The following is a 57,671-nucleotide window of genomic DNA, read 5'->3' as shown; positions in this document are numbered from 1 at the left end:
AAGAAGGATAAAGTTATGCGCCATCGTAAAAGTGGTCGTCAACTGAACCGAAATAGCAGCCATCGTCAAGCAATGTTTCGTAACATGACTAGTTCACTTGTTGAACATGAAATCATCAAAACTACATTGCCTAAAGCAAAAGAGTTGCGTCGTGTTGTTGAACCGTTAATTACGCTAGCCAAAAGCGATAGCGTAGCTAATCGCCGTTTGGCTTTTGCTCGTATCCGTGATAAAGATACAGTGAAAAAATTATTTTCAGATTTAGGCCCACGTTTTGCTACCCGTCCTGGCGGTTATGTACGCATTTTAAAATGTGGTTTCCGTGATGGAGATAATGCTCCAATGGCTTATATTGAATTAGTTGATCGCCCTGCTGTAGAAGCAGAAGCAGCAGCTGAATAAATAATTAATTAAAGCTTAAAATTAAAACCGGCTAATGAGCCGGTTTTTTATTAGCTAATTATTATAGATTTAACTACCAAAGTTTAATATAAGTACCAGCAATTTTAAGCGGGATGGCAAATGATATAGCCACCATTTTGTCCGTAATTAGTAGGAATTCTTCAAAACATTTTAATGCTATAAGTTAATAATGTGGAGGCGGAGTTTCTTCTGATAAACTTGCTATGTTCGATGTTTGGTTTGCTTGTAACTTTTGTGATAATAACGTTAATTGTTCTTTAAGTTTGCTGATATCGGCTTGTAGATTAACCACCATTTGATTTAATTCTTCAATGGTCATCTCTTGAAATGCAACTTTTGTTTCTAATAATTCCAATTGTTGGTTCATAGTCTGTTACTTAATGGCTATTTAATTCTATATTGTAAGTAAAAGTTATTATAAAATCCATCCTCGTTCCGCAAAAGAGACGTATTCACCTTTACCAATGACGAGATGATCGATAACTCGGACATCAATTAATTCACAAACTTGTTCGATTTTTTTAGTTAATGCACGATCAGCTTGACTTGGTTCAGCTAAGCCTGAAGGATGGTTATGTGCTAAAATTAATGCTGCCGCATTGTATTGCAAGGCTTTTCTAGCGACTTCTCTAGGGTGAACCTCAACGCTGTTGTATGTTCCTACAAACATCTCCTCACAATTAATGACGTGATTCTGGTTATCTAGAAAAATAACCATAAAAATTTCACGATCTTTATCCATTAAACGATTAGCTAGATAATGATGAGTTAAAGTAGGTGATGTAAGATAATTTTCTTTGGTCATTTTAACTTTTAAATAACGATGAGATAGTTCAACCACCGCTTTCAATTGAGTGTATTTAGCTGTTCCCAAACCTTCCTTTTTACAAAATTCATCATGACTTGCATTCATTAAATGGTAAAAGGAACCGAATTCATTTAATAATTTTTGGGATAACGTTAATACTGGTAAATTACGAGTTCCCGTACGTAAAAAAAGAGCAAGTAATTCAGCATCTGACAGCGCTTCAACACCAAATTGTATTAATTTTTCTCGTGGCATCAAAAGTCTGCATTGTGTTGACATAATTATGGTATTCCCATTTTTTTTAAAATGAGATTATTGATTAATTTTTATAAATTGATAACGAAACAGATGAAAAGTTGTGAAATGGTTCGCAAAGATCGAGACTATTTTACAAAAAAAGCGCTAATCAGCGCTTTTAAAATTCTATTTTATTTAAATATTAGTGACATCCGCAACTGCCGTTTCCACCGCCACAACAACCGCTTTCTTCATCATCGTCATGATCATCGTGACCACCACAACCACAGCTACCATGTCCATGATCGTGTGCACCATGAATATGACCATGAGATATCTCATCAGGTGTCGCTTCACGAATAGCAAGCACTTCAACATTAAAATTTAAGTCTTGGCCAGCTAACATATGGTTACCATCAATAGTAACGGTATCGCCATCAATAGCCGTGATTTCAACGGGTAAAGAACCTTGGTCAGTATCAGCAAAAAAACGCATACCAACTTCAAGGTCATCAACTCCAACAAAAACATCACGCGGTACATTTTGTACCAATGCATCGTTAAAATCACCATAAGGGTTAACTAATTCCACATCAAATTTATCACCAACTTGATGGCCTTCTAACGCATTTTCAAGGTCTTGTAATAAGTTTCCTGCACCTTGTAAATATTCAAGTGGCGCAGCTGCTGTAGCTTCATCAACTAACACGCCATCTTTTGTACGAACTTTATATGCTAAACTTACAACTGTATTTTTTGCTATTTTCATGTTTTCTCCAACAAACTGTTACTGAGCAAATAATGTTAAATTTTAACGGAAAAAAACGCTTCTGTATGCTATTTTCTTTGTAATTTAGGAAGTTTTAATATTATCTTAGTTATTGATGCGATTTTGGTTTAAAAAAATAACTTTTAACTAATAAATAATCGTTGGATAGCTAATTGAAATCAATTAAGCTGATAATAATAAGTTTAATAAAATTTATAAAAAATGTTGAGGAGAGGGGTTTTTATGTTAGAAATTAATGATTATTTTGATGGAAAAGTGAAGTCTATAGGTTTTGAAAATGGCTCAACGGGTAAAGCCTCTGTTGGTGTGATGATGCCTGGCGAATATGTTTTTAGTACCAATAATCCAGAAGAAATGACAGTGATAACTGGTTCGCTCAAAGTTTTATTACCTACTGCAACTGATTGGCAAATTTTTGAAGCCGGGCAGATTTTTCATGTCGCCAAAGAGAGTCAATTTGATGTGCAAGTCAGCGAGACAACAGTTTATTTGTGTCGTTACTTAGCAAAATAGGCATTCATATTAAATCTAAGAAAGCTTAATCATTGATAGATTTGCTTTTATGCAATAAAAAAGGCTAATTTTACAATTAGCCTTTCATTAAAATATTCTACTATATTACTTAAGTTCTAATTCATTCATTGCTGCGATGCTAAAGCCACCATCAACATGAATGACTTCACCTGTAATACCTGACGATAAATTTGAACATAAGAATGCAGCTGAATTACCTACGTCTTCAATGGTTACTGTACGACGAATAGGGGTTACTGATTCACAATGTGATAACATCTTTTTGAAATCTTTAATTCCTGATGCAGCTAAAGTACGAATAGGGCCAGCAGAAATTGCATTTACACGAATACCTTCAGGTCCCATTGCATTTGCCATATAACGTACATTTGCTTCTAAAGATGCTTTAGCAAGACCCATAACGTTATAATTAGGAATTGCACGTTCAGCGCCTAAATAAGAAAGAGTGACTAATGCTGAGTCAGGATTTAGCATTGAACGACAAGCTTTAGCCATAGCAACAAAGCTATAAGAGCTAATATCATGTGCGATGGCAAAACCTTCACGAGTTACCGCATTAACATAATCACCATCTAATTGATCACCAGGAGCGAAGGCAATTGCATGAACAAAACCATCGAATTTATCCCAAGTTTTAGCTAGCTCTGTAAATAATGTTGTGATGCTTTCATCATGCGCAACATCACAAGGTAAAACGATTTTAGAATTAAAATCAGCAGCAAACTCTTCAACACGGCCTTTTAATTTTTCGCTTTGATAAGTAAAAGCTAATTCTGCGCCTTCACGGTGCATCGCTTTTGCAATACCGTAAGCAATAGAACGATTACTTGCAACGCCGGTAACCAGTATGCGTTTACCTGTTAAAAATCCCATAAATTGTTCCTCTAATATTTTTTACTATATATTCTAGAATGCTGATGATTATATGTTGATATAGTTAACTTCGCTACTATAAATTTATTTTTCCTTATTTAATCGTCATTTTATTTCTAAAAATAAGTTGTTTATTTGATTAATACTTGACTATAATACTCAACTATTAGATGACATTGTTGGTACTTCATGATGAAAGATAAAGATTTAGTTTGCTATAAAACGTTACCTGTTTGGGATGCAAAAACTTTACCCGATTTGTTTCGTGAAAAACATAATACACAACTAGGTACTTGGGCAAAATTAAACATTATAAAAGGTCATATCAATTTTGATATGTTAACCGAGCAAGGCGATATTGTTTCTCAATATGTTTTTGATGTTGAGCATCAGCCTCCATTTATTGAGCCTCAGCAATGGCATCGAATAGCTCAAGTTTCAGATGATTTGCAGTGCCAGTTGGCTTTTTATTGTCAACCTGAGGATTATAGCCAGAAAAAATATCAGATGACTAAAACCCATTCTGACGTGTTGGAAGTCTGTCAAATCATTCAGGCCGGAAAAGCGCTAGATTTAGGTTGTGGTTCAGGCCGTAATTCACTCTATCTACAGCTACTTGGTTTTGATGTTGATGCCGTTGATAAGTCAGAAATGAGTATTAGTAATTTACAAGAAATTATTGCAAACGATCATTTATCGCATATCAATGCATCTATTTATGATATTAATCAGGCTAATTTAAAAGGTAACTACGATTTAATTATTTCAACTGTTGTAATGATGTTTTTACAACCAGATAGAATTCCCGATATCATTCATAATATGCAAAACATAACTAAAACGGGTGGTTATAATTTAATTGTTTGCGCTATGTCAACTGATGATTTTCCTTGCACTGTAGGATTTTCGTTTACGTTTAAAGAGAATGAGTTACTTAATTATTATCAAAATTGGGACATCCTAAAATACAATGAAGATGTTGGCGAACTGCATAAAACGGATATCCATGGCAACCGAATAAAGCTCCGCTTTGCGACGCTGTTAGCCAAAAAACGATAATATTACAGGAATTTATCCTGTAATATCTTTTTAACTATTTCCCCAGTATCTTACCTACTTCAAACCATGCTTTGCGAGAGTTCAATAGATCTTGAGCAGACATTGGTTTTTTACCAGCAGGTTGTAAAAGTGTCATATTTAATGCGCCATCACTTGTTGCAATACATATTCCTTTTTTATCCGCTTGTAAAATAGTGCCAACAGGTCGATTGTGGGATGTTTTTATCACTTCTGCTTGCCATACCTTTACTGGCTCGCCATTAACGTCAAAATAACTAACAGGCCAAGGATTAAAGGCGCGAATGCAACGTTCCAGCTGCTGTGCCGATAGGTTCCAATCAATTTTAGCTTCTTGTTTAGATAATTTTTCAGCGTAAGTGACCTGTGATGGATCTTGTTTTTCAGGTTGGATTTTTCCTTCGGTAATTAGTGTTAAGGTATCAAGTAGTCCTTCTGGACCTAATTGCGCCAATTTGTTATATAACGTTGCACTGGTATCAGAAGGTTCTATTGGACAGGTGAGTTTATATAACATATCACCCGTATCAAGCCCTGCATCCATTTGCATAATTGTGATACCGGTTAAAGTATCACCAGCCCAACAAGCGCGTTGAATAGGAGCTGCGCCTCGCCATCTTGGTAATAATGAACCATGCACATTTAAACAACCTAGTTTAGGCATATCAAGCACAGCTTGCGGTAAAATAAGACCATAAGCCACCACAATCATAATGTCGGCATTGAGCTCAGCAATGATTTTTTGATTTTCTTCAGTTTTGAGTGTAGCTGGTTGATAAACAGGAAGATGATTTTCGATTGCTAATTGTTTAACCGGACTTGCAGTTAACTTATTGCCACGTCCAGCAGGGCGATCGGGCTGAGTAAAAACTGCAATAACATTATGTTTAGCATCAATTAATGCTTTTAAATGGGTAGCGGCAAAATCAGGCGTGCCAGCAAAAATAATCTTTAGGGGATTTGTTGTGTGTGACATGTGTAATATATCCATAATCAAAATATGACAGATATTATACTTTAAATTGACCTAATAATCCTTAATCACATCACTGTACTCATAATGGATATCATATGTATACCGAGTAAAGGTGGTTATAGCGTTAAGTGATCTTGAATCATAGCGAAATCTCATAATAGCTGGTGAAAAGTTTGTGGATAAAATAATAGTAAAAATCCACAAACAACTTAGTAACCTTATATTTAACCAATTAATTATGTTTTTATTTTACTTAAAATGGAAAAAATATTGGTACCAACGCTATATCAACTAACATAACCAAGAAGGTTAACGGCACACCAACTTTAACAAAATCACTAAAGCTATATCCACCAGGTGCAACAACCATTGTTTTTACAGGTGATGAAACCGGTGTAATAAACGATGCAGATGTCGCAATAGCAACGGTCATAGCAAATGGATAGGGTGAATATCCAAATTTTATTGCTAAATCAATCGCAATTGGTGCAATTAAAATTGCGGTTGCGGTATTAGAAATAAACAATCCTACCGTTGAGCATAATAAAAAGATAAAAGTTAATACCATGTAAGGGCCAAATGAACGTAAGTGGATTTCAAGCCATTGTGATATGAGCGAAATCCCTCCTGTCTTATTTAATGCTACCGCGAAAGGCATCATACCGATAATTAGAATTAATGTTGGCCAATGAATTGATTTATAAGCATTTGCCATATCAATACAGCGGGTGGCACCCATTAATAAACAAGCAATCAGTGCAGCAACAACATTTGGGACAATACCTGTCACCATTAAAATAATCATTACCGCTAGATTAAATAGTGCGATAAAAGCCTGAGAGCTTGCTGGTGCAACATCATCAATGTCTGATGGGTAATCAAGTACCACAAAATCACTAGTCCGAGTTTGTAGTTTTTGTATAGATCCCCAGTCTCCGCATACCAAAAGTGTATCGCTCATTTCTAGTCGTTCTTGGAATAGGTTATTGGTTTCAACTGGCGCATGGTTTCGCCAGATTCCAATAACGGTCAGAAAATATTTTTCCCTAAAATCAATTTCATTAAGGGTCTTTCCACACAATGATGATTCAGGCAGCAATGCAACTTCAGCCATACCGACTTCTTTGACTTGTTCTGAAAAATATTCACCACGTAATACTTTTGGTTCAAGATTGTTAGTGGTTAGAAATGTGCGATAGTCAGCTTCGGAATGAGACATGTCCAATAAAAGAATATCGTTTTCTCTAAATTCAGTACTACCATTTACAGGGATGAGCACTTTTTGGAATTTTCGCCAACGTTCAATACCAATTACATTTACACCATGCTCAGTACGTAAATGTAATCCATCAATGGTTCGCCCAACAAAAGGAGAACCAGCAAGAATTTGTGCGCGGTGAGCTCGGCCAATTAATTTATAATCTCTAATTAAATCGGTAATTTTACGTCTTTGAGGTAAACTATTGTTAGCGGTGACTTGGTCCGCTGTAAGTAACCAATTGCGTGTTAATAAACAATAAATCACACCAACAACTAATACGCCAAGGCCTATTGGCGTAATTGAAAAGAAGCCAAACTCGGTTAATGCAGCTCGGCTAAGTTCACTATTTACTACAAGGTTTGGAGCTGTTGCGACAAGAGTCATCATGCCACTAATTAATGCTGCAATACACAGTGGCATCATCAATTTTTTTACATGGATACCTGTATGGTTAGCAATACTGATAGCAACAGGAATAAAGATTGCAACTACACCAGTTGAGCTCATAACCGAACCCAGTAAAGCTACACCTAACATAATAAAGGTAATAATTCGAATATCATTTTTACCTGCTGCTTTTAAGATATATTCACTCATTTTGTAAGAGATACCCGTTCTTACTAAACTTTCACCGATTACGAATAACAGTGCAATGAGGATAATATTGGGATCGCTAAATCCCGCAAGCGCTTCAGCCGGAGTTAATACACCCGTGACGGTAATTGCAGTTATCGTCAATAACGCAATAATATCCATTCTTAATTTACTGAATGAAAACAATAAAATCGCAATAAAAAGTAACAAACAAACAGTAATGAGTGGGTAATATTCGATTATATAATTAGGTAAAAGAGCAGACATTGATGATAAAAAACTATGTCCAGATGACGAATGTTCCACAAAAGGTAGCTCATGAAGTTGATTATATTTTTGACATAATACCTTGATTTATTGTAATAGGGAATATCTTGAAGTAAAGATTCTTAAGTATCAACTATGGTTAAAATGACATTTTTAACATTTTTTGCTGTTTTATTTTTAAGCTCTTCGCATTCATAAAACTTAGGTGTAATTTAGTCAACTTGATGCGTTTAATTTTAAAACCATATTTAGGAGTCAATATGTCATCAAAAAAGTCTGTTGCGGAAATTATTATTGAAGTGTTATCTCAAGCGGGGGTTAAACATTGTTATGGTATTGTTGGAGATACCTTAAATCAAATTACGTCTGCTATCAAAAAAAGTGATATTGAATGGGTACATGTTCGTCATGAAGAAGTGGGTGCTTTTGCTGCAGGAGCTGAAGCTTATCTTACCGATCAAATAACCGCTTGTGCTGGTTCTTGTGGACCAGGAAGCCTACATTTTATAAATGGTATTTATGAAGCACAACGCAATAAAGTACCGTTGGTTTTACTGGCTAGCCAGTTAGTTACCTCTCAACAAGGAACTGATTTTCCGCAAGAGGTTGATTTTGAATCTATTTATAAAAACTGTTCTGTCTTTTGTCAGCAAATTTCGGATCCAACACAAGCACGACGAATTACTACAGCGGCTGTACAAGCAGCAATAAATCAACGAGGTGTTGCTGTTATAGTCATTCCTTATAATATAAGTTTAGTCAAAGTTGAAGATAATAGTGGACATAAAATTTTTCACCCGAAACCTGTAATTCGTCCATCTGATGAAGAGCTTGCACAAATCTCCGAAATTCTAAATAAAAACAGTAAAGTGGCAATATTTGCAGGTCATGGAGTATCAGAAGCTCATGATGAATTAGTTGCGTTAGCAAAAAAATTAAAGTCACCAATTGTTCATACTTCAAGAGCTAAAGATTTCGTCGAATATGATAATCCGTATAACGTTGGCATGACAGGGATGTTTGGTATGGAGTCTGGCGCAACGGCGATAAAAGAGTGTGATGTGCTTTTGATGTTTGGTGTTGATTTTGCGTGGTCACAATTTTATCCAGATGATGCAACAATTATTCAGGTAGATATCGATGCAACTCATCTTGGTCATCGCCATAGTGTAGATATTGGTGTTGTAGGTGCAAGTAAACCAACCCTAGCCGCTTTATTGCCATTAGTTAATGAAAAAGCAGACAGTGCATTTTTAGATAAATGTCGTGAATTACACACTAAAGCAATTGATAAATTAGGTAAGAAAGCGATACCATCAAAAACTGTTATTCACCCTCAATATTTAACCGAATTGATTGATAAATATGCCAATGATGATGCCGTACTATGTGCAGATGTTGGTTCTGCTATGGTTTGGGCTTGCCGTCATTTTTCAACCAATGGTAAAAGACGGACCGTTATTAGTTTAAAACATGGCACTATGGCTAATGCGATGCCACAAGCATTGGGTGTACAAAAAGCCTTTCCTAATCGTCAAGTCATTACCTTATCAGGGGATGGTGGTATTAGTATGTTGTTAGGTGATTTGTTAACCACAATCCAAGAAAACCTTCCAATTAAAGTTGTTGTACTTAATAATAGCTCACTTAACTTTGTTGAATTGGAACAAAAATCGGAAGGGCTTGTCGATCACTATACTGATTTAAAAAATCCTGATTTTGCTAAAGTAGCTGAAGCGATGGGATTATTTGCAATTCGTGTCGATAGTTCAGATTTGCTTGAAGCCGCAGTGCAATCATTTTTAGCTCACCCTGGACCTGCATTATTAGATGTTAAGACAAACGAATATGAATTAGTTATGCCACCTGAAATTCATACTTCACAAGTAATGGGAATGGCGCTTTATAGTGTAAAAGCATCATTGAGTGGCAAAATGAAAGATGTGGTTAATTTGTTGGTTGATAATTTTGTAAAAAAATAGACTAAGCAATAGATAAAAAAAAGTTGAGGAACGGGGTTTTTAGAGGGATTTTTACGATATCTGCCGCATTTTGCGGCAGATAAGTTGGATTAAAAACTAACAGCGCCTTCTTCAGCTGAAGATAAATTTTCTCTAACAACTGTATAAAGTTCTCGACCAAAACCTTTATGGGAATCGGTTAAATCGATGGGTGCTGGACTGCGTTTTGCGAGTTCAGCTTCATCAACTAATAGTGTTATTTCACCGGTTTGACCATTGACTCTGATCATATCACCTTGTTCAACTTTGCTTAATAATCCACCGGCATAGGCTTCAGGTGTAACATGAATAGCTGCCGGTACTTTGCCTGATGCGCCAGATAGCCGTCCATCAGTTAATAACGCAACTTTATAGCCGCGATCTTGTAAAACACCCAATGGTGTTATTAATTTATGTAGCTCTGGCATACCGATAGCTTTTGGGCCTTGATAACGAACAACTACAACACAGTCTTTGTTGAGGTTGCCGGCTTTATATTCTGCATCTAAATCATACTGACTATTAAAGACTACTGCAGGTGCTTCGATAATTTGGTGCTCAGCGGTAACTGCAGACGTTTTCATTATCGCTCTCCCTAAATTGCCAGACATCACTTTTAAGCCACCATGAGAGTTGAAAGGTTTTTTTATTGAAGCAATCACATTTTCATCTAAAGATTCTTTAGGACCTTCGCGGAAGATGAGTTTACCATTTTCTAAAATTGGCTCTTTCGTGTAACGGCTCAGTCCATGGCCAACTACAGTTTCAACATCTTCATGTAACAAACCACCGGATAATAATTCTCGGACCAATAATGAAGTTCCACCTGCTGCTTGGAAGTAGTTAATGTCGGCCGGCCCATTAGGGTATATTCGGCTCAATAACGGAACAACTGTTGATAAGTCTGAAATATCGTCCCAATTAATAACAATACCAGCCGCTTTAGCCATAGCGACAATGTGCATAGTCAAATTGGTTGAGCCACCTGTGGCTAAAAGCGCAACTAAACCATTAACAATTACTTTTTCATCCACCATTTTACCAACTGGCATATAATTTCCTGATTGGTTAGTTAAACGAGTGATCTGTCTTGCAGCGGCATTGGTTAGTTCATTGCGTAATGTTGTTTCAGGGTGAACAAAAGCGGCTCCCGGTAAATGTAATCCCATTAATTCAATGACCATTTGGTTACTATTTGCGGTGCCATAAAACGTACAAGTTCCGCTGGTATGGTATGAGGCTGATTCAGATTCTAATAAATCTTCGCGAGAAGCTTTTCCTTCTGAATAAAGTTGACGAATGCGAACTTTCTCTTTATTTGGTAAACCTGAAGGCATCGGTCCAGAAGGCACAAAGATAGCGGGTAAATGCCCAAAAGATAGGGCTCCAATAAATAATCCAGGTAAAATTTTATCGCAAACTCCTAGATACAGTGCGCCATCAAACATATTATGTGATAACCCAACGGCAACAGACATTGCAATTACATCTCGACTCATTAGCGAAATTTCCATACCCGGTTCGCCTTGGGTTACACCATCACACATAGCAGGTACCCCTCCAGCCATTTGACCAACAGCGCCGACTTCATGTAGCACTTTTCGAATTTGTTCTGGATAAAATTCATAAGGTTTATGTGCTGATAACATATCGTTATAAGAACTGATAATACCGATATTACTTTTTAATATATTTTTAAGATCATTTTTCTCATCGAGGCAACAAGCGGCAAAGCCATGAGCTAAGTTACTACAAGGCAAACTTGCTCGGGTAACTTTCTTTAACATAGCATGTTCTATTTTTTGCAGATAAGCTTCACGTGTTGCTTTAGAGCGATTAATAATGCGCTGAGTTACAGCTAAAATAGTGGAATTCACATTAACCTCTTAGATTATATTTATTATAATTTCTGAACTTTTATAAATTTATTCACAATGACATATCGAATTAATAACCTTCATGCTATCTTCAATAACACCATTTAGTGATTGTTCAATATTGATATCATAAACATCTTTTTCATTGGCTGTTGGTTCTTCTAATGCATCAAATTGCGACTGTAGCATTCCTGTTTTTTGATAATGTCCTTGGCGTTTAGCTAAACGTTGGGAAATAACATCAAAGCTTCCTTTTAAATAAATAAAGTGCACATTTTCATTTTCTCCACGAATAATGTCTCGATATTTTTCTTTTAATGCTGAGCAGATAATAATCGAAATATCATTGACATTACTCATTGCAAATGCAGCATTACTAATTAAGTTTAACCAAGGCATCCTGTCGTTATCATTTAGCGGGGTACCGCTGCGCATTTTCAAAATATTGGCTTTGGGATGTAAAAAGTCACCATCTAGAAAAGCGGCATTTAGGTTATCGGCTATTTGTTTTGCAACAACCGATTTACCACTACCTGATACACCCATGAATACGAAAACATGTTTCCTTTGTTGTGTCATTACGTTATTCTCCAAAATAACCTGTTACGGGTAACATTTTGACATTTTAATCCATTATTGCAATTCAAAAAAGTTGATTTTGTGATCTGGATCATACTTTGTTTTGGGTAAAGGTCTTTATCACGATTTGGGATCTCAAGTTTATTTTAAAAAATAGATTTCGATCACAAAAATATAAAATCTTATTTGTTTTTTATTTCGAAAGTATTTAATCTTTCGATATTGTTTTTGTTTTCGAAAGTTATAATTTAAAACGTAATATTAAAAAGATAAAAAATGGAGAGTAAATATGAATAAATGTCAGCTTCTTTTCGAAGACAATCTTAAATTTGACAATGAGTTAGCCTTACTGACTTATTTAAGTCAACAGTTACAAAAAAAAGGGATTGTCAAACAGAGCCATTTGAAAGCTTTACTTGATCGGGAAGCATTATATCCAACCGGTATTTTGCTCGATGGCTATGCGGTGGCTATTCCACATTGTGAAGCTGAACATGCTAACAGTCCTGCGATTTTTATTCTTCGCACCCAATCTCCGGTTTCATTTCAACGTGCAGATGACGATGGCACCGTTGATGTTTCATTGATTATTTCATTGGTAGTGACTTCACCAGCTGATCAACTATCACTGTTGAAAGCACTTTTTACCCATTTACAAGATAAAGAATTTTATCACTTTTTATTAAGTCGTTCGCAAAACGAAGTGGTCGAACGTTTTAATGAAGTGATATTTAATCAATAAGTTGTTTAGGAGGCATTATGAAAAAAAAGATTATTGTTGCATGTGGTGGCGCCGTTGCGACGTCAACTTTAGCAGCAGAAGAAATAAAAGAGCTATGTAATGAAAATAATATTGAGCTCGATTTAGTGCAGTGTCGTATTAATGAAATTAATACCTTTATTGATGATGTCGACCTGATCTGTACGACGGCAAAAATGGATCAAACATTTGGCGATATTCCGATTGTGCATGGTATGCCTTTTGTGTCTGGTGTTGGAATTGAGCAGTTAAAAGCAAAAATATTGTCTATTTTAAAAGGATGAACCTATGTTTACTGAAATTATGCAGTACATCTTAGATTTGGGACCGTCTGTAATGCTACCCATTGTGATTATTCTGTTTTCACTTTCGCTAAGAATGAAAATTGGTGATGCATTAAAAGCCGGGATTCATATTGGGATTGGCTTTGTCGGTATTGGTTTGGTAGTTGGCTTATTAACCAGCTCAGTTGGGCCAGCAGCTCAAGCTATGGCAGAACGATTTGATATCAGTTTGAATGTTGTCGATGTTGGTTGGCCTGGCGCTGCCCCTATGACGTGGGCATCGCAAATTGCGCTGGTTGCCATTCCCATTGCCATTGCAGTAAACATTGCCATGTTACTTTTAAGATTAACCCGTGTTGTTAATGTTGATATTTGGAACATTTGGCATATGACCTTCAGCGGGGCGCTGGTTTATATTGCAACCGGCTCTTACTGGCTAGGTATTGCTGGCGTGGTTGTACATGCAATTATTGCTTATAAATTGGGGGATTGGTTTGCTAAAGATACCAAAGATTTTTTTGAACTTGACGGCATTGCTGTGCCACATGGTACTTCGGCCTATTGTGGACCGATAGCGGTATTTGTTGATGCGGTGATTGAAAAAATACCTGGCATTAGAAAGATTAATTTCAATGCGGTAGATATGCAAAAAAGATTTGGCGCATTTGGCGAGCCAGTCACAGTTGGTCTATTTATGGGGATTTTATTAGGCGTATTAGCCGGTTATGGTGTTAAACAGACTTTGCAACTTGCGATTCAAACCGCAGCGGTAATGCTATTAATGCCAAGAGTAATTAAACCTATCATGGACGGTTTAACCCCAATATCTAAACAAGCACGTAAACATCTTCAATCAAAATTTGGTGGGCAAGACTTCCTTATCGGTTTAGATCCGGCACTATTGTTAGGTCATTCAACTGTTGTTTCTGCCAGCTTAATTTTTATCCCGTTAAGTATTTTTATTGCCATTGTGCTGCCCGGTAATGAAGTTCTTCCTTTTGGTGACTTAGCAACTATCGGCTTTTTTATCGCAATGGGTGTGGCGATTCATCAAGGCAATCTGTTTAGGATTATTATTTCCGGTTCAATCATTATTGCTATTACCTTATGGATTGCAACGCAAATGGTGCCACTAACCACTCAGCTTGCCGTCAATGCCGGTACTATTACTGCTGGTAATGGCATCTCGGTTGGTGCGATGGATCAAGGTGGTTCGCCAATTACTTATATCTTAGTTCAACTGGTTAATTTAAAACAACCGATCGGGTTTGCCTGCATTGGTCTCTTTTACCTGTTTTGCCTATTTTTGACCTGGCAACGCGCGCAAAAATACAAATTGTTATTAAAACAGCAATATGTAGAAGGTGCAAATAGCGTAAATGAGCAATAAAAAAGCCATTTTTTAAATCCATTAAGTAACGTTCACTGTTAAACCAGTGGACGTTAGAACAGCAACCTATTTGATTATTAACATAGGAAAATAATATGAAAGCAGTCGTTGTTAATGATGAGGGGACTTTATCTGTAGAAGATATTGAGATGCCCAAAATCACTTCACCAGATCAAATTCTGGTGAAAGTGGCGTATTGCGGGTTATGTGGTTCTGATATTCCACGCATTTTTCATCATGGTGCACATTTTTACCCAATCACACTTGGTCATGAATTTAGTGGCACGGTTGTCGAAATGGGCAGCGATGTGACAGAGTTTGAGATTGGTGATCTGATCTCTTGTGTACCTTTATTGCCTTGTTTTAAATGTGATGAGTGTCAAAAACATTACTATTCACTTTGTAAACATTACACCTTCGTTGGCTCAAGAATTACTGGTGGATTGGCGCAGTATATCGTCATAAATAAGAGAAACGCCTTTAAGTTACCGAAAAGTGTTAGCCCTATCGAAGGGGCATTTTTTGAGCCAATGACTGTAGGGATGCATGCACTGTTATTGGCTGACGGTTGTCAAAATAAGAATGTGGTGATTGTTGGTGGCGGTACCATTGGTTTGCTTGCTATGCAGTGCGCCAAAGCGATGGGAGCTAAATTTGTTGCGGTATTAGATATTAATCAAGAGCGTTTAGAACTGGCTAAAAAGCTAGGTGCTGATGCGGTTTATCACTCTAAAAATATGACAGCTTCGGCGATCTATGAAGCACTGATGCCACATCGATTTGATCAGGTGGTATTAGAAACCGCCGGCACACCAGCGACAGTAAGCTTAGCCATTGAAATAGCTGGCGCTAGAGCCAAAGTCGGTTTGATTGGCACATTGCATCATGATGTGACTCTTTCAGAAAAAACATTCGGGATGATTTTACGAAAAGAGCTTGAGATCTTAGGAAGCTGGATGAATTACTCTGCACCATGGCCTGGCAAAGAGTGGCAACTCGTTAGTCAGTTTTTTGTTGACGGTAAAATCAGGTTAGATGAGCTAATTGCAGGGGTGGGTGATTTTAATGAATTTACTCAACAAGTTAGTGCATTAAACGGTCATCCAATGAACGGTAAAATTTTATTAAATTGCATTTAATTATCTGATTTAGATCAGCTATTAAAAATGAGCGCTTATCTTTTGATTTTGTTTGTTATACACTGCTGAAGAATTTTCGAAAAAGGAAATATTATGAATGCAAGTGAAAGACGTCAACAAATAGTCGAACTTATTAATGCGAAAGGAACTGTTTTGGTTAGTGATTTATCAGGACAATATGATGTTTCGGAAGTGACAATCAGAACAGATCTTCGTTTGCTGGAAAAACAAGGTGTTTTGACTCGATTCCATGGCGGGGCAACCAAAATCATGAGTAAAGGCGATTTAAAATCATTTAAAGAATTGCAATTAGAAGAACGTTATCAGCGTTTTATAGAGGCTAAAAAACGTATTGCAATTGAAGCAGTTAAACATGTCAAAGAGGGTGATACCATTATTTTAGATAGTGGTAGTACTACAATGTTGATAGCTGAAGAGTTAGTAAAACTCAAGCATATCACTGTCATTACCAACAGCCTTACTTCTGCATTTATTTTGTCGGACAACAGTGACATTATGTTATTTATGTGTGGTGGTACGCTGAGGCATAAGACTCGTTCTTTTCATGGAAAAATTGCTGAGCAATCGTTAGACGGCATTTCTGCTGATATTTTGTTTGTTGGTGCAGATGGAATAGATGCAAAAAGAGGAATAACAACGTTTAACGAAGGCTACACTATCAGTAGTGTGATGGCTAATGCGGCAAGGCAGGTTATTGCAGTTTTAGATTCATCAAAATTTGGACGAAATGGCATTAATATCGTATTACCACTTAATAAACTAAGTACCATTATTACCGATACTGATGTCGATAACAGTTATAAACAACAATTTGAAGAAAAAGGCATTGATTTTATAGCTGTTTAAATTTTGACTGGTGATTGTGTATCTTTTTGAATAAAGCTTAAAAGATTTTTTAGCTAAATAGTTGATTTTATATAGTTAACGTAATAATGACAATGGATTGTTGTTGGCTATTTTGTTGATTAATATTATTAAACTAATTTAATTGTTTAAGCTTGTTATTTCTCCCAACGATATGATTTTGCAATCAATATGTAGGCGAGAATATGATATTAACAATTACCATGAATCCTTCTGTGGATATCTCTTATCCACTCAATACACTCCATATTAATGACATTAATCGTGTTACAAATGTTAAAAAAACCGCCGGTGGTAAAGGGCTAAATGTCACACGAGGTGTGAAATTTTCGGGCATCAATGTGTTAGCCTCAGGTATTGTTGGCGGTACAACCGGCCAGTATATTCAAAAACAGTTAGATAGTGACAATATCCATTACCATTTTTATGTTACTAAACATGAATCACGTAATTGTATTGCGATATTACATGAAGGTAATCAAACCGAAATTCTAGAATCTGGGCCAACACTCGAACAAAAAGAGGTGGATGCCTTTTTAGCGCACTATCAAACGTTAGTGGATAAAGCCAAGGTAATGACCATTTCAGGATCTCTACCACAAGGTTTCCCGGTTGATTTTTATGCCACATTAATTCAAATCGCCAATAAAAAAGCCATTCCTGTTTTACTAGATTCCTCCGGCAAAATGTTATTAGCTACGTTGGTCTCTGAACATAAACCTTACTTAATTAAGCCGAATAAAGATGAATTACAACAAATAATTCAGATGGATATTGATGTTAATGATACTGCTTCGTTGATTAAGGCGGTTGATCATCCACTGCTGAATGCAATCCCTTTTATCATCATTTCACTGGGTAAAAATGGAGCTTTTGCTCGTTGTCATCAGCAATATTATCAAGTTTCAATTCCTAAAATTGATGTTGTCAATCCGGTTGGGTCTGGCGATGTGACGTTAGCGGGTCTTGCAGTAAGCATTCATGAAAACGAATCGATAGAAACCATGCTCAAAAGGGCGATGACTATGGGCATGTTAAATGCCATGGAATCGCAAACCGGCTTTGTGAATATGCACAATTATGATGATTATTTCCAACAAGTTATTGTTAACCAAATTTATTAAATATTAATTAAGGAGTTATTATGTATCTTATTTCAAGTCAAGAGATGTTAAAAAAAGCGCAACGTGAAAATTATGCTGTTCCGGCATTTAATATTCACAACCTTGAAACAATTCAAGTTGTGGTTGATACCGCAAAACAGTTGCAGTCTCCGGTTATATTAGCCGCGACCCCCGGCACTTATCGTTATGCCGGCACAGAGTATTTAATCAACATTTGTAAAACAGCGGCCCAAATTAAACATTTCCCGTTTGCTTTGCATCTTGATCACCATGAAGATGTCGATGATATTCAAGCCAAAATTGCCGGCGGTATTCGCTCGGTTATGATCGATGCTTCACATCATCCCTTTGAAGAAAATATTGACATTGTGCGTAAAATGGTCGAATTTAGTCATAAATTTAATGCCAGTGTTGAAGCTGAATTAGGGCGTCTGGGTGGACAAGAAGACGATCTTGTTGTGGATGATAAAGACAGCGCCTTTACTGATCCGGATGCGGCAAGGGAATATGTCGAGCGAACAGGCATCGATTCTTTAGCGGTGGCAATTGGATCGGCTCATGGTATGTATAAAGGTGAGCCTAAATTGGATTTTGATCGATTAGCCAAAATACGCGATAAAGTTGCGATTCCTCTGGTGTTGCATGGCGCTTCGGGAATACCTGAAGCAATGGTGAAAAAATCGATTTCATTAGGTATCTGTAAAGTGAATGTGGCAACTGAATTAAAAATTGCTTTTTCAGATGCGTTGAAACAATACTTTCAAGCTCAACCGGATGCTAACGATCCAAGGCACTACATGCAACCGGCTAAATTGGCAATGGCGAAAATTGTGGAAGATAAAATTCGTATTTGTGGAAGTGCAGGTAAACTATAATATGAAAGCTAAAGGTATTTTGTTTGATTTAGATGGTACTTTGGTGAACTCTCTACCAGCAGTTGAGCGCTGCTGGTTGAAATTTGCTCAACGGCATCATTTAGATGCCACTAAGGTATTAACAACCATTCATGGGCGTAAAGCTATCGATAATATTAAGCTGTTTTTACCTGATCAGCCCACTAGTTTGATTGAGCAAGAATATCATTGGATGGAGCAATTAGAGTCAAATGATGTACAAGGGATTGATGAAATACCGGGCGCAAGCGATTTTCTGCAGCTATTATCATCAATGAATATCCCTTGGGGGATTGTCACTTCCGGCACTAAAATTGTGGCTGAAGCAAGATTTAGTTTGCTACAGGTTGCTAAACCGTCGGTATTTATCACCGGCGAAATGGTGGCTAACACCAAACCAGCTCCAGACGGCTATTTGCAAGGCGCAAAACTGTTAGATTTAGCAGCCAGTTCGTGTATTGTTTTTGAAGATTCCGCTGCGGGCATTGAGTCAGCACATAAGGCTAATTGTCAGGTGATTGGTGTCAATACGTCTAATTTGATTAATCATCATGCTCAGCTAACTATCGATAACTTTAATGATCTGATTGTTGAAAAAATCACAGGTAGCGATCAATTCATTATTAATAAAAAAACGTTTTGCTAATAGGATAACACCCGGCAACCTGCTTTTGCTCCACACAAGCGCAATCTATTTAACCGTCTTTAGATTGAAAGCATACAAAATTTAGCATAAATTTATGCATACTTTCAATCAGATAAAGGTTATTGCGTTGCCTTACTCATCGCTTGTTTAAAGGTTGAAAAAGTACAAAAGCCCTGCATGTTAATTGGGAAATTCCCCATTTCTAACGTCACTTTAGGTGGTGGGTTTCGCCGGTTTAATTTGGTTAAATGACGAATTTGAACGGTGGATTGATAAAAATAGTCAATTTTCATCATCACTGGTCGCTTGGAATAATAGTAAAGAAGAAAGTTATTGAACCGCGGAAGCGTTTCAATAACTTATGTATGAATAAATTAATTAATTTGCGTTTGATTGTCTGGTTTTTTCAAGCGATTAACAAACATCATCACGATAAAAGCAATAACGGTTAAATAAATAATGAATATTCCATATGTTGATAACATATCGACAAATGAACGTCCTCGTATACCTATATCGCGGAAAAAGCGGAAGAGCCAAACTAATGGAAATGCGTGGCTGACATAAAATGCCCAGATTGGCATAATGCCTACCGCCATGGTTGAGCCACCCATAATGAATCCAGGTGGAACAAGGAAAATCATTCTGCTAGCACCTTCACCTGGATGATTGGTATTCCAAGATAATAAGAAGCCTAACCAGCCAAAAGCGAGTCCAGTCATAAATACACTAGGTACAAAAACAAAGTAATTACCATCAAAACGTAATTGTCCAAATAAAACCAGTATTGCAGTAATTAAAGTTAAAGCAGTGGTATAAAATAGGGCATAAGGCACGGTTCTCGCTAATAGTGGTACAAAACCACGTTCTATTACGGTATTCCACATCCCCATTGTTTTTAATCGGCCAATTATCATTAATGATGTTAATCCATACGTTAATGACGAGAAGAAGTAAACGAAATAGATTATAGTGGATATTGTTGATGAACTAGATGGATTAAACATGGTCCTAGTTTTCAATTGCATTGGTGATAAGGTTGCTTCAGTTGCTTCTCTTCCAAGTCCTAATGCTGCAACTTTACCAACGCTCAATTCAGCACCTGATTCAGGGATGATTTCATTAAGACTTTGCATTACCTTGGCATTTTGTGCGTCATTTGAATCATCAGCAAAATAACCTAACTTAACGGTTTGATCCCCTTTTTTTAGAGACTTTTCAAGTCCTTTAGGAATATATAACACTCCTAAATTACGGTCGTGTGATACTAATGTAATTGGATTTATTGGTGAGCGAATTACTTCTGTTATTTCAATAAATGGTGAAGTATTTACTTTACTGATTAATTCAGCTGAGTAATTGGAACCATCAAGATCAATAACAGCAATTTTTCCTTCAAAAACTGAACCATGGCTTAGCACAATTGAAAAAACAAGTGATACGATAGCAGCTAAACCTAAGCACACTTTATAATATGGAATGAAGTGGCCTGATAACATAGCATCAAGCTCTTCAAGCATAGATTTAATGATGTTTTGCATCATTGATCAACCTCAATTGTCATACCAGTTAATAAATGCGGTATAGGTTCTATATAAATTCTGACTTGATAAGATGTTAAATCTGCCTGTCCTCGTTCTCGAGTCATTCGTAAATCAGCAAATGAAGGCGCCGCTGTTGCAAAACGGACAGTACCTTTTACTGTTTTGTCCAGGGCAATCACATTAGCTTTTACTTTAGTTTCAGGTTGATAATCATTAACCATTTTTTCGTTAACATAGATGTCAACATACTTACGGTCTGTTTCTAACAATACTGCTGGTGCGCCAGCAGGCACCATTTCACCATCTTCAAACATTAGTTTTAGTACTTTTCCATCTTCTGGTGCAACTAATGTAAGGCGGCTATAATTTACTTTTAGTTGTTTTAAATCAGCTTCGGCTTGTGCGAGTTGAGCACGGATTTGAGCAAGTTGATTTTGGCGATTTTGCAGTTTTTGTCTAGCAATAGTAATCGACTGCAATGTCATTCCCGTTGCATTTCTAGTTTGTTCAAACTGGGTGATTTGCTCAGGTGATGCACCAATCATCAATGTTGATAATTGACTTTCAATCTGTACAACTTGCATTTTTGAATTAATGTAGGCATTGCGTGCAGCATCAAGTTGTGATTGTGAAGTACCTCCAGTTTTTCTTAATTGAGTATGACGTTGAAATTCAGTATTAGCTAAGTCTCGAGAAGATATTGCAGCCTCTAAGTTTGCTTTAACTTCTTCTATTTTCCGCCATGTTGATAATTCATTGAGGTTAGTTTCATTTTCAGTGATTTCGATTGCTGCTTGTTCTTGATTAACTGCGGCTGTTTGACTATCAACTAGCGCTTGTAAGCGATCTATTGATAGCTGCGTATCAGTATCTTCAAGTTGCATTAATGGATCGCCTTTTTTTACAAATTGTGATTCTTGGACAAACCGTTTAATGACTTTGCCACCTACATTTTGAAATGCAACATTGATTTCATCAGCAGTTAATACGCCTGATTTGATACTTTTAGCAACAGTTACTGCATCGTTCCTTGAACCAAGACAAATCAATGTTGATCCAATTAGAAGTAGCAATAAAAATATAGCAGGAATTTTAATGTTTTTTGGTAAATCTAAGTTTAGTTTATTTTTCATTTATTTAGTCAGCTAAGTATATTGTTAAAATATCATGATTTTTAGTGATTAAAAGCAATTATTTACGTAATAATTTACGTAACATTGCAATTAAAGATTCCTGCTCTTGTGCATTTAAAACCTGAGCAAAAGCACGAATCGATTTTAAGTGATTAGGTAGCGCTTTTTGTATAAGATTTACACCAGTTGTGGTGAGCCTGATTAGTCGAGAACGACCATCTTCCCCACTTTTCGTCATCGATATTAAAGGATCTTGCGCAGCTAACATCCGTTTAACCATTACTGAGACAGTTGCAGGAGTGACGCCAACTTTCAATGCTAGCTCGCTAGCGCAGGTTTCACCTTCACTATACAATGACATTAGCAATGCAAATTTTCCTTCAGAAACATCATAATCTTTTGCAAGTTGTGCATAAATATTAGAACGAATTAAATCGGCAGTAGTAATTAAACTTAGGACCAGATCAACGCCTGAAACCTCGATAATTTCATCATTAAAACTTTGTGCTTTTGCTAAAGTTTCGCGCGAAGGAAGTATTCTTGAGTTGTAATTCAATTGCTTTACCTAATTTATTTAGTCGGCTAATTATACTGGTTTGTCCTAAATTGGCAATTGTTTTTTTACTTTAGTTTGAGAGGTTGATCTCATTAATTTGTTAATTTTCATTGATATTTAGTTAGTCAAAAATGATAACTTATTGTTTTAAAGCTTATTATTTAATCTACTACTAAAGTGGTAATCCTTGAGGGTAATTATATTCTATTTAAAGTTCCTTAAAATATCGTATAGATAAAAATTAAATAATTGAATTAAAAATAAATTTGGAGCTTTTTATGAGTAAAACCAATCTCGTTATTATAGGCAATGGGATGGTTGGACATCGTTTTGTCGAAGAAATTATCGAAAAAATGCAGTCTGATAATTTTAAAATTACCATCTTTTGCCAAGAACCAAGAGTAGCTTACGATCGTGTTCATCTTTCTTCCTATTTTTCAGGCCATACTGCAGAAGCACTGTCTTTAGTTCGGGAAGGCTTGTACCAAGAAAATGATATTAATATTTTACTTAATGAACGGGTTATTTTGATTAATCGCCAACGTAAAGAGGTGCATTCACAAACTGGGCGTATTGTTTCTTATGATAAGTTGATTATTGCAACGGGCTCTTATCCATGGGTTCCTCCAATTAAAGGTGCTGAAGGGGCGAATTGTTTTGTTTATCGTACCATTGAAGATCTCGATGCGATTCGTGATTGTGCTAGTAATTGTAAAATAGGTGCAGTTGTCGGTGGAGGTTTACTTGGACTTGAAGCTGCTGGTGCATTGAAAAACTTAGGTGTTGAAACTCATGTTGTCGAATTTGCTCCAGTCTTAATGTCAGAGCAACTTGATGCAATGGGTGGTGATCAACTGCGTAGAAAAATCGAAGAGATGGGAGTTGGAGTTCATACAAGCAAAAATACTCAAGAAATTATTCATACCCCATCAGGTAAAGTTATGCAATTTTCTGATGGTTCATCACTTGAAATTGATTTTATTGTTTTTTCAACTGGCATCCGTCCCAATGACCAATTAGCTAAAGCGTGTGAATTAGATATTGGACCTAGAGGAGGTATCGTTATTAACGATTATTGTCAAACTTCAGATCCGGATATTTATGCCATAGGTGAATGCGCCTGTTGGCAAGGTAAAGTTTACGGTTTAGTTGCACCTGGTTACAAAATGGCACAAGTTGCCTTAGCACATTTAATCGGTGAAAGCGCTAAATTTGAAGGTGCCGATATGAGTGCTAAACTCAAATTAATGGGTGTCGACGTTGGTAGTATTGGTGATGCAAAGGCTAAAACAATAGCTAGCAGAAGCTATGTTTATTTAGATGAAAGTGTACCAGTTTATAAAAAGTTAGTGGTATCTAATGATAATAAAAAACTATTAGGTGCTGTTTTAGTTGGTGATACATCTGATTATAGTAACTTGCTGCAACTGATGCTTAATGATATGGATTTACCTGAACATCCTGATTCTCTAATTTTACCATCACATGCAGGTGCTAAGCCTGCATTAGGCGCTGACGCATTACCTGATAGTGCACAAATATGTTCTTGTTTTGATGTGACAAAGGCAAAAATTGTTCAAGCTATTCATGCTGGTTGTCATACTGTTGCTGCAATTAAAGCTGAAACTAAAGCGGGTAGTGGTTGTGGTGGTTGTATACCACTAGTAACGCAAATCCTTAATTTGGAATTAGCGAAACAAGGTATTGAAGTAAGCCATGCACTTTGTGAGCATTTTAAATATTCTCGGCAAGAGCTTTTTCACTTAATTCGTGTTGAAGGATTAACTTCCTTTGATGAAGTGATAAAAAAACATGGTACCGGCTATGGCTGTGAAGTTTGTAAACCAACAGTTGGCTCTATATTAGCTTCATGTTGGAATAATTATATTCTTAAACCAGATCTTGTACCGTTACAAGATAGTAATGATATCTTTTTAGGTAATATTCAAAAAAATGGTACTTATTCAATTATTCCTCGTAGTGCTGGTGGTGAAATTACTCCAGAAGGATTGATTGCGGTTGGTCAGATTGCTAAGAAATACAATCTCTATTCAAAAATTACTGGTTCACAACGTATAGCGTTGTTTGGTGCGCAAAAAGATGATCTTCCTGCTATCTGGAAAGAGCTGATTGATGCTGGTTTTGAGAGTGGTCACGCTTACGCTAAGGCATTACGTATGGCAAAAACTTGCGTAGGTAGCACTTGGTGTCGGTTTGGGGTAGGAGATAGTGTTAGTTTAGGTGTCGAATTAGAAAACCGCTATAAAGGTATTCGAGCGCCTCATAAATTCAAACTTGGTGTTTCAGGTTGTACCCGTGAATGTGCCGAAGCTCAGGGTAAGGATATTGGCGTTATTGCAACTGAAAAAGGTTGGAATCTTTATGTTTGTGGTAATGGTGGTATGAAACCTCGTCATGCCGATCTTTTAGCTGCTGATTTAGATCGAGAAACCCTTATTCGCTACTTAGACCGTTTCCTTATGTTCTATATTCGTACAGCGGATAAATTACAACGGACTTCTGTCTGGTTTGAAAACCTTGAGGGGGGGATCGAATATTTGCGTAGTGTCATTATTGATGACAAATTAGGTATCAATGACGAACTTGAAAAAGAGATGGCTCGCATTCGTAAGCTTTTTGTTTGTGAATGGAAAGAAACTGTTAATAATCCAGAAGCACAAATCCGGTTTGCTCATTTTATTAATAGTCCTAAACGAGACGATAATGTTCAGTTTGTACCTGAGCGACAACAACATCGTCCCGCCACCCTTGAAGAACGTCAAGTTATGTCAGGAGAGTAGATTATGAGTCAATGGGTAACTATCTGTAAAATTGAAGATATTTTTCCTGAAACAGGAGTTTGTGCTTTAGTTGGTAAAGAGCATGTCGCTGTTTTTCGTCCTTTTCATTCTGACGAGCTTTATGCGATTAGTAATATTGATCCTTTTGCTAATGCTAGTGTGCTTTCTAGGGGTATTATTTGTGAGCATCAAAATGAATTATGGGTTGCTAGTCCTTTGAAAAAACAACGCTTTCGTTTAAAAGATGGTTATTGTTTTGAAGATGCAAGTTATTCCATCGCACACTATGAGGTCAAAATTGATAATGATGGATTTGTTAAAGTTAAATTTAACTAATAAATAAAAATAGGAATAATAAATGTATACAGAAACAATTAATAAATGTGCTGTTAATGCAGCACGTATTGTTAAATTAGCTAAAACCAATCCTATAGGGTTTTGGCTAAGTTCTGCTATGGCAGGTGCTTATGTTGGTCTGGGTATCATATTAATTTTTACGCTGGGTAATTTGCTTGATGCATCAGTTAGACCTTTAGTTATGGGAGCAACATTTGGAATTGCATTAACTTTAGTTGTTATAGCAGGCTCGGAGTTATTTACTGGGCATACCATGTTTTTAACATTTGGTGTTCAAGCTAAAAAGATTACACACTTTCAAATGTGGTGGGTATTACCACAAACATGGCTAGGCAATTTACTGGGATCTATTTTTGTTGCTGCTTTATTTTATTGGGCGGCAAGCCCATTATTGGCAACAGATACTTCCCTTATACATACTGCGGCATTAGCAAAAACATCCACTCCCGCAATGGCTCTATTTTTTCGTGGAATTTTATGTAATTGGTTAGTTTGTTTAGCTATTTGGATGGCAAATCGAGTTGAAGGTTCAGCCAAATTTATTGCTATATGGTGGTGTTTATTGGCATTTATTGCTTGTGGGTATGAGCATAGTGTTGCTAATATGACGTTATTTTCTCTTTCTTGGTTTGGAAATCATACTGATGCCTATACTTTAGGTGGTATTGGGCATAACTTGTTATGGGTTTCATTGGGTAATTTAGTATCTGGAGCACTGTTTATGGGCTTAGGATATTGGTTTTCAACACCTAAAGCAGATCGACCTTAATCATTATTGAATAAGGTTGTAATTGTTTAGCTTACTGTTTTTAAGAATTATTGGATTATTAACAGTAAATTTTTTAGATCAATAAGATATTAATGGTTGTTTTTAAAGTCTATGGATTATTTACCTTTATTTTGTAAATTAGAAAACCGTGATTGCTTATTAGTTGGTGGTGGGGAAATAGCCGAGCGTAAAGCTCGGTTATTGCTTGAAGCTGGCGCAAATTTAACTGTCAATGCTCTCGAATTTACTCAGCAATTTGTCTGTTGGCAAGAACAAAAACAATTGGTTTTAATACAAGGTGAATTTGATACACAACTACTCGATAATAAATGGTTAGTTATTGCCGCAACAGATTGTCAACAAACCAATCAGCAAGTCAGTATAGAATCAGAAAAGCGACGTATTTTTTGTAATATCGTTGATTCACCTAAAGGTGCTAGTTTTATTATGCCTTCTATTATTGATCGCTCTCCAATAATGGTTGCGATATCTTCAGAAGGTCATGCTCCTGTATTGGCACGGTTATTACGTGAAAAACTAGAAGCGATTTTACCGCAAAATATTGGCAAACTAGCGAAATATGCTGGTTATTTGCGTAATAAAGTAAAAGCAACTTATCAAAGCATGACTGAACGAAGAAGATTCTGGGAAAAGCTATTTACACATGATAGGTTAGCTCAAGCTATAGCTAATAATGATTCAGAAAAAGTTGAAATGTTAACTAATGAATTATTTGAAGAGCCCGTTGATTATCGAGGTGAAGTGGTTTTAGTTGGTGCCGGTCCGGGTGACCCAGGGTTGTTGACATTAAAAGCTCTTCAACAAATTCAACAAGCCGATATTATTGTTTATGATCGATTAGTATCCGATGAAATAATGAATTTAGCTCGACGAGATGCTCAGCGAATTTTTGTCGGTAAGCGGCCTGGTTTTCATTGTGTGCCACAAGAACAAATTAACCAAATATTACTTGAGCAAGCCCAAAAAGGGTTGCGAGTGGTAAGACTTAAAGGTGGTGACCCCTTCATTTTTGGTCGAGGCGGAGAGGAGCTTGAAACACTATTTGATGCTAATATTCCTTTTTCGTTAGTACCAGGAATTACAGCTGCTTCAGGATGCTCAGCTTATAGTGGAATACCATTAACTCATCGTGATTATGCTCATAGTGTTCGTTTAATTACGGGTCATTTGAAAGATGGCACTCATTTGGATTGGCAAAGTTTAGCTGCTGAAAAACAGACTCTCGTTTTTTATATGGGGTTATCACAAGCAGAAAATATTAAAACACAATTAATTAAACATGGTATGGATAGTAATATACCTGTGGCTATAGTAGAAGAAGGTACAAAAGCCAATCAGAAAGTTGTAGAGGGATTATTATGTGATCTTACTCAACTTGCATTACATGCTTGTAGTCCTAGTTTAATTATTATTGGACGTGTAGTTGCATTACGCAAAAAGTTAAATTGGTTTTCTAAACTTTAATGTTAGATAAAGTGAAGAATGGCATAATTAGTACTAGCTATTCTTTACTTTGTAAATACCATACAGTCATTTCCATTCTAGATTTAAAATTTAGTTTTTTAAATATACTTTTTATATGGACTTTTACTGTGTTTTCGACAATATCTAACTCTTTCGCTATTAATTTATTTGATAATCCTTGAACTAATAAATTAAATATTTCTCGTTCTCTTGGTGTGAGTAAATTAATATTATGGGACTGGCTTGTAGTCGTGCCTCCACCATGACGCATATAATCAAGAATAATAGGTGAAATTGCTTCATCCATGGTGATTTTGCCTTCAGAAATATCTATTAATGCTTTCAGAAGGTTTTCCGGTTCCATATCTTTTAATAAATAGCCATCAGCACCGGTTTTGATAGCAGTAATGATATCTTCTTTTGCATCTGATACAGTAAATATAATGATTCGAGCAGAAATATTTTTTTCTCGTAAATAACGCAAGATTTCTAATCCATTCACATCATTCATATTGATATCTAATAAAATAATGTCTGGATCAAGTGTTTCTGCAAGCATAACCCCTTCTAAGCCAGAGCCTGTTTCACCGATAACCTCAAAATTATTGATTGTTTTTATAAGCTGCTTAACCCCATTTCTTAACATGGGATGATCATCAATAAGTAATATTGAACTTTTAACTTGTTCCATTTGTTATTCTTCTATCATTTTAAATGGGATCATTGTAGTTGCTTTAAACGTTATTACAATCTCAGTACCTAGATTAGGCTTACTATTAATGGTTAAATTTCCATTTAATATTCCAACTCTATCACGCATAATTATTAATCCATAATGATTATCTTGATTAGCATTATTTTGTAAACCAATACCATTATCTTTTATGCTGACAGTAATAATCTGGTTATCATCAATAGTTAAACTTATTTTAACTTGTGTTGCATTAGCATGTTTATAAATATTATTTAAAGATTCGCGTACACATTGCAATAGATGGAATGCATATTTGCTCTTAATGACATTGAGAGGTAGTTGATATTCAGCTTGTATTTTAAATTTCAATTTTTGATTAAATTCTTCGATCAATTCCATTAAGCTGGCATAAAAACCGGTTTGATTAAGTCGTAAACGAAAAGAAGTTATTAATTCTCTTAATTGAGAATAAGTAATATTAACTTCTGTACGCATAATAGCTAGCAAATCACTACTTGTTTGTGAGGTTAAATCTGGTTGCATTTGTAAGCAACTAAGATGAATTTTTAAACAAGAAAGAGATTGTGCTATAGAGTCATGTAACTCTCTGGCCATTGCTGAGCGCTCTTTCATTAATAGATATTGTTTTTGTTGTTCTATTTGCCTATCAAGCATTAGTGCTGTCGTCATTTGCTCGACTAAGGCTGTAATTAAATTTTCTTGTTCTGCACTTAGATGCATTGTTGATGGTTGTAGAGCAAATAAAATACCAAATTTTTCACCTTTTTCTTGAAGATACCAATAACGTTGAAATCCATTTTCTTGATAAGATTTTGATGGAATAAGGCAAGCGTTACATTCTGAATTTTGGCAATAAGGTAGTCTTTGTTGGTTGGCATAGCTGATTTGTTGATAATGTTCTATATTATCCGACTCATAAAAACGAATTTGAAACTGTGTTAATGGCACTAATTCCTCAAGCTGGCGGAGTATAATTAAAAAGCGTTCACATAATGGATCTGATGTGTGCAGTTGTTTTATAGCTTGATACTGAAACGACAATATTTTATTGATTTGTTGTAATTCGGCAGTTTTTTCTGTGACACGTTCTTCTAATAATTGGTACTGCAATTCAATTTGTTCTGCCATTTCATTGAAGGCTTGCCCCAATAAATCAAATTCGTTCTTTTTACTTTTCTTACTGTTAAATCGTTGGCTAAAGTTATGTTGCGAAATAGATTCAGCCATATTAATTAATTTGCGCCAAGGCGCAAGAAGATAACGACGTAAATAGTAAATTTGCGCAAGAAGAAATAGAACAATAAGAATGATAAAAACAAATTGCAATTGTGATATATAATGGATTTGATTTTCTGTTTTTTGATCAATTTGATGGACTAATTTATCGGTCTGAGTTACAAACTTATCAATTTCATTTTTTATTTCATCTATACTGTTTGCTTGTTTAATTTTGGGGACAATATCAGTTATCCATTGAGACTGTAATTGGTTAAGCTCATCAATTAAATGGTAACGTTCAAATAATTTTAATTGCTCAGAAGACGGAATATCATTAAAAATATTAAGTCGATCATAGTCCTTTTTTTCAATCGGGATCATGGCTAAAAATTGATAGCTTTTCATCCTAATTAAACCCAATTGGTTTATCATATAAGCACTGCCTTTAGTATCATTAGCTACTTGTATTGATAAAAACAAAGCTAATAACGCCATGGCACCTAAAGAAAACATTAAAAGTGTTAAACGATTTAAAATAGATGCACTGTAGCGAAATTTTCTTTTTAGCATATCGATACTCAATATTTTTGTGTTAAATATTGTTTAAATAAATAATAATTTAGCTCTATTGTATCGTGAAAACCGTTGATCAAAGATCTTTTTTATGACTTTTTGCGATCTTTTATTAAACAGCGCTTGCAACAAGCATAAATTTTGCGTAAAATTCACGCCCTATAAGATTAATCAATGCAGACATATATGTTAAATCAGGAATCGTCTGCTTTTTATTGCGGAGTTAAGTATGTACGCAGTTTTCCAAAGTGGTGGTAAACAACACCGAGTTAGCGAAGGACAAGTCGTTCGCTTGGAAAAAATTGAAGTCGAAACAGGTGCAGAAGTTGTTTTCGATAAAGTTTTAATGGTAGCAAATGGTGAAGACATCAAAGTTGGTGCTCCGTTTGTTGAAGGTGCAACAGTTAAAGCAGAGATTGTTGAGCACGGTCGTGGCGAGAAAGTGAAAATTGTTAAATTCCGTCGTCGTAAACACTATCGTAAACAACAAGGTCACCGTCAGTGGTTCACTGATGTGAAGATCACTGCAATCGCTTAATAGGAGTATCGAACAATGGCACATAAGAAGGCTGGTGGTTCATCACGTAATGGTCGTGATTCCCAGAGTAAACGTTTAGGTGTTAAACGTTATGGTTCTCAAGAAGTTCTTGCTGGTAATATTTTAGTTCGTCAACGTGGAACTCAATTCCACCCAGGTACTAATGTAGGTTGTGGTCGTGATCATACCCTATTCGCGTTAGTTGATGGACAAGTTAAGTTTGAAGTTAAAGGACCTAAAAACCGCCGTTATGTTAGTGTAGTTGCTAACAGCTAATAAACCAGCGGTTCATAAGTTATAGAAGCCTCACAGTTATTGTGGGGCTTTTTTCATTTCTTGAAATTTATATAAATTAATTCATTATGATAAAACAGCAAAATGTTAAATTAGGTTTTGCGCTAGCCATGTTGACGTCAGTGATGTGGGGACTCGTGCCAATTGCTATGAAATATGCATTAGTTGTTATTGATCCATTAACGTTAGCTTGGTCACGCTTAAGTATATCAGCAGTAGGTATAACGCTTTGGTTGGCTTATAAAAAACAATTTCCTAATTTGATGATGTTTAAAAAACGACGCCGTTTTATTCTATTAATGATTGCCGGATTTGGTTTACTAGGTAATTTTGCGCTTTTTGCTACAGCTGTTCAGTATTTATCTGCAACTACAGCTCAAGTTGTTGGACAAACTGGCATTGTCATATTTATGATTTCTAGTGCTTTTATTTTCAAAGAGAAATTAAGACCAACACAAATTATTGGTATTACTATATTGTTAATTGGTTTAGCGCTATTTTTTAATGAAAATCTAGCAGATCTCTTTGCCAATATGTCTTCATATGGTATAGGTGTGTGGCTGGCCTTATTAGCCTCTATATCATGGGCATGTTATGCATTAGCGCAAAAAGTATTATTAAGAAAATTAAGAGCAGAGCAGCTACTTTGGTTGATTTATCTTATATGTAGTATCTTTTTATGGCCTCTAGCATCGCCGACTAAAATTGCTAATGCTGATTTTAGTCAATTGTTTGCAATTATTTTTTGTGGTTTAAATACCATTATTGCTTATGGTGCTTTAGTTATGGCAATGGAGCGTTGGCAAGCTGCGCAAGTAAGTGCTATAACAACACTGACACCACTTTTTGCACTGATTTTCTCAGATTTATTTGCTTTACTATGGCCAGAAAAGTTTGTAATGCAATATTTAAATATTATAGGTTATATTGGCGCGGTATCTGTTGTAGCAGGTGCAATGTTTGCAACAGTTGGACATCATTTATGGCAACCTAGAAAGGGCTGGCTGATTAACCGAAAAAAGAGGACAAATAATGAAATTTGTAGATGAAGCTTCAATTCGAGTGGAAGCTGGTGACGGTGGCAATGGTTGTGTTGGTTTCCGTCGTGAAAAATATATACCTAAAGGTGGTCCTGATGGTGGCGATGGTGGAGATGGTGGCGATGTATTTTTTATTGCCGATGAAAATCTAAACACACTCGTGGATTTTCAATTTGAAAAGAACTATCGCGCTGAACGTGGTCAAAATGGACAAGGTTCTGATTGTACCGGCAAGCGAGGTAAAGATATTACCGTTAAAGTACCTGTTGGGACTCGTATCACTGACAAATATACTGGTGAAATTATTGGTGATCTAACTCATCATCAACAAAAAGTCCTTGTGGCTAAAGGTGGTTTTCATGGGCTTGGTAACGCACGTTTTAAATCATCAGTGAATCGCGCACCAAGACAAAAGACTGATGGTACGCCGGGTGAAAAACGTGATGTGCTACTAGAACTTTTACTATTAGCTGATGTTGGTATGTTAGGTTTGCCTAATGCAGGTAAATCAACGTTTATTCGTTCAGTTTCAGCAGCAAAACCGAAAGTCGCTGATTATCCATTTACAACTTTAGTACCTAGTTTAGGGGTAGTTAGAATGGATAATGAGCAGAGTTTTGTTGTTGCTGATATTCCAGGGTTGATTGAAGGAGCATCGGATGGCGCAGGACTTGGTATTCGTTTTTTAAAACACTTAGAACGCTGTAGGATTTTAGTTCATCTAATTGATATTGCACCAATTGATGAATCAGATCCAATTGAAAATGCTAAAGTTATTATTCAAGAACTTCACCAATATAGTGAAAAATTAGCCAATAAACCTCGCTTGTTAGTTTTCAATAAAATGGATGTATTGGGTGAAGAAGAAAGTGCCAAATGTGCAGCAGAAATTGCAAAAGCACTCGACTGGAATGATAAATATTATGTGATTTCAGCAGTTAATCATGAAGGGGTAAAAGCTTTATGTTGGGATCTAATGGACTACATGAATGCGCATCCTCGTGAAGCAGAAGAAGCAGAAACGGCAGCAGAAAAAGTTGAATTTATGTGGGATGATTATCACCAACAAGCGATGGATGAGGCTTTTGATGACGATGATTTTGATGATTGGGATGACAGTGACGAAGAAGGGGTTGAATTTATCTATCAAAAATAGTAATAACCTAAAATAAGTTAAACTTATCACTTCAAATTATCAACTAAAAAATCACCATTACAAAAATACAGGGTGACATAGCCCTGTATTCCTCTCTATTATTCTAAAGCTAACACAATGATTTCATATTAAAAAAAATTGGTGGTTTACATTTTTCTTTTATTTTTTGAAAAAAGTCAAAAAAAACGCTTGCTTTTAATAATGAGAATTATTATCATTAAGGTGTACTTGATTAGAGCGTCGCAAGACTTCTGAAAAAGTATGACATTGCTCACATTGCTTCCAATGTTTGCCAGCCTAGCGCAACTATGCTGGCTTTTTTATTTTAAAGCGATTAAAAATACGATGTTTTGATAACTAATTGATCATCAATGACCATTTTCCATTGACCGTCCTCAAAATAAGGAGGCTTACTTACTTTGAATAAAGAATTTAAACCTAAAACCCCTACTTTAAAATCATCACCAATAAATTCTTGTATCGGCCCTTCAACGCTTTTAGTTACCCCATCTTTTTTATAATTGTAAATAACTTTGGCGTCTTTAGTGATAGTTATCACCATATATTCACCTTGCCATTTGCCAATATAGTTACTTTTTTCTGAAGGAATTGCATCAAGTCCGCCACATGCAGTTATAAAGATAGCAAGTATTAGAAATAAATAAACATGTTTTATTTTTTTTAATAATTTCATTTTTTTATTCCTTATATATTTAAAATTTATTTTTTAGTTATTGATGGTATCAAATAAAATAAGTAATGCTGCACTGCCGCCAAATTCTTTCGGTGCTTGATGAAAACAAATGATATTAGGATGCTGGGCTAACCACATTGGGGTTTGTTTTTTTAATATGTTTTTACCGTGCCCATACATGATGCAAGCGCAATTGGCATTTTCTTTTAAACAAACGGCGATTAATGCTGCTATTTCTTTTTTCGCTTCTTGCAGAGTTAATCCATGTAAATCTAAAAAGAATTCAGGTGCATAAAATCCACGTCGTAATTTTTTCAATTCATTAGGATCTGAGTTTTCACGACTATAACGAATCGGATCTTCTTGTAATAGAGGTTGGTAATCATCAGAAAAGTAAAATTCATTATTTACTTTTTCATGTTGAATTTTTTGATTTTCTATTAGCTTTTGAGATCGTTTTTGAGGTTTATGAATCACAGTATCTTGTTTGAGCTGTTTGGTTTTACCAATACTATTTTTAAACAAGTCTATGTCTTCATGATCTAATATAAATTTATTCGACATTGATTCTCACTCTGGATAAACTTTTTCTTTAAATTCACACAAATCTTCAATAACACAAGATCCACAACGAGGTTTTCTAGCAATACACGTATATCTACCATGTAATATTAACCAATGGTGACAATTTATTTTGTACTCCTTTGGTACCACTTTCAGTAACTTCTCTTCAACTGCTTCAACGGTTTTACCTAGAGCAAAACCAGTTCGATTACTTACCCTAAATATATGTGTATCGACCGCAATAGTTGGCCAGCCGAAAGCTGTATTTAACACAACGTTGGCTGTTTTTCTACCCACACCAGGTAGCGCAATTAATGAATCAAAGTTTTCGGGGACTTGTCCTTGATATTTATCAACCAAAATCTGACAAGTTTTAATAATGTTTTCAGCTTTACTATTATATAAACCTATTGTGCGAATATAATCTTTTAATTTATCGACGCCTAACGCTAAAATTTGCTCTGCAGTGTTTGCAATCGCAAATAACGGTTTTGTAGCTTTATTAACACTAACATCTGTAGCTTGGGCTGAAAGCACAACGGCAATAAGTAGCTCGAACGGTGTTTGATACACCAATTCTGTTGTAGGATCTTTAATATGATCTTTTAGTCTTTCTAAAATTTGTATTCGTGTTGATTGTTTCACAATATATTATAAACATAAGATGGTTAATTAATATTATATACTTTTATTTTAGATTTAACCGTAGGATCTATTGAGTTTTTATAAAAGTTAAGACTATTAAAAATCTATCTATTGGAAAATAATAAAATATTTTTACTTTTGAATTGTTTTTTCTTTTTTATTTAGCATTTACCTGCAGAAATCACCTGCTTTTTAGCATTGGCTTTTTGTGGTAAGCTAGCCAACTATTTTTTAATTTCATCATTCAAGGTTTATTATAAAAATGTCATTACCAATGATTGTCACCTTTGCTGTTTACATATTAGGAATGATTGCTATCGGTTTTTTTGCATTCCGTGCAACGCGAAATTTTGGTGATTACATATTAGGTGGGCGACGTATCGGTAGTGTAGTGACTGCACTTTCTGCTGGTGCTTCAGATATGAGTGGTTGGTTATTAATGGGATTGCCTGGTGCAGTCTTTTTATTTGGTATTTCACAAAGTTGGATTGCAATAGGTTTAATAATTGGAGCTTATTTAAATTGGCTTCTTATTGCGGGTAGGCTAAGAGTTTTTACTGAAATAAATCATAATTCATTAACTTTACCTGATTATTTTTCTCGTCGATTTGACGATAACAGCTCATTACTAAGAATTATTTCGGCAGTAATAATTTTAATCTTTTTCACAATTTATTGTGCTTCTGGTGTAGTTGCTGGCGCTAAATTATTTGAAAGTACATTTGGCCTTAGTTATGGCTGGGCTATGCTTGCTGGTGCAGGTGCAACCATTGCTTATACTTTTATCGGTGGTTTTTTAGCGGTCAGCTGGACAGATACTATTCAAGCTAGTTTAATGATGTTTGCATTAATTTTAACCCCAATCATGGTTATGATAAATGCTGGGGGTTTTTCAGATGCGTTGGCTAATATTCAATCATTAAATCCCGATTACACAAACATCTTTTCAAATATGGATTTTATTGCCATTATCTCTTTATTAGGATGGGGACTTGGTTATTTTGGTCAGCCCCATATTTTAGCAAGGTTTATGGCTGCTGATTCACATGAAGTAATGAAAAACGCTCGTCGAATTAGTATGACATGGATGATTTTGTGTTTAGCCGGTGCTATTACAGTTGGTTTCTTTGGTATAGCTTTTTTTGCTAACAATCCAAATTTAGCTTATTTAATTGATGATGGTAAGCATGAACGTATTTTCATCGAATTATCTAAATTACTTTTTAATCCGTGGATTGCAGGTATTTTGCTTGCAGCTATCTTAGCTGCAGTAATGAGTACCCTAAGTTGCCAATTATTAGTTTGTTCAAGTGCATTAACTGAAGATTTCTATCGAGCATTTATCAGACCAAAGGCTAAACAACGAGAATTAGTTTGGGTTGGGCGTGTTATGGTCTTATTAGTTTCAGTTATTGCTATTTTACTCGCAATAAACCCAAATAACAGTGTGCTTGATTTAGTCAGTCATGCTTGGGCAGGATTTGGAGCGGCATTTGGCCCTATTGTTGTATTTTCGGTTTTCTGGGCTCGAATGACTCGCAATGGTGCACTAGCAGGAATGATAACGGGAGCAATTACCGTTTTACTTTGGATAAATTTCAATTGGTTTAATTTGTATTCCTTGATTCCAGGTTTTTTATTTGCGTCAATAGCAATAGTTATTTTTAGTTTATTAGACAAAAAACCAAATGAAATAGTCGAAGATCATTTTGAACAAGCGTATAAAAGATATCATAATAAATAAATGTAATTAAATAGAATAGAAACGTTAATAGGTAAAATATCATGACAAAAAATGTGATCAAACAACTGCAAGAGCGTGGGCTTATTGCTCAACTTACTGATGAAAACGCGCTAATGGAATTAATCGAAAAAAATCCTATTGCGCTATATTGTGGTTTTGATCCAACAGCTGACAGTTTGCATCTTGGTCATTTAGTTCCATTACTTTGTTTAAAACGTTTTCAATTGGCTGGTCATAAACCAATTGCATTAGTTGGTGGTGCAACAGGACTAATTGGGGATCCAAGCTTCAAAGCAGTTGAACGTAAGCTTAACACTGAAGATACTGTTATTGAATGGAGTGAGAAAATCAAACAACAAGTATCGCCGTTTTTGGATTTTGAATGTGGTGATAATGCAGCTATTGTAGCCAATAACTATGATTGGTTTGGTGGCATGAATGTTTTATCTTTTTTACGGGACATTGGTAAATATTTTTCCGTCAATTCAATGATTAATAAAGAATCTGTTAAGCAACGTATTGACCGCGATGAGTCAGGTATTTCATTTACTGAGTTTTCTTATAGCCTGTTACAATCTTATGATTTTGCAAGCCTAAACAAAGCACATAATGTCGTGTTACAGATAGGTGGTTCTGATCAATGGGGTAATATTACCGCAGGTATTGATTTAACTCGTCGTTTACATCAAAAACAAGTTTATGGTTTAACCGTACCATTAATTACTAAATCGGACGGAACCAAATTTGGTAAAACTGAAAGCGGTGCAGTATGGTTAGATCCTAAAAAAACCAGCCCGTATAAATTTTATCAATTTTGGATTAATACTGCTGATGCCGATGTTTATCGTTTCCTTAAATTCTTTACATTCATGTCATTGGAAGAAATTGATGCATTGGAAGAAGAGGATAAGAATAGTGGCTTAGCCCCTAGAGCTCAATATGTACTTGCTGAGCAAGTTACTCATTTAGTTCATGGCGAAGATGGCTTAACCGCAGCGAAACGTATCACTGAAAGTTTATTTTCTGGTAAGTTAACTGACTTATCTGAAGCTGATTTTGAGCAGTTAGCTCAAGATGGTATGCCTACATTGGCTGTTGAAGAAGAGCTAGATTTGCAACAAGCAATCGTTAATGCAGATTTTGCACCTTCAAGAGGTCAGGCAAGAACAATGATTGAATCAAATGCTATTTCTGTTAATGGTGAACGTAATTCCACAACAGATTATCGTTTTTCTAGTAGTGATAAACTCTTTAATCGTTATACATTATTGCGTCGAGGTAAAAAATACTACTGCTTACTCATTTGGAGATGATTTCATGAAAAATATTTTATCGATTCAGTCTCATGTTGTATTTGGTCATGCAGGTAATAGTGCAGCTGTATTTCCAATGCGTCGTTTGGGTGTGAATGTTTGGCCTCTAAATACGGTTCAATTTTCAAATCATACCCAGTATCGTCAATGGACTGGATCGGTAATGTCAGCATCTCATTTGGTAGATATTGCTGAAGGAATTAATGCTATTGGGGAATTAGACCGATGTAATGCTGTATTAAGTGGGTATATGGGATCTCCAGAGCAAGGTAATGCAATCATCGACATAGTTAAGAAAGTAAAGGCAGTAAATCCTGAAGCAATTTATCTTTGTGATCCGGTAATGGGACATCCTGAAAAAGGTTGTTTTGTTGCGCCAGGTGTATCCGAATTTTTATGTAATACCGCTTTGCCTATTGCAGATATGATGGCTCCAAATATCTTAGAGCTAGAGGAACTTAATGGTAAACAACCAATCAGTAATGTTAATGAAGCAATTTTAGCTTGTCGCTCAATTTGTCAAAAAGGGCCTAAAGTTTTATTAGTTAAACACTTAAGTCGAGCAGGTTATCAAAAAGATCGTTTTGAAATGTTGCTTGTAACTATGGATGAAGCTTGGCATATTGATCGTCCCTTAGTCGATTTTGGTGTTAAGCAACCAGTAGGTGTTGGCGATGTGACTAGCGGGCTATTTTTAGCAAATATAATGCTTGGTAAATCAATGGTCGAAGCTTTCGAACATACTACCTCTGCAGTTTATGCTGTTATGCTTGAAACATTAAAACAAAATGAATATGAATTACAATTAGTCGCTGCACAAAATGAAATTGAGACGCCAAAACAGTGGTTTAATGCAAAAAGGATTGATTAATTTTTGAAATATGTAAAAATATATAAAATTATGTAAAAATAAGTTAAAGTTGTGTAAACTAATGGAAGGCAAAATAAGAGAAAATGATGGAAAATAATATTACGTTGGGTAAGATTCTTTCCGATTTAAGGGATAACAAGGGCTTAACCCAAAAAGATATTTCTGCTCAAATTCATGTTAGAACTCAAGTTATTTCAGAAATAGAAAATAATCAGTTAGTCCATGCCCCTTATGTTCTTGTTAAAAGCTATATTCAAAACTATGCAAAAATTGTTGGTTTACCTAGTGAAGAATATCAACCTTATCTTGAGGTATTAGCAAAGCAATATTCAGTAAAACAACCTTTCAAACTCGAATCAATAGATAATAAAAAAAGTCATAGTAAAAAGATTATCTTTATTACTTTATTCATTTTTATTTTGTTATTAGGTATTGGATTATATTACGCTACCTGTCAAAACAAAAATAATTACGTTGAAGTTAGCCATTATATTTCTCCTGGGGCTTCTGATCGCGTTAACAGTTAGCAAATTTTCGAATTCACATACAGACATTTGCCCCAAATCTTGTTAAGATCGCGACCTAGTTATTTTGTAATGTGATTAGGCATCTTATGAGTCATCAAGAATCACCAATTGTTAGGAGAGAATCTACCCGAATTTATGTCGGTGATGTGCCCATTGGAGGTGGAGCTCCTATTGCTGTCCAATCCATGACCAATACACGAACAACAGATGTAGAGAAAACAGTAGCTCAAATCCAAACGCTTGAGCGTGTTGGTGTTGATATTGTGCGCGTTTCTATTCCAACGATGGATGCTGCTGAAGCATTTAAATTTATTAAGCAACAAGTAAAAGTTCCCTTGATTGCCGATATTCACTTTGATTATCGAATAGCTTTAAAAGTTGCTGAATATGGTGTTAATTGTTTAAGGATTAATCCTGGTAATATTGGTAATGAATCGAGAATTCGTTCAGTAGTTGATTGTGCTAAAGATAAAAATATTCCAATACGTATTGGTGTTAATTCAGGTTCGCTAGAAAAAGATATCCAAGAAAAGTATGGTGAACCAACACCAGAAGCGATAGTTGAGTCTGCGATGCGCCATGTAGATATTCTTGATAGGCTTGATTTTGATCAATTTAAGGTAAGTGTTAAGGCGTCAGATGTTTTTACCGCAGTTGATTCGTATCGATTATTGGCAAAACAAATTAAGCAGCCTTTACATCTAGGAATAACTGAAGCCGGAGGCATTCGTACAGGTGCTGTAAAATCAGCAATTGGGCTCGGTTTATTGCTATCTGAAGGTATCGGCGATACATTAAGAGTTTCACTTGCTGCCGATCCGACGGAAGAAGTCAAAGTTGGATTTGATATTTTGAAATCTTTACGTATCCGATCTAGAGGGATTAATTTCATTGCTTGTCCAACTTGTTCAAGACAAGAATTTGATGTAATTAGTACCGTTAATACGCTAGAGCAACGACTTGAAGATATTATAACACCGATGGATGTCTCTATTATTGGCTGTGTTGTTAATGGTCCAGGTGAAGCATTAGCTTCCACAATGGGTGTTGCTGGTGGGCACAATAAAAGCGGTTTTTATGAAGATGGTGTGCGCATAGGGCGTATAGATAATGAAAAAATGATAGATGAGTTGGAAGCTAAAATACGGGCTAAAGCCTTAATTTTGAAAAATAGAATAGCAACCACTGAACTATAATCTTATTAGATAGCGAATAAAAATATGACTGAAAAAAAAATCCAATCAATACGGGGAATGAATGATTTACTCCCGAGTGATAGTGCAACATGGCAACAAATTGAAAAAATTGTCAAAGGTGTGCTAAATAGTTACGGTTATAATGAAATTAGAACCCCAATTGTTGAAGATACTGGATTATTTAAACGAGCAGTTGGTGAAGTGACAGATATCGTTGAAAAAGAAATGTATACTTTTAACGACCGTAATGATGAAAGTCTCACTCTACGCCCAGAAATTACAGCAGGTTGTGTTCGTGCAGGAATTGAACATGGTCTGTTTTATAATCAAGAGCAGCGCTTATGGTATTTAGGGCCTGCATTTCGTTATGAAAAACCTCAAAAAGGGCGTTATCGCCAATTCCACCAATTTGGTGTTGAAGTATTTGGCCTTGAAGGACCGAATATTGATGCAGAGCTTATATTATTAACCGCTCGTTTTTGGAAAGCTCTTGGTATTGAAAAGCATACTACACTTGAACTCAATTCAATTGGCTCAGTTGAAGCTAGATCCAATTACCGTAACGCGTTAGTTAGCTTCTTAGAACAACATAAAGATAAATTAGATGAAGACTGTTTACGTAGAATGTATACTAATCCATTACGTGTGTTAGATTCAAAAAATCCTGTTGTACAAGAATTGCTTAATCAGGCGCCAAAATTATTTGATTATTTAGATGAAGAATCTAAAAATCATTTTGATGGGTTATGTCATTTATTGGACAACGCAGGAATAAAATATAATATTAATCAAAGATTAGTTCGTGGTTTAGATTATTATAATCGAACTGTTTTTGAATGGGTTACTACCAGTTTAGGAGCTCAAGGTACCGTGTGTGGTGGAGGGCGCTATGATGGGCTTGTTAGTCAGCTTGGTGGACAACCAACCCCTGCTGTAGGTTTTGCCATGGGAGTTGAGCGTTTAGTATTGCTTGTACAAGCGGTTAACCCTTCTTTAAATCGTGACAACTCGATTGATATTTATATGATATCTTCTGGTGATGAGCAAACAATATCTGCTGCACAAAGAACGGCGGAAACATTACGTGATGGTTTACCTGATAGAAGAATTGTTACAAATTACGGTAGTAGTAATTTTAAGAAACAATTTGCCAAAGCTGACAAATTAGGTGCTAAAATAGCTGTAATCATTGGCGAAAATGAAATTGCCAATCAAACAGTAACAATTAAAAATTTACAAACAGGCGAACAAGTTGAAGTTGCACAAAAAGAGATTGTTCAAACGTGTTTGGCAATATTGTAAGTTAAGGAAAATAGGAGAAAAACGTGAGTTATCAATTATCTGGCGAAGAACAAGTTTCAGAGATAAAAGAATTTCTTGCTAAAACGTGGAAAATCATTGTTGCAGTTATAGTAATTGGATTACTAGCTTTTTATGGCTGGCGTTACTGGCAATCTTACAAATTAGAAAAAACGATTGAATCTTCCGAACGGTATGAACAATTAATAGCTAATTTAGACAAAAATAATCCAGATTCAGTAAATGAATTAGTCTCTTTCGCTGAGAGTGATAATACTATTTATAGTGTTTTTGCTAATTTAAAAGCAGCTAAATTTTACGTTGAAGAATTGAAAGATTATCCAAAAGCTGAAAAGTTACTCACTGATTCATTAAGTAAAACTGATTCAGAAGTTATTAAATCAATCAGTTATATTCGTATTGCAAAAATACAATATCAACTTGAACGTTATCAGGATGTTTTAGCGACCTTAAATAAGGTAACTGAAAAAAGTTGGGTACCTGTAGTTAATGATATTCGTGGTGATGCCTATATGAAATTGAATAATTATGCTGAAGCTGTTGCGGCTTATAATGTTGCATTAGCTCCTGCTCCAGCGGATCAATCAGGGGAAAATAATTCTAAAGCTTCATTGCCTACAGAACAGTTAGATAAAAATATCAAAATGAAGTTAAATCAGGCTCAATATCTTAAAGATAAGCAACAAGCTGAACAAGAAGCTCAAGCCGCCAAAGATAAAGCAAAGCAAGAAGCAGAAGCTAACGTAAATGCAGCGCAAGAAAATAAAAATTAATTTATCCTGATATAAGGGTTTATACAATGAAGTTAACAAAATGTCTTTCTATTAGTGTTTTTATGTTTTCACTTGCTGGATGTTCATTGTTTGGTGGAGAAGAAGAGATAGTACAAGTATCACCTTCGCCGAAAGTAAGTAACCAATTTTCAATAAAAGAAGTATGGCGAAATAGTACATCAGGCAATACACATATTTATTCATTATTAGGTCCTATTAATTATGATAATGCTATTTATGCTGCTAGCCGAAGCGGACAAGTTAAAGCTATTGATCTATTAAATGGTCATACAATATGGGATAAAAATTTATCAAAAAGTACATTATTTAGCAGCAAAACAGCGCTATTTTCTGGCGGTGTAAGTGCTGATGATAAATATGTATATGTTGGTAGTGAACGTGCTGTTGTATATGCTTTAGATCGTAATGATGGTAATGTTATTTGGGAAAAACCAGTAAAAGGCGAAGTACTTGCTCGTCCTATTTCTTCAGAAGATAAACTCATTGTTTATACCGCAAGTGGTAATTTACAAGCTTTGAATCGTAATACCGGTGAGGAGGTATGGGATGTAATGCTTGAGGTTCCACCTCTTTCATTAAGAGGTAATTCCACCCCAACAATTGCACATGGTGCAGCAATACTTGGTGATGACACTGGTCATGTAAATGCTTACTACTTAAACGATGGACAACTGATTTGGCAACAACGTATTTCACAACCTAGTGGATCAACTGAAATTGCAAAATTGAATGATGTTGATTCAACCCCTGTTATCGAAGGTAATTTAGCTTATGCAATTGGGTACAATGGTAATGTTGTAGCACTTGACTTAAGTAATGGTCAGATTGTATGGCGTAAAGAGATGGGGTCTACGCATAGTTTTGCAGTTGATAGTCAACATTTATTTGTTGTAGATCAAGATGATAATGTACAAGCGGTCAGCAAAAATGGTGGTACAGTACTATGGACTCAAGCTGATTTGTTACATCGTCAATTAACCGATCCTGTTTTATATGAAAACTATATTGTTCTTGGTGATTTTGAAGGTTATCTATATTGGTTAAGTAAAGATAACGGTGAAGTCGTTGCTAAAACACAAGTTAGTAGTAGTGGATTGATTTCGAAACCATTAGTTGTCGACAATAAAGTTATTGTCCAAGCTAAAAATGGTGATATTTACGCATTCACAAAAAATTAAGGTAATTAGAGAAAAAATATGGTACCTGTTGTCGCACTAGTTGGTCGTCCGAATGTAGGAAAGTCGACTTTATTCAATCGATTAACTCGAACTCGAGACGCCTTAGTAGCTGATTTTCCGGGATTAACTCGTGACCGTAAATACGGACGAGCAGAAATCAAAGGGCATGAATATATAGTCATTGATACTGGTGGTATTGATGGCACCGAAGATGGGGTTGAAAGCTTTATGGCGGAACAATCCCTACAAGCAATTGAAGAAGCAGACATTGTCCTTTTTTTAGTTGATGCAAGAGCTGGTGCTATGCCTGCTGATCATGCAATTGCTAAGCATCTTCGCGCTCGTGAAAAAGCAACATTTTTAGTTGCTAATAAAATTGATGGTATTGATGCAGATAGCGCAATATCTGATTTTTATAGTTTAGGATTAGGGGACATTCATCCGATTGCAGCAAGTCATGGTCGTGGTGTAAATGTTTTAATTGAAACTGTACTCGATCCTATTTTCCATTTTGAAGATGATCAGCATGAAATCATATCAAATGATCCAGAAGATGAAGAGCTTCCTGAATCTTATGATGACATTGAAGATGAAGCTGACTCACTCATCAACCAGCCAATCAAAGTTGCTATTGTTGGAAGACCAAATGTAGGTAAGTCAACACTAACTAATCGAATTTTAGGTGAGGAGAGGGTTGTCGTTTATGATATGCCCGGCACAACACGCGATAGTATTTATATCCCCATGACGCGTGATGATCGTGAATATATCTTGATAGATACAGCGGGAGTTCGTAAACGAGGTAAAGTAACAGAAACCGTTGAAAAATTCTCTGTTATTAAAACCCTGCAAGCGATAGAAGATGCTAATGTTGTTATTTTAGTAATAGATGCCCGAGAAGGCATATCTGATCAAGATTTGTCCTTGCTTGGTTTCATTATTAATAGTGGGCGCTCACTTGTTATTGCAGTCAATAAGTGGGATGGGTTATCACAAGATATCAAAGAGCAAGTAAAAACGACGTTAGATGATCGGCTTGATTTTATCGATTTTGCTCGTTTACATTTTATATCTGCACTTCATGGCAGTGGTGTAGGAAACTTATTTGACTCGATCCAAGAAGCATATGATTGTGCGACACGTCGTGTTAATACTGCATTATTAACCAAAATCATGCAAATGGCGCAAGATGACCATCAGCCACCATTAGTGAGAGGGCGTCGAGTAAAATTAAAATATGCTCATGCAGGTGGATACAACCCACCAATTGTTGTTATTCATGGTAATCAGGTTGAAGATTTACCTGATTCTTATAAACGCTATTTAATGAATTATTTTAGACGCTCATTAAAAATTATGGGATCACCAATACGAATTCAATTTAAAGAAGGCGCAAATCCATTTGAAGGCCGAAAAAATAGTTTGACGGCTTCCCAACAACGTAAACGTCGTCGATTAATGAAACATGTACGGGGGCGTAAATAACGTATGACAACAAAAAAGAGTATTGATGAGGGGCAAGAAGGTATTTGTCCGAAATGCCATAATAAAATGGACATTGTGTCGCCACAACATTATGACTGTCCTCATTGCAAGCAACATTATCTAGAACAGTATATCTGTCCAATTTGTCAGCAAAGTGCTCAAATAGTTAAAGGTTGTGGTGCTATAAACTACATTTGTCACACTGATGGCTTAATCTCCAGCAGTAAAGTGATATTTCATTATTTACCAGAATAGAAATTTATATTTAAAGCCATAAGAGGTTATTTTATGCGAATTATTTTGTTAGGCGCACCAGGGGCAGGAAAAGGAACTCAAGCTCAATTTATTATGCAAAAATATGGCATTCCCCAAATTTCAACGGGTGATATGTTGCGTGCAGCGGTAAAAGCAGGTAGCCCACTAGGTCTACAAGCAAAAGAGCTTATGGATAATGGTAAGCTTGTTACTGATGAGTTAGTTATTGCTTTAGTTAAAGAGCGTATTGCACAAAGCGACTGTGAAAAAGGCTTTTTATTAGATGGTTTTCCTCGCACAGTTCCACAAGCGGATGCAATGAAAGAAGCCGGAATTAATGTAGATTATGTGCTTGAATTTGATGTACCTGATGAAGTTATTATTGATCGTATGAGTGGTCGCCGTATTCATGCTGGTTCAGGACGTGTATATCATATTCGTCATAATCCGCCGAAAGTGGAAAATATTGATGACGTAACGGGTGAACCATTGACTATCCGTAAAGATGATAATGAAGAGATTGTTCGTAAACGTCTTGTTGAATATCATGATTTAACTAAACCTTTAGTTAACTATTATCAACATGAAGCGAAAGAAGGGCGAACTAAATATTACCGCATTGATGGAACACAAGCTGTTTCAGCTGTGACTAATGAATTAACTAAAATTTTAGGTTAATTTTTAAAAAGAGGGATGATACTCATCCCTCATATTATCAAATTTATTATTTAGCAGAGTTAAGTGCTTGCTCTAAATCTTCAATAATATCATCGATATGTTCAATACCAATTGATAAACGTATCATTTCTTGGCTTACACCAGCTTTTTGCAATTCTTCATCATTGAGTTGCCTATGCGTAGTTGATGCTGGGTGACAAGCTAATGAACGCGTATCGCCAATATTGACTAAACGAATAATCAATTTTAAGGCATCAATAAATTTTGCACCAGCTTGCTTTCCTCCTTTAATGCCAAAAGACAAAATCCCGGCAGGTAATCCATTATCCATTTGTTTTACGGCTAGATGATGTTCTGGATGATCAATAAGCCCAGCATAATTGACCCACTCAACTTGAGGATGTGAAGCCAAATACTTAGCAACTTTAAGTGTATTTTGGCAGTGACGTTCAATACGTAAAGAGAGTGTTTCAAGGCCTTGCAATAATAAGAACGTATTAAATGGCGATAAAGCTGCTCCCATATTTCTAAGAGGTATTACTCGACAACGTGCAATATAAGCTGCATCACCAAAGCTTTCAGTATAAGAAACACCATGATAAGAAGGGTCTGGTTGGTTTAACATAGGATACTTATCGGCATGCTCTTTCCAACGAAATTTACCAGAATCAACTATCATTCCACCTAAACTATTGCCATGCCCACCGATATATTTAGTTAATGAATGTACAACTATATCAGCGCCAAATTCAAATGGTCGGCAAAGGGCAGGGCTGGCAACTGTATTATCAACAATTAATGGTATACCATGCCGATGGGCAATATCAGCAAGTGCAGTCAAATCAACAAGGTTACCAGCTGGATTACCTATACTTTCACAGTATATGGCTTTAGTTTTGTCATCAATTTGGTTTTCGATAGCGTTTAGGTCATTGTGTGGTGCAAATTTAGTTGTAATACCAAAATTAGGCAATGTATGAGCAAGTAAATTATATGTGCCACCATAAAGTTTAGACACTGAAACAATATTTTCTCCAGCAAATGTGATGGCTTGTATTGCGTAAGTAATAGCCGCCATACCAGATGCTACCGCAAGAGCGCCTATACCACCTTCAAGAGCAGCAACACGTGCTTCAAGTACTGCATTTGTTGGATTTGTTATTCGAGTATAAATATTCCCCGCGACTTTTAAATCGAATAAATCGGCACCATGTTGTGTGTCATCAAAAGCATAAGATGTCGTTTGATATATGGGAACAGCGACGGAGTGAGTGGTTGGTTCAGGAGTATAGCCTGCGTGCAAAACAATTGTTTCTGGTTTCATATAAGAGCCTCATATTTACAACTATAAGACTCTTATTTTGTGCAAAAAATTACCAAAAAGTAAAGAATTATAAAACCATTCTCACTATATCTATTTCACCTAATTCTTTGTATAAACTTTCCACCTGATCAATATGTGTTGCATTAATCGTAATTGAAACAGAATGATAATTACCTTTACTACTTGGTTTAATCGACGGTGTATAATCTCCAGGCGCATGGCGCTGAATAACTGACACCACTTTATCAACTAATTCAGGTTTTGCTTCACCCATTACTTTATAAGTGAAAGAACAAGGGAAATCTAATAATTCATTTAATTTTGTTTGTTGCATAATAGTCTTTTTCTCGTTTTATCAATATAACTACTAACTTTTGCTAATATATATAGTCAATTTATTATTCTTCAAGCCATAAACATCACTTTTTAAAGCTTATAATTTGATCTATGATAAGCAAATTCTAACATAGCTTAGTAAAACCTACCTTACTATTATTCTAAAAGGCTAAAATAACATGTCATCCCAATCCGCTAATAAAGAACCTTTTGGTACATTACTTGGTTATGCACCAGGTGGTGTCGCAATTTATTCATCTGATTATGAAACATTAGATCCTGAACAATTTCCTAATGATGCTTCATTTCGAAGCTATTCTGGTCATGAGTATATGGGGTACAAGTGGCAATGTGTTGAATTTGCCAGAAGATTTTTATTTTTAAATTATGGTATTGTTTTTACTGATGTTGGCATGGCACATGAAATTTTCTCATTAAGGTTTCTTCGCCAGGTTATCAATGAAGCAATTTTACCATTACAAGCATTTGCTAACGGCAGTAAAAAAATGCCAGAAGCAGGAGCATTATTAATATGGGATGATGGCGGTATATTTGATAGAACTGGTCATGTTGCTATAGTTACTGAAGTTTTTGATAATAAAATTCGAATTGCGGAACAAAATGTTATCCATACCCGACTTCCTATTGGTCAGCAATGGACGCGTGAGTTGGAGATGACCGTATCTGATGATGGTTTTTATTTACATGATACTTTTGATGATACCAAAATTTTAGGTTGGATGATTCAAACAGATAATACACTTTATAGCCTACCACAACCTGAAGTTAATAAGCACTTACTCGATATCCACAGCGTACACATTGAAAATCATGGCCAATTTGATGGCAAATGGCTAAACGAAAACGATCCGTTAGAAAGCGCTTATGTGTCAGCAACTGGCCATGCTATTAGTCATGATGATCAATATCGCTATTTCACTATTTCTGAAAGTGCAGAACAGGAACTTATTCGTGCCACAAATGAACTTCATTTAATGTATTTACATGCTACAGATAAAGTATTAAAAGATGACAATTTATTATGCAATTTCAATATTCCTGAAATTCTTTGGCCTAGACTTCGGTTATCTTGGCAGCAACGACGTTATCAAATGATCACCGGCCGATTAGATTTTTGTATGGATGAGAGAGGCTTTAAAGTTTATGAATACAATGCTGATTCTGCATCATGTCATACCGAAGCTGGAAAAATATTGGAAAATTGGGCAATCCAAGCCGAATTAAATGTTGGGGTAAACCCGAGTGCAGGATTACTCAATGCTTTAGCTAGTTGTTGGAAGCATAGCGACGCAAAAGCATTTGTACACATTATGCAAGATAATGACAATGAGGAAAATTATCATGCACTATTTATGCAAAAGGCCCTGACTCAAGCTGGATTTAAAAGTAAAATTTTACGAGGACTAACCGGGTTAAGATGGGATAAACGCGGACGCTTAGTTGATGATGAAGATCGTCAAGTTACCTGTGTCTGGAAAACGTGGGCATGGGAAACTGTACTTGAACAATTACGCCAAGAAAGTGAAGCACAAGTAGCAGGATTGCCGATTCGAACATGGCATCCTGAAAATGCGGTTAGATTAATTGATGTATTGCTGCGGCCTGAGGTATCTGTTTTTGAGCCTTTATGGACTGTAATCCCAAGTAATAAAGCTATTTTACCTGTATTATGGTCTCTATTTCCGAATCATCGTTATTTGCTTGAATCTACATTTGAACTTAATGACAACTTAATCAAAAAAGGCTACGCAATTAAGCCTATTGCCGGGCGAAGAGGTAGTGATATTGAGTTAGTTGGTAGTCATGAACAAGTGTTGGATAAAACTGTTGGACGATTTGCAAAACAGGAAAATATTTATCAAGAATTATGGTGTTTGCCAAAAGTTGATGATCGTTATTTGCAAGTTTGTACTTTCACCGTTGGTGGTCATTATGGAGGTGCGTGTTTACGTTCTGATCCTTCTTTGGTTATAAGAGGAGAAAGTGATATGCAACCACTACGAGTGTTAACGGATGAAGAATTTTTAAAACAGAAATCAAAAAAAAGTTGAGGAACGGGGTTTTTGAGGTCTAATTTAACAATTTAGTCATTAATTAGTTGAATATTTATAACTTAACTCATTATAAAGAATTAAATATGACAAAAAAATCATATTATCTTTTGGGTTAACAATGACAACAACTTGCTATTTCTGATAGAATTGATTTAGTCAAATAATAATTACAAAAAATATAAGTAATTTAAAGGAATATCAGGAAATATATGGCAAACACATTACTCCGAAGTGGTGATATAAAAGATTTTAAAATGCTCGGGCATGATGGTAAAGCAGCTTATCTTGTTGCTTCTCAAATTCGAGAAATGTTCCGAGTCAAATTAGGGCGTCAATACTCAGATTGTTTAGCTATCCCACAACGTAATGATCAGGGTAATATTGTTGATTGGTATATCCCTTTCGATTCAGACTCACCTGATGGGGAATATGATATTGTTCCTTGGACATCGGCTAGTGAATCAGAAAAAGAATCTGCCCTAGTTTTGCTTAAAGATTTTGAAAACAAAGTTATCGAATTAGGTCAAAAATTATCTAGAAACCCCAATTTAGAAGGTGACCAACTACTTTTTAGTCGGCTTATCTATGATCCTAAACAAAGAGCAGATAGCCTCGAACCTAATTTGATGGCGATACGCTTTCCTAGCAATCAGTTTGTTTATATTGTTAATGGCAAACCCGTTATTACTTTTTGGGGCTTTGTTAATCCGCAAACACCACAAGCGACTTCGCCATTTTATTGTTTAGAGGCCTTTAGAAGTACAGCACCCGCACCTTCTCAAAAAATACCTGTTGTTGTTAAAAAGCCTTGGTGGAAGCGTTGGTGGGTTTGGTTATTGGGATTATTACTCCTTTTATTACTATTGTTAGCGTTGCTGTGGTTAAAAGGTTATTGGTTAAAACCAAGTATAACTTTAGATCCCAATATCTCAATAGATAATAAAGTTAATTCTTCTGTTGTTAACAATGAAAAGAAAGAAGAAAAACCAGAAGAACTCAAAAAACCAGAGGATAATAAACAGGATCCTGAGCAAAAACCTAAAGAAGTTATCATAGATAACAGACCTGTTGGTGTGGTTAATGGTGTCGTATCAAATCGGACTGTTGCTGTAGATCCTAATGCAGTGAATGCAGTTCCAACCGATTCTGCTGCTGTTGATAATTCAGCTGTACCACCTGCTGCTCCAAATGAAACAGTAGAAAATACTGCAAATGGTGTTACAGATCCACTTCAACCTACGCCTCCTGATGCAAATAATCCTGATGATAAAGGAAATAACGGTGATCAAGGTGATCAAGGAAATAAAGGGAGTGAAGATAATAATACCCCGAATAATCCTAATTCGCCTGATGATAAAAACGTGGATCAAAATGGTCAGAATAATGACGATAAAAATGCTCAAACGACACCACCAGATGTCGTTAATAATCCTGAAGCTAACACTTCTAATCAAGGTAATTCACCTGATACCAATGCTAATCAATCCCAAAATTTAGCTTTACCTACTGATGCATTAAAGCAAGGGTCAACGAACTTTTTAAATGGCCAATGGTCAGTTGGAGCCGGTATTCAAGATAAAGCAACCGGTAAACCATTACAATTAAGTTATAATTTTAATCAAGGCAATGGTGAAGTGACGCTTACTCGTAGCGATGGCGTCAAATGTGTTGGTAAGGTCGGTAGTGGGATTCAAAACGCGAATTTAAATATTGTGGGTAATACCGAAGCTACTTGTAGTGATAATACTAAATATAAATTACCAAATATTCAGTGTAAACCTGGCAAAAATAATCAAGCTGATTGTCAGGGAGTTTATGATAACGGGACTTCATTCCCAATTACGATGAAAAAACAATAGGTTTGTATATGCTTCCAGAAATACGCAATTATGGTCAAGAAGTCACACTTATCATGAATAGTGGAATTCAGTTTCTTGATTTTGCATTAAAAATAGATTGGAAAGATAATAAATGGCGAAGTAAAGTTAATGGCTGTTTTATTGATCCATCAGAAAGCGGAGCACTAGTTAGATTAATTGAAGATATCGATAGTGGTAAATTTTTTGCGCCGGATAATCTCTCTTTTGCTGTTACGCCAACTCAAGAGATAAGTGTTGACCAATCATTAAAACTGTTTGATGGCATTTGGTTACCTGTGCCAGTTTTAAGATCAATGCCACCAGAGCGTTTTGATAAAGGCCCGCATAACTGGAGTCGAGTTCGAATTGTTAGTATACCAGAAGGTGAAGATGCTGATGGCAATACACACCGCATTACATTCGCCTTCGATACAAAAATTTTCAGCAATATGCAGGACGTTGCTTATTTAGCGCCGACTGAAAATGATGTCAAAACAGGAGCTGTTTTTAGTTTAGCTCATCGTTCAGATCAAGTTGCTTGGTACTTAGAGCAAAAGTGGATCACCAGTTGGTTAATTGATCTATTTCAAGAGTTAGCGCCCCAACCAGAGCGACTAAAAATTCATAAAGATGATATTGAGTTAGAAATAAATAATAAAGCTTACTATGGTCATTATTTAAATATTCTTAATTTGCTTGCTGATTCATTACAGTTACCAAAAATCAAAATTGTCTCAAATAATCGAGATGATGTGGTTAAATCAATTCCTGTTGATATGATTTTAGATGTTGGTAATTCTAGAACATGTGGAATACTAATTGAAGATCACGTTCAAGATAAAGATAGCTTAAATCGTCGCTATGAGCTTGAAATTCGGGATTTAACTCAACCTGAACATATCTATAATGAACCGTTTGAGAGCCGAGTAGAATTTGCACAAACCTTTTTTGGTAAAGAGCACTTTTCTTTACAAAGTGGACGACGTGATACTTTCCGCTGGCCTAGTATTGTACGAGTTGGAAAAGAAGCCAGTCGTTTAGCTAGTCGTCGTGAAGGGAACGAAGGTGCAACTGGGCTTTCAAGTCCAAAACGTTATTTGTGGGATCAGGAGAAGTATGAGCAAGGTTGGCGATTCAATTCTCATTATGTGAAGAGCGATCATGAACCCTTTGCAACGGCAGAGCCGTTCTCTAGCTTAATTAATGAATATGGTGAAGCACTGCATGTCCTCAGTAATGAAATTGAGGAAGAATTTGATCGTAAAATGCCTGTGTTTCATCCAAAATATTCACGTAGCTCACTAATGACATTTATGCTATGTGAAGTATTAATGCATGCTTTAATGCAAATAAATAGTGTTGCTCAGCGTAATAAGCTTGAACACGCTAGAACGCCTCGTAATTTACGTTCAATTATTCTTACTATCCCCCCAGCGATGCCAAAACCAGAACAAGCTATCTTTAAAAGCTGTGTTTATCAAGCTATCGGTTTGGTATGGAAAAGTTTAGGTTGGGATAGTTCTGACGATGATATAGATTTTAGTGATCCTGAACAATTAAAAAGTATATGGCCAAACATCCCTGAAATTTACATTCAGTGGGATGAAGCGACCTGTGGCCAAGTGGTCTATCTCTTTAATGAAACTCAAAACAATTATAATGGTCGATCAGAAGAGTTTATAGCTTCAATGGTCAGACCAGATAAAACCAATAAACAAAAATTAACGATTGCGACCGTTGATATTGGTGGTGGCACAACTGATTTAGTTATAAATGATTATGAACTTGATTATGGTGCTAATAAACAGCTTAGTGGCAGTAATGCTTACATTGTTCCGACACAACGTTTTCGTGATGGATTTAAAGTCGCTGGTGATGATATTTTACTTGATATTATTCAAGATACCGTTTTATCTTCGCTAAACAATGGCCTAAAACAAGCTGGGCTTGCAGATCCTAATCCGATTTTATCTACTATTATTGGTTCTCAGCAGGTATCAATACAAGATGCAGTACTGCGCCAACAATTAACTTTACAACTGTTTACGCCAGTAGGCTTGCATGTATTAAAGCTTTATGAGCTTTATGATCCATTACATGCTGAGCAGCATGTTTATAACATGACATTTAGTGAATTACTGCAAAATAATGCGATGACCGATCATGTTCTGAATTTTATTAATGAACCGATTAGTCGAGCATTAAATAATCCTGAATTTTCTGTGCTTGATTTAAATGTGGAAATTGACCTTAAACGTATTCATCACTTATTTATTCGTGGTGATTATTACAATATTTGTAAAACGTTTGATGCGTTATCAGAGATTATTAGTTGTTATCAATGTGATGTATTGTTATTAACAGGTCGTCCTTCGCGGCTGCCTGGTGTTCAAAGTTATTTCCGTTCACGATTATCAATGCCAGTAGGACGTATATTACCATTACATGGTTATTATACAGGTGGATGGTATCCATTCCATAAACAAGAACGTATTGATGATCCAAAAACAACGGCTGCTGTTGGCGCTATGTTATGTTTTCTAAGTAAAAACTTAAGATTACCGAATTTCTATTTTAGATCATCGAATATGGATTTATATTCAACAGTCAAATACATTGGTTTGTTAGATAATCTTAACATGATAAAGAAAGAAAATATTTATTATCAAGATATTGATTTAGATGATCCTGATTATGATTTTCCTGACCATTCTTTCGAAATTAGAGGCACAACAAGGCTTGGTTTTAAACAGCTTGAAATCGATCGTTGGCCTGCATCACCAATTTATATTTTGACTATTGAAAATAGTGATGTTGCTAAACGGTTGAGTGCTGAGGGTGTGGTTTTAGAGGTAACTTTAGGCATTAAAAATCGACAAAAAACTGTTGAGAATTTTTATATTAAAGATGTCAAAGCTTCAGATGGACGTGCTTGTAATAAAACCAAGGATATCAAACTTAATTTAAACACAATGGTAAATTCAGGTTTAATTAGCACACAATATTGGCTTGATAGTGGAATGATAAAACGATGAAAAATTTAAATGAACAACTCCCTAAATCTTGGGAACAGGTTTATCAAGCATCAGAACAGGCAATAGAGTGGGTGAGTCAAACCCGAGATTCATCAAAGCGTTTGAACAATGAGGCTGATAATTTAATTCTAGATCTACGTCGTTTGCGTAATAGCGCAAAACGATTGGGTGATGTGTCAACCAAGTCTGTTGCAGTGGGCTTTTTTGGATTGTCGCAAGCAGGTAAATCTTATCTCATTTCAGCGTTAGCTGCGGGTGAGAATGGTAAGCTTGAAACCGTTGTCGATAATGAAATATTAGATTTTATTGATCATGTCAATCCTGTTGGCGGTGGTAAAGAGGCAACGGGACTTGTTACACGATTTAGTCGTACCGCTAAAGGTGGCATTGCCAACTATCCGCTAGAGCTTAAACTTTTTCAAGAAATCGAAATTGTTAAAATTTTAATTAATGCATATTTTAAAGATTTTGATCAACAGAAAGTTGTGAATAAGATTGAATTTTCAGAGTTAAATCAACTTATTCAACAATCTGAAAATAAAAAACAATCTGATTATACGGGTGGTATAACTGAAGATGATATTGTTGATCTCTATGATTATTTATCTGAAAACTTTGGTAATTCACTTGAAGGTTTAAAAGGAGGGTATTGGGAGAAAGCTGTGTCTTTACTACCTTATCTTTCGACTGTAGACCGAGGTGCTTTATTCTCTGTGTTGTGGGGAGGCATAAGTGAACTCACTGCAATTTATGTGCAGTTAGCTACGACCTTGTCAAGTTTAAACCATGCTAATACTATTTATGCACCTCTTTCAGTATTGGTGAAGGAGCATGATGGTAAAAAGTCACAGATTGATAGCATAATGAATGTTGATATGCTTGAAAGGTTAAATACGGAGAAAGATTCATCTGTATCCGTTACACCACTTAATGGAATACCAACTTCGATATCATTAGCTCAATTAGCTTTTTTAACCGCAGAATTAATCTTCCCTTTAGTAAATCAAACTCGAGTACCAACTTTTGAGAAGGTCGATTTACTTGATTTTCCTGGATATCGAGGTCGATTAAATTTAATTTCTATCTCTGATGTTAAAGAAGGTAATCCAATTGCTCAACTTTTATTGCGTGGTAAAGTTGCTTATCTATTTGAGAAATATACTGATAGCCAAGAAATGAATGTTTTGGTTGTTTGTACTCCATCAGATAAACAGTCAGATGTTAATGATGTTGGTCCAGTATTAGAACGTTGGATTGATAAAACGCAAGGTGAAACCGCTGAGAAAAGGGCTACTAAAAAAGCTGGCTTACTATGGGCTATTACCATGTTTGATAAAAGAATTGGAGCATCATTACATCAATCAGAAGATAATCTAAGTAATACTTGGGGTAAAGGTGGCTTATTACAACAAACTATTTTAGAACGTTTTGGTAGCTATGATTGGTTATCCAATTGGTCAAATAATGGTAAATTTAATAATGTATTTTTGGTTCGTAAACCTGGATTTGATGTACCGTTTTTAAATGTCGACGCCAAGGCAAATCTTGAATTATCTTATAATGATAATTATCAACAAGAAATGTCAGTTTTGAAAAAGACATTTGTTGAAAATCCAGATATTAAAGAGTATGTAAGCGATCCAGACCAAGCTTGGGATGCGATGTTGAAACTAAATGATGGTGGAATTGGTCGAATTAGTCAATATTTAGAACAAGTCGCGATTACTGAAGTTAAACAACAACGAATTGTTGAGCAACTCAATGAGAAAATAGATTATATCATCAATATGCGTTTTGATACTTGGTATCAAGCCGGCAGTGATGAAGAACTTGGTAAGAAAAAACAAATCATTAGTGGTGTAGTAAAAGAACTACAAGGTAAAGCGTTATTATTAGGCGAACTACTTAAAGTTTTAGAATTGCCAGATCAAACTATTCGAGCTCTTTATCATTCAAGCCATATAAATAATGAAGTTAGCACTACAGGTAGTGATGATATATTAGATAATTCTTCAAACGATTTTGGTTTAAATACTGAATTTGAGCTGTTCCCCGATTCTAGCTCTCCTCTAAAACCTAAAGCTGTTGCTAGTTTACCTACTGAATCAAAATTTGCGAAAAACGTATTTACTGCATGGTTGGAGCATTTAAGAAATATTGTATTAGATAAACATATATTACA

The 57,671-nt window shown here is 35.7% G+C and carries 54 protein-coding genes (1 of these 54 only partly in view); 35 read left to right on the top strand and 19 right to left on the bottom strand.

What is annotated here, in order from left to right; translation table 11 throughout:
• Positions 1 to 15: 15 nt before the first annotated feature.
• Positions 16 to 402, top strand: coding sequence for a 50S ribosomal protein L17 (gene rplQ, locus J3U24_RS05945; protein ID WP_034884211.1), 387 nt, complete (start codon positions 16 to 18; stop codon positions 400 to 402).
• 184 nt (positions 403 to 586) lie between these two features.
• On the opposite strand, the gene J3U24_RS05940 is transcribed toward rplQ, so the two are convergent.
• The 3 genes from J3U24_RS05940 to slyD all read right to left on the bottom strand — a co-directional run bounded on the left by J3U24_RS05940 (position 587) and on the right by slyD (position 2,237).
• Entirely contained in the window at positions 587 to 790 is a 204-nt protein-coding gene (locus tag J3U24_RS05940; RefSeq protein WP_220225311.1) for a SlyX family protein, read from the bottom strand.
• Positions 791 to 838: 48 nt separating this feature from the next.
• Positions 839 to 1,510 carry a RadC family protein gene (radC, locus tag J3U24_RS05935; protein ID WP_267337336.1) on the bottom strand — a complete coding sequence of 224 codons (672 nt, stop codon included), beginning with the start codon at positions 1,508 to 1,510 and terminating at the stop codon, positions 839 to 841.
• 160 nt (positions 1,511 to 1,670) lie between these two features.
• Positions 1,671 to 2,237: a peptidylprolyl isomerase gene (gene slyD, locus J3U24_RS05930; protein WP_267337337.1), complete on the bottom strand. Its 567-nt coding sequence runs from the start codon at positions 2,235 to 2,237 to the stop codon at positions 1,671 to 1,673.
• Between the two features lie 243 nt (positions 2,238 to 2,480).
• On the opposite strand from slyD, the gene ppnP reads away from it, so the two are divergent.
• The gene (ppnP, locus tag J3U24_RS05925; protein WP_065562934.1) at positions 2,481 to 2,771 is read left to right on the top strand and encodes a pyrimidine/purine nucleoside phosphorylase; all 291 of its coding nucleotides are present in this window, start codon (positions 2,481 to 2,483) and stop codon (positions 2,769 to 2,771) included.
• A gap of 105 nt (positions 2,772 to 2,876) precedes the next feature.
• On the opposite strand, the gene fabI is transcribed toward ppnP, so the two are convergent.
• Complete coding sequence (fabI, locus tag J3U24_RS05920) at positions 2,877 to 3,665, bottom strand: enoyl-ACP reductase FabI (protein WP_065562933.1); 789 nt, start codon at positions 3,663 to 3,665, stop codon at positions 2,877 to 2,879.
• A gap of 189 nt (positions 3,666 to 3,854) precedes the next feature.
• On the opposite strand from fabI, the gene tehB reads away from it, so the two are divergent.
• Positions 3,855 to 4,724, top strand: a complete 870-nt coding sequence (tehB, locus tag J3U24_RS05915; protein WP_267337338.1) for an SAM-dependent methyltransferase TehB — start codon at positions 3,855 to 3,857, stop codon at positions 4,722 to 4,724.
• A 34-nt stretch (positions 4,725 to 4,758) separates the two neighbouring features.
• On the opposite strand, the gene fmt is transcribed toward tehB, so the two are convergent.
• Positions 4,759 to 5,718 (bottom strand): methionyl-tRNA formyltransferase, encoded by a 960-nt coding sequence (gene fmt / locus J3U24_RS05910; protein ID WP_267337339.1) that lies wholly within the window; start codon positions 5,716 to 5,718, stop codon positions 4,759 to 4,761.
• A gap of 253 nt (positions 5,719 to 5,971) precedes the next feature.
• On the bottom strand, positions 5,972 to 7,840 hold the full coding sequence (locus tag J3U24_RS05905) for an SLC13 family permease (RefSeq protein WP_065562930.1): 1,869 nt from the start codon (positions 7,838 to 7,840) through the stop codon (positions 5,972 to 5,974).
• Positions 7,841 to 8,100: 260 nt separating this feature from the next.
• On the opposite strand from J3U24_RS05905, the gene J3U24_RS05900 reads away from it, so the two are divergent.
• A complete protein-coding gene (locus tag J3U24_RS05900) occupies positions 8,101 to 9,822 on the top strand; it encodes a thiamine pyrophosphate-dependent enzyme (RefSeq protein ID WP_065562929.1) in 1,722 nt (573 codons plus the stop codon).
• A gap of 89 nt (positions 9,823 to 9,911) precedes the next feature.
• Here the strand turns inward: J3U24_RS05900 and edd are convergent, their stop codons facing one another.
• A complete protein-coding gene (gene edd, locus J3U24_RS05895; RefSeq protein ID WP_267337340.1) occupies positions 9,912 to 11,717 on the bottom strand; it encodes a phosphogluconate dehydratase in 1,806 nt (601 codons plus the stop codon).
• Positions 11,718 to 11,765: 48 nt separating this feature from the next.
• Entirely contained in the window at positions 11,766 to 12,296 is a 531-nt protein-coding gene (locus J3U24_RS05890; RefSeq protein ID WP_267337341.1) for a gluconokinase, GntK/IdnK-type, read from the bottom strand.
• A 289-nt stretch (positions 12,297 to 12,585) separates the two neighbouring features.
• On the opposite strand from J3U24_RS05890, the gene gatA reads away from it, so the two are divergent.
• The 8 genes from gatA (at position 12,586) to J3U24_RS05850 (ending at position 19,417) form a co-directional block, all read left to right on the top strand.
• Entirely contained in the window at positions 12,586 to 13,038 is a 453-nt protein-coding gene (gene gatA / locus J3U24_RS05885; protein ID WP_065734969.1) for a PTS galactitol transporter subunit IIA, read from the top strand.
• Positions 13,039 to 13,055: 17 nt separating this feature from the next.
• Complete coding sequence (gene gatB / locus J3U24_RS05880; RefSeq protein WP_065734968.1) at positions 13,056 to 13,340, top strand: PTS galactitol transporter subunit IIB; 285 nt, start codon at positions 13,056 to 13,058, stop codon at positions 13,338 to 13,340.
• A 4-nt stretch (positions 13,341 to 13,344) separates the two neighbouring features.
• A complete protein-coding gene (locus J3U24_RS05875; RefSeq protein WP_267332086.1) occupies positions 13,345 to 14,730 on the top strand; it encodes a PTS galactitol transporter subunit IIC in 1,386 nt (461 codons plus the stop codon).
• Between the two features lie 95 nt (positions 14,731 to 14,825).
• Complete coding sequence (locus J3U24_RS05870) at positions 14,826 to 15,869, top strand: alcohol dehydrogenase catalytic domain-containing protein (protein WP_267337342.1); 1,044 nt, start codon at positions 14,826 to 14,828, stop codon at positions 15,867 to 15,869.
• A 93-nt stretch (positions 15,870 to 15,962) separates the two neighbouring features.
• Positions 15,963 to 16,736, top strand: coding sequence for a DeoR/GlpR family DNA-binding transcription regulator (locus J3U24_RS05865; protein ID WP_065734965.1), 774 nt, complete (start codon positions 15,963 to 15,965; stop codon positions 16,734 to 16,736).
• 203 nt (positions 16,737 to 16,939) lie between these two features.
• Positions 16,940 to 17,878, top strand: coding sequence for a tagatose-6-phosphate kinase (lacC, locus tag J3U24_RS05860; protein WP_220225301.1), 939 nt, complete (start codon positions 16,940 to 16,942; stop codon positions 17,876 to 17,878).
• A 20-nt stretch (positions 17,879 to 17,898) separates the two neighbouring features.
• Positions 17,899 to 18,753, top strand: coding sequence for a tagatose bisphosphate family class II aldolase (locus tag J3U24_RS05855; protein ID WP_220225300.1), 855 nt, complete (start codon positions 17,899 to 17,901; stop codon positions 18,751 to 18,753).
• Between the two features lies 1 nt (position 18,754).
• Positions 18,755 to 19,417 carry an HAD-IA family hydrolase gene (locus J3U24_RS05850; protein WP_267337343.1) on the top strand — a complete coding sequence of 221 codons (663 nt, stop codon included), beginning with the start codon at positions 18,755 to 18,757 and terminating at the stop codon, positions 19,415 to 19,417.
• Positions 19,418 to 19,536: 119 nt separating this feature from the next.
• Here the strand turns inward: J3U24_RS05850 and J3U24_RS05845 are convergent, their stop codons facing one another.
• The 4 genes from J3U24_RS05845 to J3U24_RS05830 form a co-directional block, all read right to left on the bottom strand.
• Entirely contained in the window at positions 19,537 to 19,713 is a 177-nt protein-coding gene (locus J3U24_RS05845) for a hypothetical protein (protein ID WP_267337344.1), read from the bottom strand.
• Between the two features lie 78 nt (positions 19,714 to 19,791).
• A complete protein-coding gene (locus J3U24_RS05840; protein WP_267337345.1) occupies positions 19,792 to 20,961 on the bottom strand; it encodes an ABC transporter permease in 1,170 nt (389 codons plus the stop codon).
• The gene (locus J3U24_RS05835; protein ID WP_267330559.1) at positions 20,958 to 22,094 is read right to left on the bottom strand and encodes an HlyD family secretion protein; all 1,137 of its coding nucleotides are present in this window, start codon (positions 22,092 to 22,094) and stop codon (positions 20,958 to 20,960) included. Before J3U24_RS05835 ends, J3U24_RS05840 begins: the two co-directional genes overlap by 4 nt.
• Before the next feature lie 58 nt (positions 22,095 to 22,152).
• Positions 22,153 to 22,650: a MarR family winged helix-turn-helix transcriptional regulator gene (locus tag J3U24_RS05830; RefSeq protein WP_065562925.1), complete on the bottom strand. Its 498-nt coding sequence runs from the start codon at positions 22,648 to 22,650 to the stop codon at positions 22,153 to 22,155.
• Positions 22,651 to 22,928: 278 nt separating this feature from the next.
• Here J3U24_RS05830 and nirB point away from each other — a divergent pair, with 278 nt between their 5' ends.
• The 4 genes from nirB (at position 22,929) to cysG (ending at position 28,062) form a co-directional block, all read left to right on the top strand.
• Entirely contained in the window at positions 22,929 to 25,451 is a 2,523-nt protein-coding gene (gene nirB, locus J3U24_RS05825; RefSeq protein WP_267337346.1) for a nitrite reductase large subunit NirB, read from the top strand.
• A gap of 3 nt (positions 25,452 to 25,454) precedes the next feature.
• Positions 25,455 to 25,787 carry a nitrite reductase small subunit NirD gene (nirD, locus tag J3U24_RS05820; RefSeq protein ID WP_267337347.1) on the top strand — a complete coding sequence of 111 codons (333 nt, stop codon included), beginning with the start codon at positions 25,455 to 25,457 and terminating at the stop codon, positions 25,785 to 25,787.
• Positions 25,788 to 25,809: 22 nt separating this feature from the next.
• Entirely contained in the window at positions 25,810 to 26,577 is a 768-nt protein-coding gene (gene nirC, locus J3U24_RS05815) for a nitrite transporter NirC (RefSeq protein ID WP_065562922.1), read from the top strand.
• A gap of 111 nt (positions 26,578 to 26,688) precedes the next feature.
• Positions 26,689 to 28,062 carry a siroheme synthase CysG gene (cysG, locus tag J3U24_RS05810; protein ID WP_065562921.1) on the top strand — a complete coding sequence of 458 codons (1,374 nt, stop codon included), beginning with the start codon at positions 26,689 to 26,691 and terminating at the stop codon, positions 28,060 to 28,062.
• Positions 28,063 to 28,099: 37 nt separating this feature from the next.
• Here the strand turns inward: cysG and narL are convergent, their stop codons facing one another.
• A complete protein-coding gene (narL, locus tag J3U24_RS05805) occupies positions 28,100 to 28,753 on the bottom strand; it encodes a two-component system response regulator NarL (RefSeq protein WP_065562920.1) in 654 nt (217 codons plus the stop codon).
• A 3-nt stretch (positions 28,754 to 28,756) separates the two neighbouring features.
• On the bottom strand, positions 28,757 to 30,565 hold the full coding sequence (gene narX / locus J3U24_RS05800) for a nitrate/nitrite two-component system sensor histidine kinase NarX (RefSeq protein WP_267330561.1): 1,809 nt from the start codon (positions 30,563 to 30,565) through the stop codon (positions 28,757 to 28,759).
• Between the two features lie 232 nt (positions 30,566 to 30,797).
• On the opposite strand from narX, the gene rplU reads away from it, so the two are divergent.
• The 4 genes from rplU to cgtA all read left to right on the top strand — a co-directional run bounded on the left by rplU (position 30,798) and on the right by cgtA (position 33,596).
• Positions 30,798 to 31,106, top strand: coding sequence for a 50S ribosomal protein L21 (rplU, locus tag J3U24_RS05795; protein WP_065562918.1), 309 nt, complete (start codon positions 30,798 to 30,800; stop codon positions 31,104 to 31,106).
• Positions 31,107 to 31,121: 15 nt separating this feature from the next.
• A complete protein-coding gene (gene rpmA, locus J3U24_RS05790) occupies positions 31,122 to 31,382 on the top strand; it encodes a 50S ribosomal protein L27 (RefSeq protein ID WP_034883716.1) in 261 nt (86 codons plus the stop codon).
• A gap of 86 nt (positions 31,383 to 31,468) precedes the next feature.
• A complete protein-coding gene (locus J3U24_RS05785) occupies positions 31,469 to 32,449 on the top strand; it encodes a DMT family transporter (RefSeq protein WP_065562917.1) in 981 nt (326 codons plus the stop codon).
• The gene (cgtA, locus tag J3U24_RS05780; RefSeq protein WP_065734956.1) at positions 32,433 to 33,596 is read left to right on the top strand and encodes an Obg family GTPase CgtA; all 1,164 of its coding nucleotides are present in this window, start codon (positions 32,433 to 32,435) and stop codon (positions 33,594 to 33,596) included. Before J3U24_RS05785 ends, cgtA begins: the two co-directional genes overlap by 17 nt.
• A gap of 334 nt (positions 33,597 to 33,930) precedes the next feature.
• On the opposite strand, the gene J3U24_RS05775 is transcribed toward cgtA, so the two are convergent.
• Genes J3U24_RS05775 through nth form a run of 3 tightly spaced genes read right to left on the bottom strand, consistent with a single transcriptional unit; the run spans position 33,931 to position 35,499 of the window.
• Complete coding sequence (locus tag J3U24_RS05775; protein WP_065562915.1) at positions 33,931 to 34,290, bottom strand: hypothetical protein; 360 nt, start codon at positions 34,288 to 34,290, stop codon at positions 33,931 to 33,933.
• 33 nt (positions 34,291 to 34,323) lie between these two features.
• Positions 34,324 to 34,854 carry an endonuclease SmrB gene (gene smrB / locus J3U24_RS05770; RefSeq protein ID WP_065562914.1) on the bottom strand — a complete coding sequence of 177 codons (531 nt, stop codon included), beginning with the start codon at positions 34,852 to 34,854 and terminating at the stop codon, positions 34,324 to 34,326.
• A 6-nt stretch (positions 34,855 to 34,860) separates the two neighbouring features.
• A complete protein-coding gene (nth, locus tag J3U24_RS05765) occupies positions 34,861 to 35,499 on the bottom strand; it encodes an endonuclease III (RefSeq protein WP_267337348.1) in 639 nt (212 codons plus the stop codon).
• A gap of 256 nt (positions 35,500 to 35,755) precedes the next feature.
• Between nth and putP the strand changes: the two genes are divergently transcribed.
• The 11 genes from putP to adk all read left to right on the top strand — a co-directional run bounded on the left by putP (position 35,756) and on the right by adk (position 46,860).
• The gene (putP, locus tag J3U24_RS05760; protein WP_416380495.1) at positions 35,756 to 37,243 is read left to right on the top strand and encodes a sodium/proline symporter PutP; all 1,488 of its coding nucleotides are present in this window, start codon (positions 35,756 to 35,758) and stop codon (positions 37,241 to 37,243) included.
• 41 nt (positions 37,244 to 37,284) lie between these two features.
• The gene (tyrS, locus tag J3U24_RS05755) at positions 37,285 to 38,556 is read left to right on the top strand and encodes a tyrosine--tRNA ligase (RefSeq protein WP_267337350.1); all 1,272 of its coding nucleotides are present in this window, start codon (positions 37,285 to 37,287) and stop codon (positions 38,554 to 38,556) included.
• Positions 38,557 to 38,560: 4 nt separating this feature from the next.
• A complete protein-coding gene (gene pdxY, locus J3U24_RS05750; protein WP_065734954.1) occupies positions 38,561 to 39,427 on the top strand; it encodes a pyridoxal kinase PdxY in 867 nt (288 codons plus the stop codon).
• A gap of 86 nt (positions 39,428 to 39,513) precedes the next feature.
• Positions 39,514 to 39,954 (top strand): helix-turn-helix domain-containing protein, encoded by a 441-nt coding sequence (locus tag J3U24_RS05745; RefSeq protein ID WP_267346976.1) that lies wholly within the window; start codon positions 39,514 to 39,516, stop codon positions 39,952 to 39,954.
• Positions 39,955 to 40,040: 86 nt separating this feature from the next.
• The gene (gene ispG / locus J3U24_RS05740; protein ID WP_065734952.1) at positions 40,041 to 41,150 is read left to right on the top strand and encodes a flavodoxin-dependent (E)-4-hydroxy-3-methylbut-2-enyl-diphosphate synthase; all 1,110 of its coding nucleotides are present in this window, start codon (positions 40,041 to 40,043) and stop codon (positions 41,148 to 41,150) included.
• Positions 41,151 to 41,174: 24 nt separating this feature from the next.
• Positions 41,175 to 42,452 carry a histidine--tRNA ligase gene (gene hisS, locus J3U24_RS05735; RefSeq protein ID WP_065734951.1) on the top strand — a complete coding sequence of 426 codons (1,278 nt, stop codon included), beginning with the start codon at positions 41,175 to 41,177 and terminating at the stop codon, positions 42,450 to 42,452.
• Positions 42,453 to 42,475: 23 nt separating this feature from the next.
• Positions 42,476 to 43,243: a YfgM family protein gene (locus J3U24_RS05730; RefSeq protein WP_267337352.1), complete on the top strand. Its 768-nt coding sequence runs from the start codon at positions 42,476 to 42,478 to the stop codon at positions 43,241 to 43,243.
• A 26-nt stretch (positions 43,244 to 43,269) separates the two neighbouring features.
• On the top strand, positions 43,270 to 44,442 hold the full coding sequence (bamB, locus tag J3U24_RS05725) for an outer membrane protein assembly factor BamB (RefSeq protein WP_267337353.1): 1,173 nt from the start codon (positions 43,270 to 43,272) through the stop codon (positions 44,440 to 44,442).
• Positions 44,443 to 44,460: 18 nt separating this feature from the next.
• A complete protein-coding gene (gene der / locus J3U24_RS05720; RefSeq protein WP_267337354.1) occupies positions 44,461 to 45,927 on the top strand; it encodes a ribosome biogenesis GTPase Der in 1,467 nt (488 codons plus the stop codon).
• A gap of 3 nt (positions 45,928 to 45,930) precedes the next feature.
• Positions 45,931 to 46,182: a zinc-ribbon domain-containing protein gene (locus J3U24_RS05715; RefSeq protein WP_065734947.1), complete on the top strand. Its 252-nt coding sequence runs from the start codon at positions 45,931 to 45,933 to the stop codon at positions 46,180 to 46,182.
• A 33-nt stretch (positions 46,183 to 46,215) separates the two neighbouring features.
• Positions 46,216 to 46,860 (top strand): adenylate kinase, encoded by a 645-nt coding sequence (gene adk, locus J3U24_RS05710; protein ID WP_267330565.1) that lies wholly within the window; start codon positions 46,216 to 46,218, stop codon positions 46,858 to 46,860.
• A gap of 46 nt (positions 46,861 to 46,906) precedes the next feature.
• Here the strand turns inward: adk and J3U24_RS05705 are convergent, their stop codons facing one another.
• Positions 46,907 to 48,184 (bottom strand): bifunctional O-acetylhomoserine aminocarboxypropyltransferase/cysteine synthase, encoded by a 1,278-nt coding sequence (locus tag J3U24_RS05705; protein WP_267337355.1) that lies wholly within the window; start codon positions 48,182 to 48,184, stop codon positions 46,907 to 46,909.
• 67 nt (positions 48,185 to 48,251) lie between these two features.
• Positions 48,252 to 48,518: a DUF493 family protein YbeD gene (gene ybeD / locus J3U24_RS05700; protein ID WP_034883735.1), complete on the bottom strand. Its 267-nt coding sequence runs from the start codon at positions 48,516 to 48,518 to the stop codon at positions 48,252 to 48,254.
• Between the two features lie 181 nt (positions 48,519 to 48,699).
• On the opposite strand from ybeD, the gene gss reads away from it, so the two are divergent.
• The 4 genes from gss to J3U24_RS05680 all read left to right on the top strand — a co-directional run.
• Positions 48,700 to 50,592 (top strand): bifunctional glutathionylspermidine amidase/synthase, encoded by a 1,893-nt coding sequence (gene gss / locus J3U24_RS05695; protein ID WP_220225278.1) that lies wholly within the window; start codon positions 48,700 to 48,702, stop codon positions 50,590 to 50,592.
• 212 nt (positions 50,593 to 50,804) lie between these two features.
• The gene (locus tag J3U24_RS05690) at positions 50,805 to 52,454 is read left to right on the top strand and encodes an SrfA family protein (protein ID WP_267337356.1); all 1,650 of its coding nucleotides are present in this window, start codon (positions 50,805 to 50,807) and stop codon (positions 52,452 to 52,454) included.
• Between the two features lie 8 nt (positions 52,455 to 52,462).
• Complete coding sequence (locus tag J3U24_RS05685) at positions 52,463 to 55,489, top strand: virulence factor SrfB (protein WP_065562899.1); 3,027 nt, start codon at positions 52,463 to 52,465, stop codon at positions 55,487 to 55,489.
• On the top strand, positions 55,486 to 57,671 hold the 5' portion of the coding sequence (locus tag J3U24_RS05680) for a putative virulence factor (RefSeq protein WP_267337357.1). Its footprint extends 487 nt past the window's final position; the window shows 2,186 of its 2,673 coding nt (coding positions 1-2,186); it begins with the start codon at positions 55,486 to 55,488; its stop codon lies beyond the right edge, outside the window. Before J3U24_RS05685 ends, J3U24_RS05680 begins: the two co-directional genes overlap by 4 nt.

Source organism: Gilliamella sp. B2785 (genome assembly GCF_026537005.1).
Taxonomy (GTDB): domain Bacteria; phylum Pseudomonadota; class Gammaproteobacteria; order Enterobacterales; family Orbaceae; genus Gilliamella; species Gilliamella apicola_E.
The sequence above is the reverse complement of the archived record's forward strand: the minus strand, read 5'-3'. Positions and strand labels throughout refer to the sequence as shown.

Coding starts and splice junctions, on each gene's coding strand:
- rplQ (WP_034884211.1), top strand. CDS start 16: ATGCGCCATCGTAAAAGTGGTCGTCAACTGAACCGAAATAGCAGCCAT.
- J3U24_RS05940 (WP_220225311.1), bottom strand. CDS start 790: ATGAACCAACAATTGGAATTATTAGAAACAAAAGTTGCATTTCAAGAG.
- radC (WP_267337336.1), bottom strand. CDS start 1,510: ATGTCAACACAATGCAGACTTTTGATGCCACGAGAAAAATTAATACAA.
- slyD (WP_267337337.1), bottom strand. CDS start 2,237: ATGAAAATAGCAAAAAATACAGTTGTAAGTTTAGCATATAAAGTTCGT.
- ppnP (WP_065562934.1), top strand. CDS start 2,481: ATGTTAGAAATTAATGATTATTTTGATGGAAAAGTGAAGTCTATAGGT.
- fabI (WP_065562933.1), bottom strand. CDS start 3,665: ATGGGATTTTTAACAGGTAAACGCATACTGGTTACCGGCGTTGCAAGT.
- tehB (WP_267337338.1), top strand. CDS start 3,855: ATGATGAAAGATAAAGATTTAGTTTGCTATAAAACGTTACCTGTTTGG.
- fmt (WP_267337339.1), bottom strand. CDS start 5,718: ATGTCACACACAACAAATCCCCTAAAGATTATTTTTGCTGGCACGCCT.
- J3U24_RS05905 (WP_065562930.1), bottom strand. CDS start 7,840: ATGTCTGCTCTTTTACCTAATTATATAATCGAATATTACCCACTCATT.
- J3U24_RS05900 (WP_065562929.1), top strand. CDS start 8,101: ATGTCATCAAAAAAGTCTGTTGCGGAAATTATTATTGAAGTGTTATCT.
- J3U24_RS05890 (WP_267337341.1), bottom strand. CDS start 12,296: ATGACACAACAAAGGAAACATGTTTTCGTATTCATGGGTGTATCAGGT.
- gatA (WP_065734969.1), top strand. CDS start 12,586: ATGAATAAATGTCAGCTTCTTTTCGAAGACAATCTTAAATTTGACAAT.
- gatB (WP_065734968.1), top strand. CDS start 13,056: ATGAAAAAAAAGATTATTGTTGCATGTGGTGGCGCCGTTGCGACGTCA.
- J3U24_RS05875 (WP_267332086.1), top strand. CDS start 13,345: ATGTTTACTGAAATTATGCAGTACATCTTAGATTTGGGACCGTCTGTA.
- J3U24_RS05870 (WP_267337342.1), top strand. CDS start 14,826: ATGAAAGCAGTCGTTGTTAATGATGAGGGGACTTTATCTGTAGAAGAT.
- J3U24_RS05865 (WP_065734965.1), top strand. CDS start 15,963: ATGAATGCAAGTGAAAGACGTCAACAAATAGTCGAACTTATTAATGCG.
- lacC (WP_220225301.1), top strand. CDS start 16,940: ATGATATTAACAATTACCATGAATCCTTCTGTGGATATCTCTTATCCA.
- J3U24_RS05855 (WP_220225300.1), top strand. CDS start 17,899: ATGTATCTTATTTCAAGTCAAGAGATGTTAAAAAAAGCGCAACGTGAA.
- J3U24_RS05850 (WP_267337343.1), top strand. CDS start 18,755: ATGAAAGCTAAAGGTATTTTGTTTGATTTAGATGGTACTTTGGTGAAC.
- J3U24_RS05845 (WP_267337344.1), bottom strand. CDS start 19,713: ATGATGAAAATTGACTATTTTTATCAATCCACCGTTCAAATTCGTCAT.
- J3U24_RS05840 (WP_267337345.1), bottom strand. CDS start 20,961: ATGATGCAAAACATCATTAAATCTATGCTTGAAGAGCTTGATGCTATG.
- J3U24_RS05835 (WP_267330559.1), bottom strand. CDS start 22,094: ATGAAAAATAAACTAAACTTAGATTTACCAAAAAACATTAAAATTCCT.
- nirB (WP_267337346.1), top strand. CDS start 22,929: ATGAGTAAAACCAATCTCGTTATTATAGGCAATGGGATGGTTGGACAT.
- nirD (WP_267337347.1), top strand. CDS start 25,455: ATGAGTCAATGGGTAACTATCTGTAAAATTGAAGATATTTTTCCTGAA.
- nirC (WP_065562922.1), top strand. CDS start 25,810: ATGTATACAGAAACAATTAATAAATGTGCTGTTAATGCAGCACGTATT.
- cysG (WP_065562921.1), top strand. CDS start 26,689: ATGGATTATTTACCTTTATTTTGTAAATTAGAAAACCGTGATTGCTTA.
- narL (WP_065562920.1), bottom strand. CDS start 28,753: ATGGAACAAGTTAAAAGTTCAATATTACTTATTGATGATCATCCCATG.
- narX (WP_267330561.1), bottom strand. CDS start 30,565: ATGCTAAAAAGAAAATTTCGCTACAGTGCATCTATTTTAAATCGTTTA.
- rplU (WP_065562918.1), top strand. CDS start 30,798: ATGTACGCAGTTTTCCAAAGTGGTGGTAAACAACACCGAGTTAGCGAA.
- rpmA (WP_034883716.1), top strand. CDS start 31,122: ATGGCACATAAGAAGGCTGGTGGTTCATCACGTAATGGTCGTGATTCC.
- J3U24_RS05785 (WP_065562917.1), top strand. CDS start 31,469: ATGATAAAACAGCAAAATGTTAAATTAGGTTTTGCGCTAGCCATGTTG.
- cgtA (WP_065734956.1), top strand. CDS start 32,433: ATGAAATTTGTAGATGAAGCTTCAATTCGAGTGGAAGCTGGTGACGGT.
- J3U24_RS05775 (WP_065562915.1), bottom strand. CDS start 34,290: ATGAAATTATTAAAAAAAATAAAACATGTTTATTTATTTCTAATACTT.
- smrB (WP_065562914.1), bottom strand. CDS start 34,854: ATGTCGAATAAATTTATATTAGATCATGAAGACATAGACTTGTTTAAA.
- tyrS (WP_267337350.1), top strand. CDS start 37,285: ATGACAAAAAATGTGATCAAACAACTGCAAGAGCGTGGGCTTATTGCT.
- pdxY (WP_065734954.1), top strand. CDS start 38,561: ATGAAAAATATTTTATCGATTCAGTCTCATGTTGTATTTGGTCATGCA.
- J3U24_RS05745 (WP_267346976.1), top strand. CDS start 39,514: ATGGAAAATAATATTACGTTGGGTAAGATTCTTTCCGATTTAAGGGAT.
- ispG (WP_065734952.1), top strand. CDS start 40,041: ATGAGTCATCAAGAATCACCAATTGTTAGGAGAGAATCTACCCGAATT.
- hisS (WP_065734951.1), top strand. CDS start 41,175: ATGACTGAAAAAAAAATCCAATCAATACGGGGAATGAATGATTTACTC.
- bamB (WP_267337353.1), top strand. CDS start 43,270: ATGAAGTTAACAAAATGTCTTTCTATTAGTGTTTTTATGTTTTCACTT.
- der (WP_267337354.1), top strand. CDS start 44,461: ATGGTACCTGTTGTCGCACTAGTTGGTCGTCCGAATGTAGGAAAGTCG.
- J3U24_RS05715 (WP_065734947.1), top strand. CDS start 45,931: ATGACAACAAAAAAGAGTATTGATGAGGGGCAAGAAGGTATTTGTCCG.
- adk (WP_267330565.1), top strand. CDS start 46,216: ATGCGAATTATTTTGTTAGGCGCACCAGGGGCAGGAAAAGGAACTCAA.
- J3U24_RS05705 (WP_267337355.1), bottom strand. CDS start 48,184: ATGAAACCAGAAACAATTGTTTTGCACGCAGGCTATACTCCTGAACCA.
- ybeD (WP_034883735.1), bottom strand. CDS start 48,518: ATGCAACAAACAAAATTAAATGAATTATTAGATTTCCCTTGTTCTTTC.
- gss (WP_220225278.1), top strand. CDS start 48,700: ATGTCATCCCAATCCGCTAATAAAGAACCTTTTGGTACATTACTTGGT.
- J3U24_RS05690 (WP_267337356.1), top strand. CDS start 50,805: ATGGCAAACACATTACTCCGAAGTGGTGATATAAAAGATTTTAAAATG.
- J3U24_RS05685 (WP_065562899.1), top strand. CDS start 52,463: ATGCTTCCAGAAATACGCAATTATGGTCAAGAAGTCACACTTATCATG.